Source organism: Metabacillus fastidiosus NBRC 101226 (assembly GCF_001591625.1).
Lineage (GTDB): Bacteria > Bacillota > Bacilli > Bacillales > Bacillaceae > Metabacillus > Metabacillus fastidiosus.
This window is the reverse complement of the sequence record NZ_BCVG01000025.1, coordinates 1-41,038: the sequence shown is the minus strand read 5'-3', so window position 1 is coordinate 41,038 and position 41,038 is coordinate 1. Positions and strand designations below refer to the sequence as shown.

Annotated in this window: 40 protein-coding genes, 1 tRNA gene and 1 riboswitch; of the genes, 28 read left to right on the top strand and 13 right to left on the bottom strand. The window is 34.9% G+C overall.

Annotation, left to right across the window (positions count from 1 at the left end):
• Nucleotides 1–9 precede the first annotated feature (9 nt).
• The 6 genes from BFA01S_RS08855 (at nt 10) to BFA01S_RS08830 (ending at nt 9,236) form a co-directional block, all read left to right on the top strand.
• A tRNA-Glu gene (locus tag BFA01S_RS08855) sits at nt 10–81 on the top strand.
• A gap of 1,045 nt (nt 82–1,126) precedes the next feature.
• The gene (gene glgB / locus BFA01S_RS08850) at nt 1,127–3,073 is read left to right on the top strand and encodes a 1,4-alpha-glucan branching enzyme (protein ID WP_082799916.1); all 1,947 of its coding nucleotides are present in this window, start codon (nt 1,127–1,129) and stop codon (nt 3,071–3,073) included.
• Nucleotides 3,021–4,190 carry a glucose-1-phosphate adenylyltransferase gene (locus BFA01S_RS08845; protein ID WP_066228622.1) on the top strand — a complete coding sequence of 390 codons (1,170 nt, stop codon included), beginning with the start codon at nt 3,021–3,023 and terminating at the stop codon, nt 4,188–4,190. Before glgB ends, BFA01S_RS08845 begins: the two co-directional genes overlap by 53 nt.
• A 183-nt stretch (nt 4,191–4,373) precedes the next feature.
• Entirely contained in the window at nt 4,374–5,393 is a 1,020-nt protein-coding gene (locus tag BFA01S_RS08840; protein WP_066228627.1) for a GlgC family sugar phosphate nucleotidyltransferase, read from the top strand.
• A complete protein-coding gene (gene glgA / locus BFA01S_RS08835) occupies nt 5,390–6,844 on the top strand; it encodes a glycogen synthase GlgA (RefSeq protein WP_066228619.1) in 1,455 nt (484 codons plus the stop codon). The genes BFA01S_RS08840 and glgA overlap by 4 nt, the downstream gene beginning before the upstream one ends.
• Complete coding sequence (locus tag BFA01S_RS08830; RefSeq protein WP_066228616.1) at nt 6,831–9,236, top strand: glycogen/starch/alpha-glucan phosphorylase; 2,406 nt, start codon at nt 6,831–6,833, stop codon at nt 9,234–9,236. Before glgA ends, BFA01S_RS08830 begins: the two co-directional genes overlap by 14 nt.
• A 44-nt stretch (nt 9,237–9,280) precedes the next feature.
• Here the strand turns inward: BFA01S_RS08830 and BFA01S_RS08825 are convergent, their stop codons facing one another.
• Nucleotides 9,281–10,078 (bottom strand): TIGR00266 family protein, encoded by a 798-nt coding sequence (locus BFA01S_RS08825; RefSeq protein WP_066228613.1) that lies wholly within the window; start codon nt 10,076–10,078, stop codon nt 9,281–9,283.
• Nucleotides 10,079–10,191: 113 nt separating this feature from the next.
• The gene (locus BFA01S_RS08820) at nt 10,192–10,956 is read right to left on the bottom strand and encodes a TraR/DksA C4-type zinc finger protein (protein WP_328014452.1); all 765 of its coding nucleotides are present in this window, start codon (nt 10,954–10,956) and stop codon (nt 10,192–10,194) included.
• Nucleotides 10,957–11,185: 229 nt separating this feature from the next.
• Between BFA01S_RS08820 and BFA01S_RS08815 the strand changes: the two genes are divergently transcribed.
• From BFA01S_RS08815 to BFA01S_RS08770, 10 genes are all read left to right on the top strand, one after another.
• Nucleotides 11,186–12,601, top strand: a complete 1,416-nt coding sequence (locus tag BFA01S_RS08815) for an isochorismate synthase (protein ID WP_066228607.1) — start codon at nt 11,186–11,188, stop codon at nt 12,599–12,601.
• Nucleotides 12,588–14,339 (top strand): 2-succinyl-5-enolpyruvyl-6-hydroxy-3-cyclohexene-1-carboxylic-acid synthase, encoded by a 1,752-nt coding sequence (gene menD, locus BFA01S_RS08810; protein ID WP_066228604.1) that lies wholly within the window; start codon nt 12,588–12,590, stop codon nt 14,337–14,339. The genes BFA01S_RS08815 and menD overlap by 14 nt, the downstream gene beginning before the upstream one ends.
• Nucleotides 14,336–15,130: a 2-succinyl-6-hydroxy-2,4-cyclohexadiene-1-carboxylate synthase gene (menH, locus tag BFA01S_RS08805; protein WP_066228601.1), complete on the top strand. Its 795-nt coding sequence runs from the start codon at nt 14,336–14,338 to the stop codon at nt 15,128–15,130. Before menD ends, menH begins: the two co-directional genes overlap by 4 nt.
• 17 nt (nt 15,131–15,147) lie before the next feature.
• Nucleotides 15,148–15,966, top strand: a complete 819-nt coding sequence (gene menB, locus BFA01S_RS08800; protein WP_066228598.1) for a 1,4-dihydroxy-2-naphthoyl-CoA synthase — start codon at nt 15,148–15,150, stop codon at nt 15,964–15,966.
• 18 nt (nt 15,967–15,984) lie between these two features.
• On the top strand, nt 15,985–17,523 hold the full coding sequence (locus BFA01S_RS08795) for an o-succinylbenzoate--CoA ligase (protein WP_082799917.1): 1,539 nt from the start codon (nt 15,985–15,987) through the stop codon (nt 17,521–17,523).
• Entirely contained in the window at nt 17,520–18,623 is a 1,104-nt protein-coding gene (gene menC, locus BFA01S_RS08790) for an o-succinylbenzoate synthase (RefSeq protein ID WP_066228587.1), read from the top strand. Before BFA01S_RS08795 ends, menC begins: the two co-directional genes overlap by 4 nt.
• Before the next feature lie 411 nt (nt 18,624–19,034).
• Nucleotides 19,035–19,961 carry a metal ABC transporter solute-binding protein, Zn/Mn family gene (locus tag BFA01S_RS08785; protein WP_066228583.1) on the top strand — a complete coding sequence of 309 codons (927 nt, stop codon included), beginning with the start codon at nt 19,035–19,037 and terminating at the stop codon, nt 19,959–19,961.
• 14 nt (nt 19,962–19,975) lie between these two features.
• Nucleotides 19,976–20,728, top strand: coding sequence for a metal ABC transporter ATP-binding protein (locus BFA01S_RS08780; protein ID WP_066228580.1), 753 nt, complete (start codon nt 19,976–19,978; stop codon nt 20,726–20,728).
• A 12-nt stretch (nt 20,729–20,740) separates the two neighbouring features.
• Nucleotides 20,741–22,054 carry a metal ABC transporter permease gene (locus BFA01S_RS08775; protein ID WP_066228578.1) on the top strand — a complete coding sequence of 438 codons (1,314 nt, stop codon included), beginning with the start codon at nt 20,741–20,743 and terminating at the stop codon, nt 22,052–22,054.
• Nucleotides 22,044–22,949 (top strand): metal ABC transporter permease, encoded by a 906-nt coding sequence (locus BFA01S_RS08770; protein WP_066228576.1) that lies wholly within the window; start codon nt 22,044–22,046, stop codon nt 22,947–22,949. Before BFA01S_RS08775 ends, BFA01S_RS08770 begins: the two co-directional genes overlap by 11 nt.
• 63 nt (nt 22,950–23,012) lie before the next feature.
• Here the strand turns inward: BFA01S_RS08770 and BFA01S_RS08765 are convergent, their stop codons facing one another.
• Together BFA01S_RS08765 and BFA01S_RS21845 are read right to left on the bottom strand one after the other, a co-directional pair.
• Nucleotides 23,013–23,198: a hypothetical protein gene (locus BFA01S_RS08765; RefSeq protein ID WP_066228573.1), complete on the bottom strand. Its 186-nt coding sequence runs from the start codon at nt 23,196–23,198 to the stop codon at nt 23,013–23,015.
• Nucleotides 23,199–23,359: 161 nt separating this feature from the next.
• Nucleotides 23,360–23,521 (bottom strand): DUF1540 domain-containing protein, encoded by a 162-nt coding sequence (locus tag BFA01S_RS21845; RefSeq protein ID WP_082799915.1) that lies wholly within the window; start codon nt 23,519–23,521, stop codon nt 23,360–23,362.
• Nucleotides 23,522–23,705: 184 nt separating this feature from the next.
• Between BFA01S_RS21845 and BFA01S_RS08760 the strand changes: the two genes are divergently transcribed.
• Nucleotides 23,706–24,638, top strand: a complete 933-nt coding sequence (locus tag BFA01S_RS08760) for a CobW family GTP-binding protein (protein WP_066228570.1) — start codon at nt 23,706–23,708, stop codon at nt 24,636–24,638.
• 524 nt (nt 24,639–25,162) lie between these two features.
• Entirely contained in the window at nt 25,163–25,303 is a 141-nt protein-coding gene (locus BFA01S_RS22370; protein ID WP_156483572.1) for an FbpB family small basic protein, read from the top strand.
• A 53-nt stretch (nt 25,304–25,356) separates the two neighbouring features.
• On the opposite strand, the gene BFA01S_RS08755 is transcribed toward BFA01S_RS22370, so the two are convergent.
• The 3 genes from BFA01S_RS08755 to BFA01S_RS08745 all read right to left on the bottom strand — a co-directional run bounded on the left by BFA01S_RS08755 (nt 25,357) and on the right by BFA01S_RS08745 (nt 28,648).
• Nucleotides 25,357–26,121, bottom strand: a complete 765-nt coding sequence (locus BFA01S_RS08755; protein WP_066228567.1) for a TerC family protein — start codon at nt 26,119–26,121, stop codon at nt 25,357–25,359.
• A 199-nt stretch (nt 26,122–26,320) separates the two neighbouring features.
• Nucleotides 26,321–27,319 carry a metal ABC transporter solute-binding protein, Zn/Mn family gene (locus tag BFA01S_RS08750; RefSeq protein ID WP_066228563.1) on the bottom strand — a complete coding sequence of 333 codons (999 nt, stop codon included), beginning with the start codon at nt 27,317–27,319 and terminating at the stop codon, nt 26,321–26,323.
• 141 nt (nt 27,320–27,460) lie between these two features.
• On the bottom strand, nt 27,461–28,648 hold the full coding sequence (locus tag BFA01S_RS08745) for a GTP-binding protein (protein ID WP_066228559.1): 1,188 nt from the start codon (nt 28,646–28,648) through the stop codon (nt 27,461–27,463).
• 128 nt (nt 28,649–28,776) lie between these two features.
• Between BFA01S_RS08745 and BFA01S_RS08740 the strand changes: the two genes are divergently transcribed.
• Nucleotides 28,777–29,340, top strand: coding sequence for a beta-class carbonic anhydrase (locus BFA01S_RS08740; RefSeq protein ID WP_066228556.1), 564 nt, complete (start codon nt 28,777–28,779; stop codon nt 29,338–29,340).
• Here the strand turns inward: BFA01S_RS08740 and yidD are convergent.
• The gene (gene yidD, locus BFA01S_RS08735) at nt 29,321–29,560 is read right to left on the bottom strand and encodes a membrane protein insertion efficiency factor YidD (protein ID WP_066228554.1); all 240 of its coding nucleotides are present in this window, start codon (nt 29,558–29,560) and stop codon (nt 29,321–29,323) included. The two genes, BFA01S_RS08740 and yidD, sit on opposite strands and share 20 nt — an antisense overlap.
• A 127-nt stretch (nt 29,561–29,687) precedes the next feature.
• Between yidD and BFA01S_RS08730 the strand changes: the two genes are divergently transcribed.
• On the top strand, nt 29,688–30,161 hold the full coding sequence (locus BFA01S_RS08730) for an S-ribosylhomocysteine lyase (protein ID WP_066228551.1): 474 nt from the start codon (nt 29,688–29,690) through the stop codon (nt 30,159–30,161).
• A 56-nt stretch (nt 30,162–30,217) separates the two neighbouring features.
• On the opposite strand, the gene folE2 is transcribed toward BFA01S_RS08730, so the two are convergent.
• Complete coding sequence (gene folE2 / locus BFA01S_RS08725; RefSeq protein ID WP_066228548.1) at nt 30,218–31,120, bottom strand: GTP cyclohydrolase FolE2; 903 nt, start codon at nt 31,118–31,120, stop codon at nt 30,218–30,220.
• A gap of 209 nt (nt 31,121–31,329) precedes the next feature.
• Between folE2 and BFA01S_RS08720 the strand changes: the two genes are divergently transcribed.
• Both BFA01S_RS08720 and BFA01S_RS08715 read left to right on the top strand, forming a co-directional pair.
• On the top strand, nt 31,330–32,331 hold the full coding sequence (locus BFA01S_RS08720; RefSeq protein ID WP_066228546.1) for a permease: 1,002 nt from the start codon (nt 31,330–31,332) through the stop codon (nt 32,329–32,331).
• Nucleotides 32,332–32,348: 17 nt separating this feature from the next.
• Entirely contained in the window at nt 32,349–33,236 is an 888-nt protein-coding gene (locus tag BFA01S_RS08715) for a TIGR03943 family putative permease subunit (RefSeq protein ID WP_066228540.1), read from the top strand.
• Nucleotides 33,237–33,374: 138 nt separating this feature from the next.
• Here BFA01S_RS08715 and ytzI read toward each other — a convergent pair whose 3' ends face one another.
• Nucleotides 33,375–33,536: a YtzI protein gene (gene ytzI, locus BFA01S_RS21840; protein ID WP_082799914.1), complete on the bottom strand. Its 162-nt coding sequence runs from the start codon at nt 33,534–33,536 to the stop codon at nt 33,375–33,377.
• 101 nt (nt 33,537–33,637) lie between these two features.
• Between ytzI and BFA01S_RS08710 the strand changes: the two genes are divergently transcribed.
• From BFA01S_RS08710 to ytkD, 3 genes are all read left to right on the top strand, one after another.
• A complete protein-coding gene (locus BFA01S_RS08710) occupies nt 33,638–34,078 on the top strand; it encodes a Dps family protein (RefSeq protein WP_066228536.1) in 441 nt (146 codons plus the stop codon).
• A gap of 30 nt (nt 34,079–34,108) precedes the next feature.
• Complete coding sequence (locus tag BFA01S_RS08705) at nt 34,109–34,435, top strand: hydrolase (protein WP_066228534.1); 327 nt, start codon at nt 34,109–34,111, stop codon at nt 34,433–34,435.
• Nucleotides 34,436–34,545: 110 nt separating this feature from the next.
• The gene (gene ytkD, locus BFA01S_RS08700; protein ID WP_066228532.1) at nt 34,546–35,013 is read left to right on the top strand and encodes an RNA deprotection pyrophosphohydrolase; all 468 of its coding nucleotides are present in this window, start codon (nt 34,546–34,548) and stop codon (nt 35,011–35,013) included.
• Nucleotides 35,014–35,193: 180 nt separating this feature from the next.
• Here the strand turns inward: ytkD and BFA01S_RS08695 are convergent, their stop codons facing one another.
• The 3 genes from BFA01S_RS08695 to BFA01S_RS08685 form a co-directional block, all read right to left on the bottom strand.
• Entirely contained in the window at nt 35,194–36,009 is an 816-nt protein-coding gene (locus BFA01S_RS08695) for an ABC transporter permease (protein WP_066228529.1), read from the bottom strand.
• Entirely contained in the window at nt 35,984–36,766 is a 783-nt protein-coding gene (locus BFA01S_RS08690; RefSeq protein ID WP_066228527.1) for an ABC transporter ATP-binding protein, read from the bottom strand. The genes BFA01S_RS08695 and BFA01S_RS08690 overlap by 26 nt, the downstream gene beginning before the upstream one ends.
• Nucleotides 36,767–36,848: 82 nt before the next feature.
• On the bottom strand, nt 36,849–37,835 hold the full coding sequence (locus BFA01S_RS08685; RefSeq protein WP_066228524.1) for an ABC transporter substrate-binding protein: 987 nt from the start codon (nt 37,833–37,835) through the stop codon (nt 36,849–36,851).
• Nucleotides 37,836–38,120: 285 nt separating this feature from the next.
• Here BFA01S_RS08685 and BFA01S_RS08680 point away from each other — a divergent pair, with 285 nt between their 5' ends.
• The 3 genes from BFA01S_RS08680 (at nt 38,121) to metK (ending at nt 40,981) form a co-directional block, all read left to right on the top strand.
• Nucleotides 38,121–38,900 carry an alpha/beta hydrolase family protein gene (locus BFA01S_RS08680; RefSeq protein ID WP_066228521.1) on the top strand — a complete coding sequence of 260 codons (780 nt, stop codon included), beginning with the start codon at nt 38,121–38,123 and terminating at the stop codon, nt 38,898–38,900.
• 15 nt (nt 38,901–38,915) lie between these two features.
• Complete coding sequence (locus BFA01S_RS08675) at nt 38,916–39,161, top strand: DUF2584 family protein (protein ID WP_066228515.1); 246 nt, start codon at nt 38,916–38,918, stop codon at nt 39,159–39,161.
• 136 nt (nt 39,162–39,297) lie between these two features.
• Nucleotides 39,298–39,459, top strand: a riboswitch (SAM riboswitch).
• A 319-nt stretch (nt 39,460–39,778) separates the two neighbouring features.
• A complete protein-coding gene (metK, locus tag BFA01S_RS08670; protein WP_066228512.1) occupies nt 39,779–40,981 on the top strand; it encodes a methionine adenosyltransferase in 1,203 nt (400 codons plus the stop codon).
• The last annotated feature ends 57 nt before the right edge of the window (nt 40,982–41,038 follow it).

Genomic DNA, 41,038 nt, shown 5'->3' with positions numbered 1-41,038 from the left:
AACATATAAGGCCCGTTGGTCAAGCGGTTAAGACACCGCCCTTTCACGGCGGTAACACGGGTTCGAATCCCGTACGGGTCATTTAAAGACATTGCTAATCTAGCAATGTCTTTTTTATTTCTTTATTAATTGAGAGAGAAAGAACTTCCCCATAGATATAATTGATAAGTTTACATCGAGGAAATCTGAAACTGACTTTATATAAGCTTTACCTGAATTTATAAATTGGGATAGCATTCTTTTAAAACTTAACTTTATATTATGAAGGCTGCTTTATTAGTTTGAAAGTATATAGATTGAACTATTCAACTCTTAATTAAAGCTCGCAATGGAAGATTTCTGTGAACACCAGTTATTTAGCAGGCTACCTCTGCAGTTCTGGAGATTCAGTCGTACGAAAGATATCACTATTTCCGACAATACTAATTTTAGTTGTACGTTGACTCTTCCTAAATTTTCTAATTTGAAGCTTGGTTTTCAAAACTTCGGTAAGCCTAGGTACAATTGAATATTGAAGATTTAACCTAGCAAAGGTTTTTTCTGCTAGGCCATCCTATTTTTCTTTTTCAAAGAACAATCTGTATAACAGGAATATATCATACAAATATATGTTCTGATATATAAACGATTCATCTCCCACTTATTTTTGGACTATGCTTTGAATAAAATGGAAATAGGAGACTTCTCATCTAAAATGATAGATGATATGTTTAACTTTTTTAAAGAAGGGGTAATATAAATATTATTAAAACTATTAATAATATCTCTATTACTCTTTTTATTTTTTAAAAATTTAAAAAAGCTTTCAACAATTATCTACAAAATGTCGAAAAAGTTTTTTTCTTAATATAATTACTAAGGAATAATTTTGTCTTTTTTTATTAGCATAAATGATGATATATACTATTCTTCTCTTTTTATCTTCTTTATCCTACATAATATCCTATCGAATTTTCGGAAATTTTGTATATGTGAAAGCAGGTTAAGTTTTAAAAGAATAACATTTTTCAAAATATGTATTTATCTTGTATTTTCTTGTCATATAGTTGAAGCGCTTTCAAGAAAGGAATTTATTCTTTTAAGTTGAATGTTAGAGTATCATAAAAATAAAGAAGGGATGAACCTCATGGCTGTGACTAGTCCAACTGATTTTGATGTGCATTTATTCCATGAAGGTAATTTGTTTAAAAGCTTTCAAATATTTGGTGCACATTTGAAAGTACAGGATGGAGTATTTGGTACTCAATTTTCTGTATGGGCACCAAATGCAAAAAATGTTCGAGTTGTAGGTGATTTTAATAATTGGGATGGTTCAGATTACAATATGGTTCGAATTAACGAAGAAGGGATCTGGACATTATTTATTCCTAATATAGGTGAGAATACACTATATAAATATGAAATTACCACATCGCATGGTAAATCAATTATGAAGTCTGACCCATATGCTTTCTATTCCGAACTTAGACCAAATACGGCTTCGATCGTTTATGATATAGAAGGATATGAGTGGGATGACAAAAAATGGTATAGGAGAAAAAAGCAAGAAACAGTTGATGAACGTCCAATGTTTATTTATGAAGTACATCTTGGAACATGGAAAAAACCTAAAGATTGGAAAGAGGATGAGGAATTATATTCTTACAAACAATTAGCAGCTGAACTTATTCCATATGTTTTGGAACATGGATTTACTCATATAGAATTGCTGCCAATTATTGAACATCCTTATGATCGTTCATGGGGTTATCAAGGAACGGGTTATTTCTCAGCAACAAGCCGTCATGGTACACCACATGATCTAATGTACTTCATTGATCAATGTCACCAAAACAATATTGGAGTTATTCTTGATTGGGTACCTGGTCATTTTTGTAAAGATGCCCATGGTCTTTATATGTTTGATGGAAGTCCAACATATGAATATAGCCGTTATGAAGATCGAGAAAATGAAGTATGGGGAACTGCCAATTTTGATTTAGGTAAACCGGAAGTACAAAGCTTTTTAATTTCAAATGCGAAATTCTGGATGGAGTATTTCCATATTGATGGTTTTAGAGTAGATGCTGTTGCAAACATGCTTCACTGGCAAAATTCGAATGAATTAGTTGAAAACCCATATGCAGTATCTTTCTTAAAAAAATTAAATGACGCAGTGTTATCTGATGATCCGGAGTTTCTTATGATTGCAGAAGATTCAACAGATTGGCCATTAGTTACTTCCTCGACTGGTGATGGAGGACTTGGTTTCAGCTATAAATGGAATATGGGATGGATGAACGATATGCTATCTTATATGGAAGCTCCTCCGGAAAGAAGATGTGATCTCCATAATAAAGTGAGTTTTTCCCTGATCTATGCATTTTCAGAGAAGTTCATTTTACCCTTTTCACATGATGAAGTCGTACATGGCAAGAAGTCTTTATTAAATAAGATGCCAGGAGATTATTGGCAAAAGTTTGCACAATTGCGTCTGCTTTATGGATATATGTTAACACATCCAGGTAAGAAGCTATTATTTATGGGTGGTGAGTTCGGTCAATTCGATGAATGGAAGGACTTGGAAGAACTAGATTGGATGCTTGAAGATTATGAAATGCATCAGAAAACGAGAGTGTATTTCAAAGAATTATTAACAATTTATAAGAAACAGCGTCCACTTTTTGAACTTGACCATAGTCATGAAGGATTTGAGTGGATAGATGTAGATAATTCAAATCAAAGTATTTTTTCGTTTATTCGTAAGTCTAGAAGGGAAAATGAACTATTAGTAGTTATTTGTAACTTTAAACCTATCGTCTACCATGATTATAAAGTCGGTGTACCGATTGATACAGAGTATATTGAAATTTTAAATAGTGATTCTTCTGAATTTGGGGGTTCAGAACAAATCAATAAGAGAAAGTTAAAGGCAATTGAAGGTGATTATCATGAAAGACCATACCATATTTCATTAACAATTCCACCTTATGGAATTTCAATTTTACGTGCAGTTAAAAAAAGAGGGGAGAATGACAAAGATGGGGAAAAAAAAGTGCGTCGCAATGCTATTAGCAGGAGGAAAGGGCAGTAGATTAAGCTCACTTACAGAGGATTTAGCAAAACCAGCAGTTCCATTCGGTGGAAAATACCGGATTATTGATTTTGCATTAAGTAATTGCAGAAACTCTAGTATTGATACAGTAGGGGTACTGACACAATACCAGCCACTAGTACTGAATTCTTATATCGGGATTGGAAGCGCATGGGATTTAGACCGTAGTAATGGAGGAGTTACAGTTTTACCGCCTTATTCTGTATCTTCAGAAGTTAAATGGTATAAAGGAACAGCGAGTGCAATCTATCAAAATATGAATTATTTAAAACAATATGATCCTGAATACGTATTAATTTTATCAGGTGATCATATTTACAAAATGGATTATTCTAAGATGCTTTCTTATCATATTGAGAAAAATGCAGATGTTTCGATTTCAGTTATTGAAGTTCCGTGGGATGAAGCAAGCCGTTTTGGAATTATGAATACGGATGAAGAAATGCAAGTAACAGATTTTGATGAGAAGCCGGAATATCCGAAGAGTAACCTTGCTTCGATGGGGATTTACATTTTCAAATATAGTGTTTTAAAACAGTATTTAGAGATGGATGATGTGAATCCATATTCAAGCCATGATTTCGGTAAAGATGTTATTCCTCTTCTATTAGAGGAAAATAAGAAATTAGTAGCTTATCCGTTTAAAGGATATTGGAAAGATGTTGGAACGATCAAAAGTTTATGGGAAGCGAATATGGATCTTTTAGATAAAGAGTCTGAATTAGACCTTTTTGATTATGATTGGAGAATATATTCTACTAATCCAAACTATCCACCACAATACATAGCAGAGGAAGCAACGGTTACTGAATCGTTTATTAATGATGGCTCTGTTATTAATGGGAATATTAATCATTCAGTTTTATTCCAAGGTGTGAATGTTGGAAGAAACTCAACTATTAATAAATCTGTTATTATGCCTGATGCGACAATTGGTGAGAATGTATTTATTGAAAATGCAATTGTACCTAGCGGATTAACAATTCCAGATGGAACAATTATTAGTCCTGATAAAGATAAAGATGAAGTTATTTTAGTTACTCCTGAATATGTAGAGCAGATTCCAGTTGCTATTCGAAACTTAAAAACTAGTTAATTTTATCTCTGTGTGCAAGAAAAGGGAGATGGACTTATTGAGAATAAACCACTCATAAAAACTGAGAGTGGGTGGTCGGGGTAAATAAAAATCAGAGTCCGTCCCCGGTTTTGATTTCGCTATTATACTTATTATAAATATAGATCGACAACGACGAGAGGTGGAGAGAATTTGGTTTCTAAAATGTTAGGAATTATTGACGCAACAACTTATAAAAAAGAGATTGAAGATTTAACGATTAATCGTACTTTAGCAGCGGTACCGTTTGCTGGACGTTATAGACTTATAGACTTTGTTTTATCAAATATGGTGAACTCAGATATTGAAAGTGTAGCAATATTTCCAAAATATCAGTATCGTTCATTAATGGATCATCTTGGAAGTGGAAAACAATGGGATCTTAATAGGAAAAAGGATGGTTTATTTTTCTTCCCGTCCCCGCACTTACATGACCAGTATGACGAATTTGGTTCATTAAGACAATTTTCTGATCATATGACATATTTCTTAAGAAGTCAGCAAAAATATGCTGTTATAACAAATAGTTATACAGTTTGTAATATAGATTTTAAAGATGTACTTGAACGTCATCTTTCTATGGGTTGTGACATAACTGAAGTTACTCACGAGGGAAAACCTCTTCAAATGTATATTATGTCTACAGAGCTTTTAATTAGTTTAATTGAAGGCAATATTCAAAAAGGAAGTTTCCAAACATTAGCTGAAATTATTGGGGAAAATCTTCAAGGTTTAACGATTTGCCAATATGAACATCGTGGCTATGTTGCTGTTATTGACTCTATTATGAGCTACTATAAGCATAGTCTTGAGATGATCAATCCAGATGTTTGGCAGGAACTATTTATTAAAGATCGTCCAATTTTAACGAAGCCTAAAGATGAGCCGCCAACGAAGTACAGTGAGGATGCTATCGTTAAAAATTCTTTAATTGCAAATGGCTGCATTATTGAAGGACATATTGAAAATAGTATTATTTTTAGAGGGGTAAGAGTTGGAAAAGGAACGGTTATAAAAAATAGTATTGTTATGCAAAGAACACAAATTGGAGAGAATTGCAATTTGGATAGTATTGTATTTGATAAAGATGTGAAAATTTTTGATAATATACAATTAGCTGGTTCAAAATATTCTCCACATATTTTAAGAAAAGGAACTACTCAAGGAGTGCTGATAGAATCGTGAACGTATTATTTGTTGTTTCCGAATGTGTCCCATTTATAAAAACTGGAGGCCTTGCCGATGTGGCAGGGACCTTGCCAAAAGAATTAAAAAAACTTGGGACAGATGTAAGAGTCATTCTTCCAAAATACAGTCTCATTCCAGAACAGTTACGTAAAAAGATGAAAAAAATAGCAGAAATCACAGTACCGATGAACTGGAGACAACAATATTGTGGAATCGAATTATTAGAGTTAGATGGTATTAAATATTATTTTTTAGATCATGAATATTATTTTTACCGAGACTCTCTATATGGTCATTATGATGATGGTGAACGATTCTCATTTTTCTGCCGAGCGGTATTAGATGCGATTTATGAAATTGATTTTAAGCCGAATATTATTCACTGCCATGATTGGCATAGCGGCATGGTTAACTTCTTATTAAAAGAAGAATACAGCCAAAAGCCTTTTTACCAAGATATAAAGGCTGTATTTACTATTCATAATTTACAATTCCAAGGGATATTTCCGAGAGGAATTTTATACGATCTTTTAAACTTAAGCGATGAGTATTTTACTTCCGGTCAGGTGGAGTTTGACGGGCATGTGAATTTTATGAAAGCGGCCCTTGTTTCAAGTGATATTATTACAACTGTCAGTCCAACTTATCGAAATGAAATTCAAACATCGTATTATGGTGAAAGATTAGATGGATTATTACGTGAAAAAGATTCATCTCTCGTCGGGATTGTTAATGGCATCGATGATAAATTGTATGATCCTTCTGCTGATAAGTATATAAAGGTTACATACGATGAGAAGAACCTTGAGAACAAAGCAAAAAATAAAGCGATTTTGCAAGAAATGTTTGGTCTTCCGGTGGAAAAGGAAACACCGGTTATTTCAATGGTTACAAGATTAACACAGCAAAAGGGCTTGGATTTATTAAAATCTGTTCTTCATGAATTATTACAGGAAGATGTGCAAATAATCATACTTGGCACTGGAGAAAAAGAGTTTGAAGATTTCTTTAGATATACTGAGTGGTTATATCCTGAGAAATTTAAAGCTTATATCGGGTTTAATGAGCCGTTAGCACATCAAATTTATGCAGGATCAGACCTTTTCCTTATGCCTTCAAAGTTCGAACCATGTGGTCTTGGTCAGCTAATTGCCCTCCGTTATGGAACAATTCCTGTTGTGCGAGAAACAGGCGGATTAAATGATACAGTCCATTCCGTTCATGAAGTAACTGGAGAAGGAAACGGCTTTAGTTTTACAAATTTCAATGCCCATGACATGTTACATACGATTAAACGTGCATTAGATTATTATAAAGATGAAGAAGAGTGGGAAAGTCTTGTTAAACAGGCTATGAACAGTGATTATAGCTGGGCAAAATCTGCTTTCAAATATAATCAGCTTTATGCTGATTTAATGACTAGGAGTGGAAGTTGTGTTCTCAAATAAGGAATCTTTTAAAACATCTTTTTTAAAGCGTTTAGAAGGAATGTATGGGAAGGTCTTTAAAGACTCTACAAAACGTGAACAATATCAGACATTAGGTAATATGGTGCGCGAATATATGAGTTCTGATTGGATTGAAACGAATGAACTTTATCGTTCTGATAGTAATAAACAAGTTTATTATCTTTCAATCGAATTTTTACTCGGACGTTTACTCGGACAAAATTTATTGAACCTTGGAATTCGTGATGTTGTTGTTGAAGGACTTAATGATTTGGATATTGATCTTGAAGAGATTGAAGAGTTTGAATCAGATGCAGGATTAGGTAATGGCGGCTTAGGTCGCCTTGCTGCTTGTTTTCTAGATTCACTTTCCACTTTAAATCTTCCAGGTCATGGTTACGGTATCCGCTATAAACATGGATTATTTGATCAAAAAATAGTTGATGGTTATCAAGTAGAATTACCGGAACAATGGTTAAGACACGGAAATGTATGGGAAGTAAGAAAGCCGGACGAGGCAATTGAAGTATCATTCTGGGGAAATATTGAGTCTAGGAATGAAAACGGCCGTCTAGTGTTTAATCATAATGCAACAGAGAAAATCATGGCTGTTCCGTACGATCTTCCTGTTGTCGGTTATGAAACAACGACAGTAAATACACTAAGACTTTGGAATGCAGAAGCTGCTCATAATCCGCCACATCACGATGTTCTCCGCTATAAAAGAGAAACAGAGGCAGTTACAGAATTTCTTTATCCTGATGATACCCATGATGAAGGAAAGATTTTGCGTTTAAAACAGCAATATTTCCTTGTATCTGCCAGCTTACAAGACATTGTTTCTAATTATAGAAAGAAAAATCACACATTAAAAAACTTACACAAAGAAGTAGCAATCCATATTAATGACACACATCCGGCTCTTGCTATCCCGGAGCTTATGAGAATTCTTCTTGATGAAGAGAGAATGAGCTGGGATGAGGCATGGACTATTACAAGGCAGACTATGTCTTATACAAACCATACAATTTTGTCAGAAGCACTGGAAAAATGGCCAATTCACTTATTCCAGCCTTTATTACCAAGGATCTATATGATTATTGAAGAAATCAATGAGCGTTTCTGTAAGAAACTATGGGAGAAGTATCCTGGTAACTGGAATCATATAGAAAATATGGCTATTATTGCACATGGACTCGTTAAAATGGCACATCTCGCGATTGTCGGAAGTTATAGTGTGAACGGTGTAGCAAAAATTCATTCCGATATTTTGAAAAATCGGGAAATGAGAAATTTTTATGAAGTGTATCCTGATAAATTTAATAATAAGACGAATGGGATTACACATCGCCGCTGGTTAATAAAAGCAAATCCTCAGCTTACAAATTTAATTTCAGAAACAATTGGGACAGACTGGTTAAAAGATCCTTATCAGTTAATTGATCTAAAAAGACATGCATATGACCCGGCATTAAAAGAAAAATTTGATAAAATGAAACAGGAACGAAAAGCAATTTTAGCAAAAAGAATTTTTGAACAAAATGGAACGATTATTGATGAAAGTTCCATCTTTGATGTACAAGTGAAAAGGATGCATGCATATAAACGACAGTTATTAAATGTACTTCATATTATGTATTTATATAACCGTTTAAAAGAAGATTCAAACTTCAAAATTCATCCTAGAACATTTATTTTTGGAGCAAAAGCTTCTCCAGGTTATTATTACGCTAAGAAAATTATTAAATTAATTAATTCTTTAGCGGAAAAAGTGAATAATGATTCGGAAATATCAAAAGTATTGAAAATAGTATTTTTGGAAAATTACCGTGTATCACTTGCAGAGCTTATATTCCCTGCTTCTGATGTTAGTGAACAAATTTCAACAGCCAGCAAAGAGGCGTCGGGTACCGGAAATATGAAATTTATGATGAATGGTGCTCTGACAATTGGTACATTAGATGGGGCAAATGTTGAGATTATGGAAGCTGTCGGCAGAGAGAATATGTTTATTTTCGGCCTAACAGCAGAAGAAGTTCAATGCTATGAGGAAAAGGGCGGCTACTATTCAAGTGATTATTATCACCATGACAGTCGAATCCGTGGGGTAATTGATAACTTAGTTAATGGATTTTTCCCAGATGCTTTCGGTGAATTTGATCCGATTTATGATTCTCTGCTTGGTGAAGGTGATCAATATTTTGTCCTTCGTGATTTCTCTTCTTATGTGGAAGCACAGGAGAGGGTCGATAAAGCTTATTATGACAGGGAAAAATGGAGAGAAAAAGCATTAATAAATATCGCACATTCCGGATATTTCTCAAGTGACCGAACTATTAAGGAATACGCTGATGACATTTGGGGAATTGAACCCGTTGGAATTAGAATCTAAATAAAAAGGAGGAGGGAAATTTATCCTTCCTCTTTTTTGTCAACTTATCTGTTATCTCCATCAAATAATCTTCCTAAACCGCCCAGTACACTGCCTTCTCCTCTAGAGTCTCCTCCAACACTTGGTGCACTTGCGATAATGCGGTCAGCTAAGCGGCTAAATGGCAATGTTTGAATCCAAACTGTGCCAGGACCTCTCACAGTAGCGAAAAATAATCCTTCCCCGCCAAAAAAGGCTGTTTTTACTTTTCCAACGTACTCAATATCATAGTGTACATCTTTGCTTAAAGCGACTAAACAGCCAGTGTCAATTCTTAGTCTTTCACCAGGAGCCAACTCTCTTTTTATAATCGTTCCGCCTGCATGTAAGAATGCTAAGCCATCACCTTCGAGTTTTTGCATAATAAAGCCTTCTCCACCAAAAAAACCAGTTCCTAACTTCTTTTGAAAGTCAATTCCAATGGATACGCCTTTTGCAGCACAGAGGAAGGCATCTTTCTGACAGATAACTTTTCCACCTTGTTCATTTAAATCAACTGGAATTATTTTCCCGGGATATGGTGCAGCAAAACTTACTTTCCGTTTTCCGACACCTTTGTTTGTAAAAACAGTCATAAATAAGCTTTCGCCTGTTAATACACGTTTTCCAGCACCGACTAATTTACCGAAGAATCCGCCAGACTGCTCTGCGCCATCTCCAAAAATTGTTTCCATATCAATGCCGTCTTCCATCATCATCATACCGCCAGCTTCAGCGATAACACTTTCATTTGGATCAAGTTCAATTTCGACACATTGCATGTCATCTCCATAAAGCTCATAATCAATTTCATGTGCGTTCATTTCTTCACCTCATTTATTTCTATATAGGAAAATTCTCGACAAATAGTTTAAAATCCTTCTCTCTTACAAAATAAAAAGGGACTGACGAAAATATTGTCAGACCTTTTTTACAGTTATTCTTTCTCTCTTTGTGTATAGGGTTCTTTTTCGTATGGCAGAAGATCACCAAAAGTCGTCATAATACCTTCTTCATCAAGAGAATCTTCATACTGTTCATGCTCTTCATTCGGATAGATTTTAATTTCTTTTCCTTCCATATCAGTTCCGATAAAGTTCTCGAAAGATTCTACATAGCCTACTTGTTCATCTGAATTTATATAAGTGTCATTGTAATGGTCCGGTGATTCATAAAAATCTGATGGTCCATCAGAAGAACCATATCGGCTTACATCTTGATAGGAGTCTTCCGCATCGTATGCAACAACATCTTCACCATCATAAAAAAATCTGCTAAAAGGCGGTGATAATACATCTTCTTCAACAGGACGGTCCGTTGAGACAGCTTGTTCTGGAGAATGTTCTTTACATGTTGTGGCAGTTGGAATGATATCTAAGCGTTCAAAGGGGATATCAACCCCGCATATTTCACATTTTCCATAAGTACCTTTCTCAATTGCTTCTAATGCTCTTTTTATATCTTCGTATTCTTCTTCGGCATGATCATTAAGTGCAATATCTTTTTCACGTTCGTACAGTTCTGTTGCATTATCTCCGGGATGGTTATCATAATTTGATAACTCACCACTTGATTCCTGGATAAAAGCCCTTCCTATTCCAAAATAATCATTTTGTTCCCAACGTTGTTCAATATTTTTCTTCATTTCTAAGAGCTCTGAGCGGAAGGTCTCTATTTGCTGTGCATTTAGCAAGCCATCCACACTCCTTCCTTATATAATGTTTCTTCTCTTATTGTAAGCAGAAGTATGGAAAACATAATTGCTAAAAATGTACAGTAGAAAATATAATAATGGACTTTTAAAAAGCTTCTTTTATTTTAATCCTAATGATTAAGATATATAATAAGGATACAATTAGGAAACAATATTGACACACCTGTAGCCTAGGTGTATCTTTATATATGCAATTTTCGGTTTAGGGGGGAGAAGCTTGGTTACAACTTTGGATCATTCCGTAAAAGATGATTTACTGCGAGCTTTGAAAAATGCTAAGCAAAACGATGAGTCTGTTATCGTTAGCCATATAATAGAAGTGGAGAAAGTTAATCCCCTCAATTTTTTTGTTGCCGGGGAACGAATTTATTTTGGCGAGAGGTTTTTCTGGTCAACTCCAGCGGATAATTTTACGATCGTGGGATTAGGTAATGAAATTATTTTTAAAAATAAATTAAAAACATCAGAACGTTTTCATTCTATTGATAAACAATGGAGACGGTTTAAAAAATATATGACAAAGAAAAGTATAAATAAAATTGGAACAGGACCTTTATTATTTGGCGGATTTTCTTTCGATCCAATGAAGGAGAAAAATGAATTGTGGGGAAGTTTTCCTGAAGCGAAACTTTGTTTGCCAACAATTATGCTGACTGTTACAGAAGGTAAAACTTTTCTAACGATTAATAAATTAATTCATCCATTTGATGAATTAGAAAAATGCATAGAGCATTTTACTTTATATGAACAAAGATTCCAAAGGTTAAATAATAAAATAGATTGTGAAAAAGGTCACGAATTCAGCATAGAGGAACTACATAAAGAAGAATGGCTGCATGCGGTTGAAGAAGCAACGAAAAATATAAGAGAGAAACAAATTGAAAAAGTAGTACTTGCGAGAGAAGTACTACTGAAATTTGAGGATACAATTAATGTATACTCTGTTTTAAACCGTCTTCAAGAAGAGCAGCCGACAAGCTTTATATTTGCATTGGAAAACGGAAACAAATGTTTTATCGGAGCAACACCAGAGAGATTGGTTAGAAAAGAAGAGAATTCTGTCCTGTCCACATGCCTGGCTGGTTCTATTAGACGGGGAGAAGATGAACGGGAAGACGAGCTTCTAGGTGTAGAATTATTAACAGATCGTAAAAATTTAATTGAGCATAATATTGTTGTGAAAATGATTATCGATTCCCTGAAATTATGCTGTAATGATTTAGCAGTACCAGAACAGCCGAGTTTATTAAAAACAAAAAATATCCAGCATCTTTATACTCCAGTTAAAGGAAATATAAAGCGGGGATATTCTTTATTATCAATTGTTGAACGCCTTCATCCAACTCCTGCTCTGGGAGGATTTCCAAAAGTTGCTGCTGTTCATCAAATTCGTGAATTGGAACCGATGCATCGAGGCTGGTATGCTGCTCCGATTGGCTGGCTTGATTATAATGACAACGGTGAATTTGGGGTGGCAATCCGTTCAGGTTTAATTGAAAATGATGAAGCCGTTCTTTTTGCTGGATGTGGGATTGTAAAGGAATCTCAGCCAGAGCTTGAATATATGGAGACAGAAATTAAATTGAAACCGATGATGTCTGCTTTAGGAGGAGTCAACAATGAGTCAAAGTGATCCCTTAACAAAATATGTTGCTAATTTTGTGGACGAGCTTGCTCGTTCTGGTGTCGAGGATGTTGTGATTAGCCCGGGATCACGATCAACACCTTTAGCTATTTTGATAGCTGAACATAAAAATCTAACAGTTCATTTATCGATTGATGAGCGGTCAGCAGGCTTTTTTGCCCTTGGAATTGCAAAGGTGCAAAAGAAGCCTGTTGCTTTACTATGTACATCTGGTACAGCTGCTGCTAATTATTATCCAGCTATTGTAGAAGCATATTATGCGAGGGTTCCATTAGTCGTTATAACAGCAGACCGCCCGCATGAATTAAGGGATATTGGCGCTCCGCAAGCAATTGATCAAATAAATATATATGGAAAATATGCGAAATGGTTTGTCGATGTTGCACTGCCGGAGGAAAATAGTAATATGTTTCGTTATGTTCGTCAAATTGCAGGCCGGGCTGTTAATAAAGCAATGACAAAACCATATGGTATCGTTCATTTAAATTTTCCACTAAGAGAGCCGTTACTGCCGAATTTAAATATGGAAAATCTCTGGTCAAGTGAAGATATGCGTGAACGACAGATTACATTTCTTCCTTCCAATCAAACATTAAGTGAGGAAGATTTAAATGAACTTGTCCATTTATTAGAAGAGTTTTCGAAAGGACTAATTGTTTGTGGAGAAATGGATGGAGAACGAGCAGAAGAAAGTATTGTGGAGCTTTCTAATCATTTAAGCTTCCCAATTTTAGCAGATCCGCTTTCACAGTTGAGGACTGGAAAACATAGTAAAAGGAAAGTCATTGATCACTACGATACTTTATTAAAAGACGAAGAAATTATAAATCATTTAAAACCAGACGTTGTTATACGTTTTGGAGCAATGCCGGTTTCTAAACCTCTTATGCTTATGCTAAAAAATAATCCTGATATTATTCAAATTATTATTGATGATGCAGGAGGCTACAGAGAGCCGACTCTTAATGGAGCATATATTGTTCCAGCGGCTGAAAATTTCATATGCAGACAATTAATAAGTAGGACCGCAAAGAGGGATGAATCACGATTTGATAAATCATGGATTTTAGCTAATGAAATATGCAGCCAGTATATAAATGAAGAAATTGCTCAAATAAATGATTTATTTGAGGGGAAAATATATACTGAACTGCAAAAGAACGTATGTGAGGAATGTAATTTAGTTATTGGAAACAGTATGCCAATACGTGATTTTGATACTTATTTTGGAAATACTGATAAAGAGATTCATGTGTATGGAAACCGTGGAGCTAATGGAATAGACGGGGTTGTTTCGACAGCACTCGGAATAAGTTTGAAAACAGAAGCACCAACTGTTTTAATTATCGGAGATCTCTCCTTTTTTCATGATCTAAATGGTTTGCTAATGGCAAAATTACATGCAATTGACCTAACTGTATTGTTAATTAATAATGATGGCGGTGGAATATTTTCTTTCCTTCCACAATCGAAAGAAGAGAAGCATTTTGAAGCTCTCTTTGGAACACCGATTGGCTTAGACTATGAGAAGGCTGCTCAGTTATATGATGGCTCCTATAAAAAAATAGAGGATTGGGATCAGTTTAGACAATTTTTTGAGACTATGAGAACAAGAAAAGGTCTTAATATTATTGAGGTACCTACTGATCGGAATACACGTGTCGAAGTTCATCGTGAATTGTTACAACTTGTTTCCCAGGAAATAAAAAAAGGATTGCAGTTATGAAAATTCGCGGTGTAAATTATCATGTAGAGTGTTATTCAGATGGAATCCCGCTTGTCATGTTACATGGTTTCACAGGTTCAGTAGAGAATTGGTATCCATTTATTCATGAACTTTCCGGTTCTAAATTAATTTTAATTGATATAATCGGGCATGGTAAAACAGAAAGCCCTATTTTAAAAGAACGTTATAAAATGGAAGAAGCTGTAGAAGATATAAAGAGTATTCTTTACTATTTAAACATTGAAAAGGCGAATTTTTTAGGATATTCAATGGGTGGAAGGTTGGCTTTATCATTTGCGGCAGCATATCCTGAAATGGTGGAAAAGCTTGTTCTTGAGAGCAGTTCTCCTGGATTAAAAACAGTACAGGAACAAAAATTAAGACAGCATAATGATGAAAAACTTGCTAATGATATATTAAATAAAGGGTTAATTGAATTTGTGAACAAGTGGGAAAATATACCTCTTTTTGAAACGCAGAAAAAACTTCCTGATAGTATGAGAGAAAGTATAAGGGAGCAGCGTTTAAAAAATTGTGCCCAAGGTCTTGTGAATAGTCTCCTTGGAATGGGGACAGGAGTTCAGTCTTCATTATGGGAGAAGCTTAGTTTTATGCAAACTCCAGTTTTATTATTATGCGGGAAATTTGATCAAAAGTTTTGTGAAATTGCTCTTGAGATGAAAAAAAAGCTGCCCTATTCCATTTATAAAGAAATAAATGATGCAGGGCATGCAATACATGTGGAACAACCGCGAATTTTTGGTAAAATAATAAGGGAGTTTTTAAATTAGAAGATGGAGGTAGAAAAATGGCATTTGAATGGGTTTCAGAACGTAAATATGAAGATATCATTTACGAAACATATAATGGAATTGCTAAAATTTCAATTAATAGACCAGAAGTACATAACGCTTTTCGTCCAAAAACAGTTACAGAATTAATTGATGCTTTCGCATATGCTCGTGATGATTCAAAAATTGGTGTTATTATTTTAACTGGTGTCGGTGAGAAGGCATTCTGCTCAGGTGGAGACCAAAAAGTTCGAGGACATGGAGGATACGTTGGAGATGATCAAATCCCACGTTTAAATGTTCTTGATTTACAACGTCTTATCCGCGTTATTCCAAAACCAGTCATCGCGATGGTTGCAGGATATGCAATTGGAGGCGGACATGTATTACATGTTGTTTGTGACTTAACAATTGCGGCTGATAACGCTGTTTTTGGACAAACTGGTCCAAAAGTCGGGAGCTTTGATGCAGGATACGGCTCAGGTTATTTAGCACGTATCGTTGGACATAAAAAGGCACGGGAAATTTGGTTCTTATGCAGACAGTATAACGCACAAGAAGCACTTGATATGGGCTTAGTAAATACAGTCGTTCCACTTGATCAGTTAGAAGCGGAAACAGTGCAATGGTGTAATGAAATTTTAGAAAAAAGTCCGACTGCGATCCGTTTCTTAAAAGCAGCAATGAATGCTGATACTGACGGTTTAGCAGGTCTTCAGCAGCTTGCAGGAGATGCGACATTATTATACTATACGACAGAAGAAGCGAAAGAAGGAAGAGATGCTTTTAAAGAGAAGCGTACACCGGATTTCGATCAATTCCCTCGTTTCCCTTAATAGAAGGACAATCGCTTGATGAATACTATTCATCAAGCTTTTTGTATATTTAGGAATTTAGGTGGTGAATTTCAATTGTTTAATGAACAAAGTGTACCGAACTGGTTAGAGCAGCGGGCGTTTTTAACACCTGACAGAGTAGCGATAAAAACAGAATGTGAAATAGTAACATTTAAAGAACTTTATGAGAAGTCAAAGGAGCGAGCTTATCAGTTAAAACGCATTGGTATTAACAAAGATGATCATATTGCTGTTCTTATGAAAAATAGTATAGAAATGGTAACGACAATACACGGTCTTATGTTAATTGGAGCAGTCACTGTGCTGTTAAATACAAAATTATCTGAAACTGAGCTTTCCTGGCAAATAAAAGATGTACAAGCTGTGAAAATGATTTATGACGAATCATTTCAAGAGAGAATCGAAAATATAAATGAGATTGAGAAGTTTACGGTTCACATGCTGCGGCTATACCGTAACGGTACAGCAGAAGAACTTCAGCATTGTTTAATGTTAAATGATGTTGCAACAATTATGTATACATCAGGGACTACGGGATATCCAAAAGGTGTTATGCAAACATATGGAAACCATTTTTCCAGTGCGATTAATTCTGCGATTAATTTGACTATTCAAGCAGACGATAAGTGGCTTGTTGTTGTTCCTTTATTTCATATTAGTGGATTATCTATATTAATGCGAAGTGTTATTTATGGAATGGGAATTATTATTCATGAACGTTTTGATGCTCGTTTAACAAATAAAGCGATAATGGATGAAAAAGTAACAATTGTCTCTGTTGTAACAACGATGCTGCAGCAAATGCTTGAACAGCTTGGTAAAGATAATTATCCAAAAGAATTCAGATGTATGTTACTTGGTGGGGGACCTGCGCCAAAACCAGTTCTGGAAAAATGCAGAGATAAGGATATTCCGGTTTTTCAAACATATGGGATGACGGAAACATCATCACAAATCGCAACATTATCTGCTGAATATAGTTTAAGTAAGCTTGGTTCTGCGGGCAAACCGTTATTCCAATGTGAAATAAAAATAATGGATAATGATTGTCGATGTGCTCCGTATGAAGAGGGTGAGATTGTTGTGAAAGGTCCTAATGTGACAAACGGGTATTGGAAAAGGGATGATGCCACATCTGCTTCCATAAAACAAAGCTGGTTTTATACAGGAGATATCGGATTTCTTGATGAGGATGGATTTTTATTCGTATTAGACCGTCGTTCAGATTTAATTATTTCTGGTGGAGAAAATATTTATCCAGCTGAAATTGAAGCCGTTCTTTTATCACATCCTGCTGTAAAAGATGTCGGTGTAAGCGGAGTGGAAGATGAGAAATGGGGAGAAGTACCGTGTGGCTTTGTTATTCCTTCAGAATCAGTTACTGAATCAGAGTTAATAGAATACTGCAAGAAAAATCTAGCTTCTTATAAAACGCCAAAAAAAATCTTCTTTGTTGATCATTTACCACGTAATGCAGCAAATAAACTAATGCGAAGAAATTTAAGACTATCTTTAAATGGGGATAACAATAAATGATGAAAATAAAAAATGTCATTTTACATCATATTTCTTTAAAGCTGAAAGAGCCGTTTCGAGCAAGTAATGGAATCGTATATGATAGGGAAAGTATTCTTGTTGAAGTAATAGATCATGATGGAATGAGCGGATGGGGAGAAGTAGTTGCATTTACTTCTCCCTGGTATACCGAAGAGACGATTCAGACTTGTTTTCACATGTTAAAAGATTTTATCATTCCATTATTACTTAATAAAACAGTGTCTCATCCGAATGAACTTCCTTCTATTTTTCAATTAATTAAACGGAATAATATGGCGAAAGCCTCTATTGAAGGTGCAGTGTGGGACCTTTATGCAAAAAAGAACCGTATGTCACTTTCAAAGACTCTCGGAGGGACAAGAGCAGAGATTGATTGCGGTGTTGTTATCGGGATTGGTCCGCTTCAACAAATGATAGATCAGATCCATAAATATAATGAAGATGGCTACAAACGTTTTAAAGTGAAAATAAGTCCGTCTAATGCAGTAAAAATATTAGAGGGCATTCGTACAATCTTTCCCCATATCCCATTAATGGCTGATGCTAACTCTTCCTATTCTTTAAAAGATATAAAACTATTAAAAGAGCTAGATAATTATAATCTATTAATGATTGAACAGCCTTTAGCGTCAGATGATATTATTCATCATGCAAAAGCCCAGGACATATTAAAAACTCCAATTTGTTTGGATGAGAGTATCGTAACGAGTGAGGATGTAAGACATGCGATTGAACTTGGCAGCTGCAAGGTGATTAATATAAAGGCAGGCCGTGTCGGAGGTCTCACAGAAGCGAAAAAAATTCATGACATATGTATGGAACATCAAATTCCAGTTTGGTGCGGTGGAATGATTGAAACAGGTATCTCAAGAGCACATAATATTGCACTCGCCTCATTAGGTAATTTTACAATACCAGGTGATATTTCATCATCATCTAAATATTGGTATGAAGATGTATTAATGCAGCAAATAAAAGTTGAACATGGAAAAATTAAGGTGCCGGATGGAATAGGAATGGGATATGAAGTTAACAGAGAAATAATTAAAAAATTATTAGTTTCAATTTCTTCGTTTTAAAGTATATAAATATAACTTGATATTTCCTATATTTAATAAAATAAATTTGGGCTCATCCGATAAATGGATGGGCCTAAATTTATTTCATTTTATAAAGAGGTTTCTTTAGAAAATTAAACACAAGTGCATTAATTTTAATTTTGCCATAGATGAAACTAAGGAAGGTTAGATTTATAGATAAAGTTAAAATATGAATATATTTATTTGAAAAGAATGATTGACAGTTTATGATTTTTGTTTTATTTTTGTACTAGGGCAACTTATTTAGCTTAAGGGACAAATTATGTGTATAGCTAAAAAAACATGCACAACTATCTTCTTCTGTTAATAAGGTAAAATACATAAAAATTTTTTTGGGATAAAAGTTGCGCCTGGGAAACTATAATTGATGAGGGAAAGAGAGGAATCGAAATGAAAAAATGGTTCTTATTAATTATTACATGTTTAACAATTAGTTTACTGGCGGCATGCGGAACTGAAAAAAGCAGCGGGAATAGTGAGGGGAAAATAAAAGTTACAACAACAACGGGTCAAATAGCAGATGCTGTGAAAAATATCGGCGGTGATAAAGTTGAGGTCACCTCGTTAATGGGACCTGGTATTGACCCTCATTTATATAAAGCATCACAAGGAGATATTCAAAAGTTTAATAATGCTGATATTATTTTTTACAGCGGCTTGCTTTTAGAAGGTAAATTAGGGGATGTTTTAGGGAAAATATCAAAGGATAAACCAACAGTTCCTATTGCAGAAGCTATTTCAAAAGATAAATTATTAAGTGATAAAAATAATCCAAATGCACATGATCCGCATGTTTGGTTTGATATTGAATTGTGGACAGAAGCTGTTACTGAAGTGGAAAAAGAGCTTATAAAATTTTCACCAGAAAATAAAGAGCTTTTTGAAGAAAATGCAAAAAAATATAAAGATGAATTACAAAAGCTCGATGAGTATGCAAAAGAACAAATTCAATCAATTCCGGAAGAAAGCAGAGTGTTAGTGACAGCCCATGACGCATTTGGATATTTCGGTCATGCTTACGGACTGGAAGTAATGGGCTTGCAAGGATTAAGTACTGATTCGGAATATGGTTTAAATGATGTACAAAATTTAGTAAAAGTATTAGCGGAGCGTAATATAAAAGCAGTATTTATCGAGAGCAGCATTTCTGAGAAATCAATTAATGCTGTTGTAGAAGGAGCGAAGAAAAAGGGTCATGAAGTGAAAATCGGAGGAGAACTATTCTCTGATGCGATGGGGGAAGAAGGTACGGAAGAAGGAACATATGCAGGTATGTTCAAGCATAACGTAGATACAATTGTTTCATCATTGAAATAAGGCAGGTGTTTATTATGATTCCAGTTGAAGTGGAAAACTTGACTATTGCTTATAATCAAAAGCCCGTTCTTCAGGAGGTTAGCTTTAAAGTACCTGAGGGAAAGTTAATTGGTATCATTGGGCCAAATGGCGCCGGAAAATCAACATTAATAAAAGGGATACTCGGGCTTATACCGACAGCTGGCGGTAATGTTGAAATTTTGGGGGAGAGCTATAAAAAGCAGAGAAAAAAGATCGGTTACGTTCCGCAAAGAGGATCTGTTGATTGGGATTTTCCTACAAATGCATTAGATGTTGTTTTAATGGGGCGTTATGGGCATGTTGGTATGCTCAAGCGTCCGCGTAAAAAAGATTATGAGATCGCTAGGGAATGTTTAAATAAAGTGGGAATGCTTGATTTTGCTGACAGGCAAATCAGCCAGCTTTCAGGCGGTCAGCAGCAGCGTGTTTTTTTAGCAAGAGCACTTGCACAGGATGCTGAAATTTATTTTATGGATGAACCTTTCGTCGGTGTGGATGCGGCAACAGAAAAGGCAATTATTGCATTATTAAATGAGTTGAAAGCACGTGGAAAGACAGTGCTGGTCGTCCATCATGATTTACAGACAGTTGATGAATATTTTGACTGGGTGCTTCTATTGAATTTGAGGAAAATTGCATTCGGTCCGACAAAAGAAACATTCACAATTGAAAATCTGCAAAAAGCGTATGGCGGAAAATTAACTTTTTTACAAGATCAGGCTCTTGTAGTTGAGGATTCAAAGTAGGAGTGAACTGTAATGATACAATCTGTAGTGGAACAACTATTAAATCCGAATACTCAATGGGTTTTAATTGGTACTTTGCTTTTAGGGATTGCAAGTGGAGTATTGGGGAGTTTTACTTTGTTAAGAAAACAAAGTTTGATTGGTGATGCAATGGCCCATGCTGCTCTTCCCGGAGTATGTTTTGGTTTCATGCTTTCTGGATCAAAATCGATTATATGGCTGCTATTAGGAGCTGCAATAACAGGTTTAATTGCAGCGTGGTTTATACAAATAACGATTAATCACTCTAAAGTGAAAGAAGATTCTGCATTAGGATTAGTATTATCTGTCTTTTTCGGTTTTGGGATCGTTCTGCTTACATTTATTCAGCACAGCTATGGAGGAAACCAAAGCGGTTTAAGTGACTTTATTTTTGGGCAGGCGGCATCGATGGTCGGTGCTGACGTACAAGTAATTATTACGATAGCCGTTGTCCTGTTATTAATCACTTTTATCTTTTTTAAAGAATTTAAGTTAATTACATTCGATCCACAATTTGCTAAAGGTATCGGACTGCAGACAACTTTCTTTAATGGATTATTAATGGTTTTGGTCGTTAGCGCGGTTGTAATCGGTTTGCAGACAGTCGGTGTTGTATTAATGGCTGCCATGCTAATAACTCCTGCAATTAGTGCAAGATACTGGACAGAGAAATTAAGTGCCATGATTATTATTTCAGGTGTAATCGGCGGAATTTCAGGTGTATTAGGAACATTATTAAGTACGACAGCAAAAGGAATGGCAACTGGTCCGCTTATTATCGTTGCTGCCACAAGTATGTTTTTAATCTCACTTGTCTTTGCTCCGAATAGGGGACTGCTTGCTAAATTGTTCAAACAGCTGTCAGTCAGGAAGAGAACAGCAAGGAATCAATTGTTATTAAATTTCTACGAATTATCTGAGCTGGGTGATAATGCCGGCTTTACAGCAGAACAATTAATGAGTAAGAGGAAATTATCATATTCTATGTCATTAAGCATGCTGCAGCAATTTGAGAAAAAAGCATGGGTTTATAAAACTTCAGATGAGAAATGGAAATTAACTGATGCCGGACTTGAAAAGGCATATGAAATAGTATTAAATGAGCGATTATTCGAAATGTATTTAATGCATGAAATGGAACTTGCTCAATTGCAATTAAAGAGCAGGGACGATATTGATTTGAAGAAGCTCCCAGCTGAGATAAAGGAGTATTTATTTAAATTATTAAATACTCACCAGCGGACACCGCGACTTTTACCAAAATCAGCAAGGGTGGATGAAAGAGGTATTGCAAATGGGTTATGATGCTTGGATTATTATAACTGCTTCTTTAGTAGGAATTGTATGTGCAATGATCGGCAGTTTCCTAATTCTTAGAAAAATGGCAATGCTTGCTGACGCGATCAGTCATACAGTGCTATTAGGAATTGTAGGCGGATATTTTGTAAGTAGAAGCTTAGAGGGACCATCTCTCCTGATTGGAGCTGTAATAGTTGGATTATTAACGGCTTTTCTCGTTCAAGTTTTAAGTGCAAAAGGAGTTCAGTCTGATGCAGCAATTGGTGTCGTGTTTACTTCTTTGTTTGCACTAGGTGTTATTTTGCTTTCTGTGTATGGAGGAAATATTCACTTGGATGTTGATCATGCATTGATGGGGGAAATTACATTTATTCCATGGGATACATTTGTATTCAATGGTATCGATTTAGGTCCGAAAGCCGTCTGGTTATTAGGATTTGTATTAATTGTTAATTTGACCATTATAATTATTTGTTATAAAGAATTTAAAATTACTTCCTTTGATCCAGAAATGGCAGCGGCAATCGGTATACCAGTATTGTTTTTTCACTATTTGCAAATGGGGATGCTTTCGATTTCTACAGTTGCTTCATTTGATAGTGTCGGTGCGATCTTAGTCGTTGCAATGCTAATTGTTCCTGCTTCCACAGCTTATTTATTAACCGATAAACTCCTTCATATGATTTTGATTAGTGCGGGAATCGGTGTTTTAAGTGCAGTGAGCGGTTATTATTTCGCAACATTGTTCAACGTTTCAATCGCTGGTTCAATGGCAACGATGACAGGAATATTCTTCGTTTTCACATTCTTATTATCACCGAAACATGGCATTATAGCGAAGAAGAGAATGAGAAAACGTATTTCTGCACAAACATTACGTGCAAAGGAAACATCATATTAGAAATAATGGCCTGATCTTTTATGTACAATTTCATAGGAGATTCAGGCCATTATTCATTTACAGCTACTCCATCAATCCGTATTCAATTGCGCGATTCGCAATAAGATCATTTACATCATTTGGAACATCATCAAGAGATCCGAATTCATATTCCCATAAATTTGTGAAAGAATCTACATATAGTGGAAATTTATTTTCACAGCAATCTTTTACATCTTGACGAAAAGAATGAAGTAAACTGTTTTTCACATTTTTTCCCCCTTTATAGATGATCAACTGTAGTATGTGAAAAAAGAAGAAAGTTATGAATGTTTTTGAATAAAAATGAGACTCATTATCAATAATAAAAAGGAACGGATATGAGGGTATCCGTTCACATGATAAATAAAAATTTTCTGCTGTTAACTAAATTATAGATCAGAAGGCTTGAATGTTTTACAATCTGTTTCTTGGCTGTTTTCAGCCTTCTCTCCAGTGTGGCTTACAACATAAATTGCATCAGCAGTACACTTATTTCCGTTTCCCCAATATGTGCAATTATTTACTTCACACAATACTTTAACGTCTGGCATTATTATTTCCTCCTTTAAAATAGGTAGTTATTACTTCTTTATTTTTGCACCGATAAGCAGAAGTTATACTTCCAAGTAATTGAATGTGTAGAACTTTATATTAATAAATGAGAAAGACAAGCATATTATATAGTGAATAAAACATAATCGTTACGTTTAATAGATTGTTAGGAGAGGAAGAATAATGGAAAGAACTTCTGTTTACGTTATAAGTGGATTTTTAGGAAGTGGAAAAACAACTGTTCTCGTTAAAATGATTCAAAAGTTTAAAGAGCAGGGAAGAAAACTGGGGATTATTTTAAATGAACTCGGTGATGAGTGTGTGGAAAGCCACCTGTTCAGAGGTGAAAAAATATATGAATTATTAAATGGATGTATCTGCTGTTCGATTCAAGAAGATTTAAGAAAAACTTTAGATATATTTATGACTCAGAATAATACTGTTGATGTCTTATTAATTGAAGGGACAGGCGTTGCCGATCCGGTTGAAATAGCGGATACACTTTTACATCCTTTTTATATAGATAAATTTCAATTAAAATCGATAATCAGCTTAGTTGATGCAAGCCATTATTTTGAATATCAAAGTATCTTTTCAAGTACGAAAGAAATCCGGGATTTATTAAGAGATCAAATTATTAGTGCGGATTATATTATTTTAAATAAAACGGACCTGATTACAGAAAAAGAAAAGGAAAAAATTCATGTGAAATTAAAGAAAATAGCAGATTCCAAAGCGATTATTACATTTGCTTCCTATGGAAATATAAAGTTTGATACATTAGTTGAAAAAAGGGACCTTGCTGCTAAATTTCCTTCTGAAAACTCTTATAAAAAACATCATCATATATCAACATTAAAAATTGAAAATATACCAAATATACAAAAAATTGATTTAGAGAAATGGCTAAATGGAATAACAAACTTGATCCGTGCGAAGGGAATTGTTTTTGATATTGAGAATTCCTCTTATACGGAAATTCAATTTGCGGCAAATCAACTTAAAGTAAAGGAAGGTTTAAATACAGATTACAATAAATCAGTTATCATTCTGATCGGATACAAACTTAACAAGGCTGAAATACAAAAATCGTTTGAAAACAGATTTATTAGCTAATTTTGAACTACTCCCACTTTCACTTCGTTTAGAAGTGGGAGATTCCTGCGAACACCTTCGTATCCGAAAGTTATTTAGCAGGCTACCTCCGCAATTCCTACGGTTCGGCAGTACAAATGGCTGTTAACCTCCTGCGGTGATGCTACCCTTGTACGTTGTACTCTTACCGCACGTTCTACTCTGCTTGGTTTTCGCTGCTTCGATACGTGCGGGACGATGGAACGTTGAAGATTTTACGTGACAAACGTTTTTCCTGTCACAACCTTATATCTTCAGTTTTCAAAGAACTTGTACAAGAACAGCATACCATACAAACATGTGTTCTTATATAAAAAAAGTGATTCATTTCCCACTTATTTTTGGGCTACACCCTGCACATAATTGAAGTGGGAGTCTTCTCGCCTAAAGTAATAAATTAGAGTCTAAAAATTATGAACATTTTGTTAATTAAAGTGTATTAATATAAAGAATTGTATTTTTTACTGTATACTTAAATTATTAAGTGGAGAAAAAGGTGATTATGTATGAGACGTACATCCCGAACTTCCCTTCGTCAGCTCATTGATGCAAATAAGCAGGAACTTGAAAAGGACCGGGCTTTTTTAGAAAAGGTTGATAAGAAGATTGAGAATCGTCATTTAAATGAGATAGCAAAATTAAAGTAATAAAATACTAGACGAAGCAAAAAAGCTTCGTCTATTTTTATTTTTGGAAAACTTTAAATTTTGCTTTCATTTTTCTCTTTAGAGAGAAACCATCCGCATATACCAATAAGTAATAAAACAATCCAGAAAGTTAATTTCCATCCTAAAGTTTTAGGAAATTCTTTTGACAAATAGGCTAAATCTGGATGTGCAAGTGTATAAACTGCTAATTTCACACCTACCCAGCCGACAATGAGAAAGGCAGCAGTCTCAAGTCCGGGTTTTTTGTGTAAAATACGAACGAAGAAATTTGCTGCAAAACGCATAATAATTAACCCTATAATACCTCCTGCCAATATAACTAAAAATTGTCCGCCGTCTAAGCCGCCGATTCGCGGTAAAGTGGTTTCAGGCAATGCTACAGCGAAGGCAACTGCCGCTAATATAGCATCAACAGCAAAAGCTAAATCTGCTAATTCAACCTTTAATACTGTAGTCCAAAAACTTGATTCTTTTTGTTTAGGCTTCGTTTTTTTATCTTTATCTTTTTTAAGAATGAATTTTTTGACAAGATGATTAATGGAGATAAAGAGTAAATAGATAGAACCGATTGCCTGAACCTGCCAAACATCTACAAGGAAGGAAATAATAAAAAGGGAACCGAATCTGAAAATGAAGGCCCCGCCTAAACCGTAGAAAAGTGCCTTCTTTCTCTTATCGTCCGGTAAATGTTTGACCATAATTGCCATAACTAAAGCATTATCAGCAGCTAAAATGCCTTCCAGACCAATGAGGACTAATAAAACCCAAAGATACTCGAGCAATATCGTTACATCCATAGCATATCTCCTTTAATATTAATGATTTTACTTTTTATATTCCCCTATATTCAGTAAAAAAATATTTCATCTCTATGACAAAATATTTATACGTATTAGCTGCACGAAGAAGAACAAAATATAAAATTAATAAATGATGTGAGAGGAAGAAGTTAGCAATAAAAAAGGTATGTACCAAATTCGGTACATACCTTTTTTATTAATGCAATAATGCTTTCTCAATTGTTTTAATATTTTTTTCCATCATGCTAAAGTAATCTTCATTATTTTTTACATCTTTTTCTGAAATAGATTCAAGATTATGCAATGTCAAAGCTTCGGCATGAAGTTCATTTTTAACAATGTCGGAAATTTTACTGCTGACATTGCTTTCAAAAAGAACATATTTAATATTATGTTTCTTTGCTGTTTCAATAATGTTTTGCAGCTGTTTCTGTGAAGGCTCTTGTGTAGGTGAAAGACCTAAGACACTTATCTGCTCGATACCGTATCTCTTCTGCCAGTATCCATATGCAGCATGTGAAACTAAAATTTCTTTTTTCGGTGCTTTTTCAATAATTGCTGTAAATTGTTTATCGAGATTTTCTAAATCTGCTTTTAATGCCTCATAATTTTCCTCAAATTGTTCTTTATTATTAGGATCAAGCTCTGCTAAAGCATTTTTGATATTCTCAGCTAATTTAATTGATAAAACAGGGTCTAACCATACATGAGGGTCTGTGTCACCATGATCATGTTCGTGCTCATCTTCTTCATGGGCATGTTCCTCGTGTTCGTGTCCTTCTTCTTCATGAGCGTGTTCTTCATGTTCATTGCTAAGTAATTCTACACCTTCACCAGCTTTAACAAATTTTACATCTTCATTTTTTAACGATTCTTCTGCTTTTTCAGCGAATCCTTCAATTCCGACACCAGTATAAATAAATGCATCTCCATCTGCAATTTCTACCATTGTTTTTGATGTCGGTTCAAACGTATGGGCATCAGCTCCAGGAGGATAGATGCTCTTTACATTAACAAGATCTCCACCGATTTTTTTTGTGAAATCCTCAAGTGGGAAGATAGTCGTATAAACTGTTAATTGCTTTTTACTTCCTTCTTTTGCGTCACTCTTATTTGTTTTTTCGTTATTTCCACATCCGAATAAAGCAGTCGCCAAGAGCAGGATAAGTGTTAGAAATAATGCTGATTTTTTCAATGTTTTCTCCTCTCGTACTTAAAATGATTGCTAAGTACATATTTTTATATTTATTAAATCAATATGATTACGAATTATAAAATAGCACTTTGCAATTATATCGAAATTGTTCCGTTTTGAAAACCGTTTTTTGAAAAAAATTTAACTTGCAACTGTGAATGGAGGAAGTGTGTCAGTAAATTGATTCCATTGTTCCTTCATTTCTATATCGGTTAATAAGCAATTATCTAATGATTTTATGATTTCTTGTTCATCCATTTCTATACCGATGAAAACTAATTCATTTTGTCGGTCTCCAAAGTTTTCATCCCATTTTTCTAAAAGTTCAGGTTCTTCTTTTAAAATTTCCTGTTTTTCCTGCTCTGGATAAGCAGCAATCCATTCACCGGCACCTTGCAGCATAATTGATGTACCAGCTTGTGATAAAAGCCCGGCAATATTATTTCGTGATGCCAGCCAAAAAAAACCTTTTGCACGTACTACTTCAACGGGCCAATTCTCAAGCCAGTTTTTAAAGCGTTCCGGATGGAATGGTTTTCTGCTGCGGTAAACGAAGGAAGAGATACCGTATTCTTCTGTTTCAGGAATATGCTCCTCATTTAATTCTTTTATCCATCCAGCACCTTGGCTTGCAGTTTCAAAATTAAATAGATGTGTATTCAATATATGATCAAGTCCAATTTTCCCAAATGTAGTTTGAATAATTTTAGCCTCAGGATTTAATTTTTGCAGAACAGCCTCAAGCTCATTGGCATCTTCTTTTGATAATAAGTCAATTTTATTTAATAAAATGACATTTGCAAATTCAATTTGATCAAAAAGCAAATCAACAACTTCTCTTACATCACTTTCATCTGTTCCTTGTTTACGATCAAGAAGACTCTCACCTGATGCAAAATCTTCCCAAAATCTGTTTCCATCAACAACAGTAACCATTGTATCAAGCTGACAAATTTTTGTGAGATCAATGCCGAGTTCCTCATCTATGTATGTAAATGTTTGTGCCACCGGTATCGGTTCACTTATCCCAGATGATTCGATTAGAATGTAGTCAATATTTCCCTCATTTACTAATCTTTCAACTTCAATCATTAAATCTTCACGTAATGTACAGCATATACAGCCATTTTGCATTTCAACGAGCTTCTCATCTGTTCTTGTAAAACCACCTTGTTTAATTAAATTAGCGTCAATATTCACCTCGCTCATATCATTTACAATAACCGCAATTTTTTTCCCTTCACGGTTTGCTAAAATATGATTTAATAATGTTGTTTTTCCAGAGCCTAAATAGCCGCTTAAGACAGTTACAGGTATTTTTTTGTTCATTATATTACTCCTTCTCTTTAAATAGTAACCATTACGATTTATTGATATATCATAACGAAAAAATATGTAACTGGCAAGAGTTATGTTATATTTTTGTTGAAACGAAAAATTTATTGAGGTGATAAATAATGAGAGCGTTAGATAGAATTCTTTCACATAATGAGAATTTCGTAGCAAAAAAGGAATATGAAAAATTCCAGACGACAAAATTTCCGAATAAAAAACTTGTTATTTTATCTTGTATGGATACGAGATTAGTTGAGCTTCTTCCACAAGCGATGAATGTAAAAAATGGGGATGTTAAAATTGTAAAAAGTGCGGGAGCGATTGTTGCCCACCCATTTGGAAGTATTATGAGAAGTATTTTAGTGGCTGTTTATGAGCTCAATGCAGATGAAATTTGTGTAGTCGGTCATCACGATTGCGGAATGAGTAATTTGAACGCGGATAATTTTTTAGCAAAAGCAGTTGATAGAGGTGTTCCAGCAGAAAGAATAGATATGCTAAGTTACTCTGGAATTGATTTAAAACAATGGCTGCAAGGATTTGAGAAAGTGGAGGATAGTGTGCGTCATAGCGTAAATGCCATTGTAAATCATCCACTTCTCCCGAATGCTGTACCTGTTCATGGACTTGTTATTGATCCTGCTACAGGTAAACTTGATATTGTTATTAATGGGTATGATCGTTAATATTCTTTTTTTCAGGAACGGGGTCAATTCCTCCTGGGTGTAAAGGATGACATTTTAAAATACGAATGGCTGTCAGCCAAAAACCTTTTATGACACCGAATCTGCGAAATGCTTCAATACCGTAGTGGGAACAGGTTGGATAAAAGCGGCATGTAGGCGGTTTTAAAGGTGAAATAAATTTTTGATAGAAACGGAAAAAGACGATAAATAAATGCTTCAAAGCAGATGACCACCTTTTTATTTATAGTTAAAGTAAATTGGAAATGAAAAAAAGACCGTAATTAATGATATTTTTCGCAATTAATTGTATCATGAAAGAAGTATTTATTAAATTAAGGAGTGGTTTTATGCCTTCTGTAGAAAGTTTTGAATTAGACCATGATGCGGTAAAAGCACCGTATGTAAGACATTGCGGTGTTCATAAAGTCGGCAGTGACGGGGAAGTAAATAAATTTGATATTCGTTTTTGCCAGCCGAACAAGCAGGCAATGAAGCCTGATGTTATTCATACATTAGAGCATTTATTAGCATTTAATATCCGCAAGCACGTAGAGAAATATGATCATTTTGATATTATTGATATTTCACCGATGGGCTGCCAAACTGGCTATTATTTAGTTGTGAGCGGTAAGCCTGAAGTAACAGAAATTATCGATCTATTAGAGGATACGTTAAAAGAAGCGGTAGAAATTACAGAAATTCCTGCTGCAAATGAAAAACAATGCGGCCAAGCGAAACTTCATGATTTAGAAGGCGCAAAGCGTTTAATGAGCTTCTGGCTTGAGCAGGATAAAGAAGAGTTAGCGAAAGTATTTGGATAAAGAGATAATAGAATAGAAGATAAAAAGAGCTGCCGATAAAGTCGGCAGCTCTTTTTTTATTTCTCATAGCTTAAAGACGCGATCGCATCATGTAAATGGATTGACTCTTCGTTTCGGCATTCTACTTTGAAAGCTTGAACAAAGTTAAGCTCATATAAATCAGCTGCAACAAGTCTTACCATATCTTCAACGAAGCGGGGATTCTCATAAGCTGTTTCAGTTACCATTTTTTCATCTGGACGTTTTAGTACAGGATGAATCATTGCGCTTGCGTTTGATTCAGCTGCTTCTAATAAAGTCGCTTTCCAGTCTGTTTCTTCTTTGTAGCTGTCCGTGAATGTAACTTCCATTGATACATAGCCGCGCTGATTGTGGGCGCTGTATTCACTAATCTCTTTAGAACATGGACAAAGCGTTGTGACAGCACATACTAGCTTTGCAGAGCTTGTAAATCCTTTTCCTTCTTTATAAGTAACTGCTAATACAGCTTCAGCATGATTAAGACCGATTAATTGGGAACTAGGGCCCTTACGTTCGTAAAACCATGGGAAGCTTACTTCGATACTCGCATCTTTTTGTTTTAAACGTGTTGCAAGTTCTTTCGTGAAATCATATAAATTGGAAAGGGTAAGAACAAATCCTCCTGCTTGACGGTATGCTTCCAGTTGTTCGGTAAAACGGCTCATGTTTGTTCCTTTTGCATCATAATCAATCGTGCTCGTCATTTTGAATGTTGCAATTGTTGTCTGTTCTTTAGGGTTTGATTCAGATGGAACGATAATAGGGTGTTTGACATTGCTGATGCCAACCGCATTTATTGAAAATAAAAAATCTTTTTTTGAATTTTGTAAATCTGGCATTTGTTCTTTTTCAGTAGGTTTTACCTTTAATCCTGGCTCAACAGAACCAAATAATTTATGCCGTTCTTCTTTAGAAGGCATATTTAATTTTCTCTCCATGACTATTGTAATTCTCCTCTCTCGACAATCCGATAATCAGAGTATACTGTAAATTGCTAGGTAACTTCAATGATTATACTTTCCAACTATTAAATCTAGCATAATAAGCAGGAAGAGCTCGTATACTATACTATTAAATCTAGCATAATAAGCAGGAAGAGCTCGTATACTATACTATTAATTCTACTTTAAAGGAATGAGTTTAATAGATGGAAAAGCCAGTTGCTTTATTAAAGGAACTTAGTGCTCTTGCTTTAATCGCTCTGTTTTTCTATTTGTTTCTATTTGTTGATTTCCATGAGCTTCCATTTGAGATGCCGAAAAATTTCTTAAATGTTAATACAATTTTCTTAAGTATTGTGTTAGAGGCCATACCATTTATTTTACTCGGTGTATTCGTATCATCCATTATTCAAACATTCCTTTCTGAACATACGATTAAACGTCTTCTGCCGAAAAATCCGATCATTGCTCTTTTACCTGCTGCATTATTAGGCGCTATTTTCCCCATTTGTGAGTGTGCGATCGTTCTCATCGTAAGAAGATTAATAAAAAAAGGAATGCCTTTGCATGTTGGAGTTGTTTTCCTTATTGGGGCTCCAATTCTTAATCCGATTGTTTATGCTTCCACCTATTATGCTTTTCAATCTTCACAGGAAATCGTCTATGCGAGAATGGGACTTGCCTTCATTTTATCGATTGTCATTGGTTCTATTATGTATCTCATATTTAAAAATAGTGAGCAGTTGAAATGGTCGAGAGATGAATTAATTGGTAAGTTACAAACGAGTGAAATAGCTGGAAGAAGTAAATGGAAGGATACATTTTTTCATGCAAGTGATGAATTTTTTGAAATGGGAAAGTACCTGCTTTTCGGAGCTTTTATCGCCAGCTTGTTTCAAACATTTCTTAATCGTTCCGTTTTAGTCGAACTGGGAACGAATGAACTTGTTTCCCCAGCAATTATGATGGCTTTCGGTTTTATTTTATCTTTATGTTCAGAAGCAGATGCATTTGTAGCAGCTTCTTTTGGAAATACTTTCTCCAATGTCTCTTTAATTGCTTTTCTTGTTTATGGACCGATGATTGATTTGAAAAATACATTTATGCTGCTTGCATTTTTTAAAGTAAGATTTGTTCTTGTTTTTATTGCTGTTGTTACGATTATAGTTTATATTTCGGTTCTTCTTTACGGTCAGTTTTTTATATAGAGGAGATGAGTAAGTAAATGGAAAAATACAGGTTCCATATTTACATACGTGGAATCATTTTAATTGGTTTTACGATGCTCATGTTTAAGCTTATTATTACCGGAAATATAATAAACTTTATTGCGCCGAAAATGCTTCCGTTCGTTTATTTTGCTGTTTGTACATTTTTCCTGCTTGGCATCATTCAAATTTTCAGAAGCAGTTCTAAAAATGAGGAGGATCTTTACTGTAATTGCGGTGCTGATCATGAGGAAAGCAATTCACCAGTTCAGTCTGTTTTAATTTATTTGCTCTTTATTTTCCCAATTATAACAGGATTCGTATTCCCAAATATTGTTCTTGATAGCGAACTTGCAGCAAAAAGAGGATTTAAGACTACGCTGCAATCAACAAATGAGGCTGGGAGACAGACGGAACAGGAAAATGTAGAAGAGTTTCCAAGTTCCAGTCCTGATATCCCGCTTGAGCACCCTGAAGGCTTCGAAATAAAACCTCCTCCAGATGGCTTCTACGAAAGACTGGAAAAAGAAATGCTTGGTATGAATAAAATTTTATTTGAAGATGACCAGTATATTGCAATGACAAATATTATTGATGAATATCCAAAAAAATTTATTAATAAAGAAATAGAATTAATTGGTTTTGTTTATCGTGAGGAAAATTTTAACGAAAACGAATTTGTTATTGCACGATTCGGACTTTCCTGCTGTGTGGCTGATGCTTCTGTATATGGAACACTTGCGGCAGTGCACGATGCAACACAGTATAAAAACGATGAATGGGTAAGGGTTAGCGGAAAGTTAGCTACAACTGAATATGAAGGCTATACTATTCCTTATTTATTGATTCAGAAAATCAAAAAGATTGATCAGCCACAAGCTCCGTATGTATATGAAAATTATTAATAAATAAGAAAATGTCCGATAAGTTCCTAATAGATAGTAAAAACTGAAAGGACCCGTCGCGAAATCCCTTGATTTTATTTGATTCTCATAGAGGGGTCTTTCAGGAGGATGTGTAAAAAGGGCCGTTTTTTACCCTTCTTATACATCCTCTCTTTTTTTTCTATTGTCATGTTCTTTATGTTGTGACTCATCGATAGAGTCAATAGTATGTTTGAATTGGTATGCTTTAGAAGTCGTCAGCACACTTAAAACTAAAACAACGAGGACAATGATAATAGAGATAATAAAAACAGTTGTCATTATATGTTACCTCCTCTTATCTATATCTTACCATGAATGAATTAGTTTTAAATGAGGGAAGATAGGGAAAGGGTTAATAAGATCGCAAAGGAGGAAGAAAAATGTCAAAAAATTTAGTGAATGTTGTAAATAAGCAAATTGCAAATTGGACTGTTCTATATGTGAAATTACATAATTATCATTGGTTTGTAAAAGGAAGCAACTTCTTTACACTCCATGCTAAATTCGAAGAACTATATACAGAGGCAGCAGTTCATATCGACGAACTGGCGGAGCGGTTACTTGCTTTAGAAGGTGAGCCTGTAGCGACAATGAAAGCTTGTCTAGAAGCATCATCAATAGAAGAAGCAGAAGGAAACGAGTCAGCCGAACAAATGGTTCAAAGTATTTATAATGACTTTTCAAAATTAGCGGAAGAATTAAAAAGTGGAATGGAATTAGCTGGTGAAGTAGGGGATGAGACTACAGGTGATATGCTGCTTGCGATTCATCAAAGTCTAGAAAAGCATAACTGGATGTTAAAGTCATTTTTAGGTAAATAATTTTATTAGGAAGAGAAAGGGCCTGATCAAATGGAGGAAAATAAGAAGACATACTACGTCAGCGTAGCAAATGGTGAAATATCGCAGCTAAGCACTGCTTCACCATGGGATTATAAGATTGAAGCAACCGATCTCGAAATTATTCAACTTCGTGAATATTTTGAACAAGTGTCTTCGGCAGACTGGGAAAGCTTTTGGCGGGCACATGTGCCATTTTTAGAGTATCATCATGATAATCCGAATAATGCAGTCGATGATACAAATAAGAAGATATTTGAAATGATTTACAGACTCGGTGATGAAGATGCGAAAAATCATATCCGCTCACAAGGGATTGTAGATCAGATTTCAGAATGAGAAAGTAAAAAATGAATAACAGATCCCTCTCAAAATGTTTTTCTATTAAAACTATTCTTCCATTATGATAAAATTTTAAATATTGTTATTTGAAAATTGAGGGGAAAATTATGTATCAGTTTAAAGATTATTATCATAATGAAGTACATTTATCTTTTAAGAAGTATCCATTTGCAGAGAAGGCAAAACATGTATGGGTTATTTGTCAGTATGAGAATAAATGGCTTTTAACAAACCATTCTGATCGCGGCTTTGAATTCCCAGGCGGAAAAGTAGAGGATGGAGAAAGTGCGGAAGAAGCTGCGATTAGAGAAGTGAAAGAAGAAACAGGGGGAAACATTGAAGAAATTACATATATTGGTCAATATCGTGTGTTAGGAAAAGAAAAGACGATCATAAAAAATATTTATTTTGCAAAGGTGAAAGAATTAGTTGTTCAGGACGATTATCTTGAAACGAATGGTCCTGTATTATTAGCTGATATACCAATGGATGTGAAGCGTGATAAGAAGTTTAGTTTTATTATGAAAGATGATGTATTAATAAAAAGTTTGCAAAAAATTAAGTCCTTATTGTAAAAAAGGAAGACCTCTCTAACTTTCTGTTTGAAGAGGTCTTTTCGCTTTCCCATACTTAAAGGGCAGTAAGTCTTCTTTCTTAGAATTCTGATAAAAACAAAGAAGATAGGTGGAGTTTAACTGCCTCAACTAACTATTAGCGAGGGATGAAAAGAATTCTCTCACGGATAGAAGTTTCATTTACTGTTTTTCATTTTTAATAAGCTTTTTCTCGAGCAGTTCAACACCTTGATACATAATTGTTGCGAAGAAGGCAATAAGGAGCAGGCTTAAGAGTACTAAAGTAAAGTTAAATACTTGGAATCCATATATAATCATATAGCCTAACCCTTCTTTTGATACAAGAAATTCACCAACGATTACACCGACCCATGACAGTCCAACATTTACTTTTAATGTCGAAATAATTGTTGGGAACGAAGATGGTAATAAAGCTTCTTTAAATATTTGTGATTTTGATGCTCCGAATGTTTGCAGAACTTTTATATAGTTTGGGTCCACTTCTTTAAATGATGTATAGACGACGATTGTTGTAATGATAACGGAAATAATTGCACCCATTGTAATAATAGAAACAAGTCCCGGACCTAAAGCAACGATAAGAATAGGCCCTAAAGCAACTTTTGGCATAGCATTTAAGACGACTAGATAAGGGTCCACAACTTTTGATAATTTTGGTGACCACCATAAAATAGCTGCTAAAACAGCCCCAAGTAATGTACCTAAAATAAATCCGAGAACTGTTTCAAAAAGAGTGACACTTAGATGAGTAAGAAGGGAGCCGTCATTTAGTTTTATGATAAATAAATTCCATACTTTAGATGGATAGCTAAAAATGAGTGGATCAATCCATTCATTTTTACCGGCTATTTCCCATGCAGAGAAAAAGATGAGAAAGATGAGAGCTTGGTAAAAACGGATCCATTTCTTTTCTTTTTTCAACTCTTTTAAATAATTTTGATGGAGAAGGTCAATTGACTTTTGATTTTCTCTCAAGCTGATCCAACTCCTTCCATAATAGCTGGAATAGTTCGGAGTATTGAGGGTGCTGTCTTGCATGAAATGGAAGAAGTTCTTTTAGTTCATCCGGTATATCATATATTTTCTCAATTTTGCCCGGATTTGAAGATAAAATAAAAATTCTATCGCTCATTGCAATAGCTTCACCGATATCATGTGTGACGAGCAATGCTGTTTTTTTATATTCCTTTAATATTTGAAATACTAAATCCTCCAGCTTTAATTTTGTCTGGAAATCAAGAGCGGAAAATGGTTCATCTAATAATAATATTTTTGGATTTGTTGCAAGTGTACGAACTAAAGCAGCACGCTGCCGCATCCCGCCTGAAAGTTGATGTGGATATTGTTTTTTAACATTTTCCAGACCAATTTCCTTTAAAAGCTCAAGACAGTGCTGGCGATTTTCTTTTGTTAAATTCCCGATAATCTTTAATCCGATTGTAATATTTTCTTCGATCGTCTTCCAAGGGAATAAATAATCTTGTTGAAGCATATAACCAGTATCCGAATTTGTTTCAGTTACCAATTTTCCCGCAATTGTTACTTTTCCTTTCGTTGGTCTAATTAATGCAGCGATAATGGAAAGCAATGTTGTTTTCCCGCAGCCGCTAGGTCCTAAAAAGGAAATGAATTCTCCTTCTTCTACAGATAAATTAATCTCTTCTAAAGCTTTCATTGCGGAATCTTTCGTAACATAAATATGATGTACATCATGTACTGTTAAGAAAGACATATTCATCATCCTAACGTTAAATAGTAATAGAGCTGTCTTTTATTTGATATTTATATTTTAAGAAAGCTCTATTCTTGAAGAGTTATTTCTTTATAACCTCTTTAGCATGTTTCGTATTTACAAGTGTTTCATAATCAACATGTTTAGGAAGTTCGCCAGCTTCTTTCATAATTGTTTGCAGGTTCTCCCATTCTTCTTCATCTAAAATCGGGTCAGCAGCAAAGGAATCTTGCTGTTTATAGCGTTCAACTACCATTTCAATAACATCCAATTCAGTATCTTCAAATTGTGGAGCGATGGATTTTGCAATTGTTGCTGAATCATTTTCTTCCACCCATTGCTGTGCTTTATAAATGGCTGCTGTAAATTTTTTTATTGTTTCTTCATTTTTATTAATATAGCTTTCTTTACTCATGAATGTTGTATAGGGAACCTTTCCAGACTCGGTGCCGAAAGATGCAACAATATGGCCTCTTCCTTCTTTTTCAAAAATACTTGCTTGCGGTTCAAATAATTGAACATAGTCACCGGTACCAGAAGCAAAGGCGCTTCCTATGTTTGCAAAGTCAACATTTTGAATAAGTTTTAAATCATTTTTCGGATCGATCTCATGTTTCTTTAAAACAAACTCACCGACCATTTGCGGCATACCGCCCTTTCGCTGGCCGAGAAATGTACTTCCTTTTAGTTGTGACCATTCAAAATTGTCTATCTTCTCACGACTGACGAGAAAGGTGCCATCTGTCTGTGTGAGTTGTGCAAAGTTCACTGCTGGATCATTAGAGCCTTGGGAATAAACATAAATCGATGTTTCAGAGCCGACTAGAGCTATATCTGCTCCACCTGATAAAAGCGTAGTCATCGTCTTATCCCCGCCCCATGTCGTTTGTAAATCCACTTCAATTCCTTCTTCTTCAAAAAAGCCTTCAGCCAATGCTACATATAACGGAGCATAAAAGATAGAATGAGTTACTTCAGCGACACGAACTTTTTCAGATGTATTATTACAAGCTGATAGCGGAATTGAAATAATAAGTACAATACTTAGGAAAACAAGCCATTTTTTCACAAATTAACCCTCCTCAAAGCCATGTAATTTCTTTTATCCCACTCTTAACGGGCAGTAAGACTCTCATTTCAAGGAGATGAAAAGTAAAGTCTATAAGTGAGAGATCAAACTGCCCGTAAAGATCCGATAAGTTCAGCTAACAATCAGTGAGGATGAGAAAACCCTTACTGATTGAAGATTCACTTTATACATTATGAAAATAATAAAAATGTGTGAATGCCTAATTGTTTTGAAATAATAAAAATGCTTGGTATAGTAGGGGAAATGGGAAGGAGAGAGGATATAATGAATGAAAAAATAATCGAGAAAATAAAGTATCCATCACCTAATCCGAATATTATGCTGTCGCTTATTACATATTTATCAAATGGTTTAAAAGTAAAAGGCTTCTTAGCTGAACCAGTGAAAGAAGGAAAATACGATGGTTTCGTTTATTTAAGAGGCGGAATTAAGAGCGTTGGTATGGTAAGAATCGGAAGAATCATTCAGTTTGCTTCCCAAGGATTTGTTGTTATTGCTCCTTTTTACCGAGGGAATCAAGGCGGAGAAGGAAATGAAGATTTTGCTGGTGATGACAGGTATGATGCTGTTGCGGCAATTAATATATTAAGAAATCATCATAAAGTTGATCATGAACGCATTCATCTATTCGGTTTTTCAAGAGGCGGGGTCATGGCTTTATTAGCTGGAATTATTGACAAGAAAGTCCGTTCAATTACGACTTGGGGCGGTGTAACAGATATGTTTTTAACATATGTGGAACGAGAGGATTTAAGAAGAATGATGAAGCGGGTTATTGGCGGCACCCCCACGAAATATCCTGCGAGATATAAATGGCGTACACCGTTATTTCAGCTTGAACAGATCTCTGCACCAGTTCTTATTATTCATGGTGTGAAAGATAATAATGTTTCTATCGAGCACGCTTATAGACTTGAAAAGAGATTAAATGATTTAGATAAGCATGTGGAAAGCTGGTATTTTGAGCAATTTACACACTATTTCCCGCCAAAGGATAATCGAGAAACATTAGCAAGGCTTTGTGAATGGATGAAAAAACAGTAAAAGGAATGATTATAAATGGGAATGCCAATGGAATTTAATACGATGATTGTAACAAAAGGAAATGAGAAACAGATTCAAGAGGATGTTTTTCAGCTGAAAAAAGACGGCTTAAGAATTTATCCAATGAATATTCCGATTGAAGTTCGTAAAATAATTGAAAGTGAGACAATTGGACAGGCACTTGTAATAAAAATAGAGCTTGAAAATGAGCAGACAGTTATAACATATAAGTTTATCACGGGGCAGAATACACATTTATAAAACAAGCGTATAATTGCTTACAAGACGAGATTTTGTATTAAATGGAACTTGATAAATTAAAATAAAAATGCTCAAGTAATATCGTTCCTGTTGACAGTAACGTATTACTGCGCTATCATAAGTCCTTGAACGGATTCTCTTATCCTGAGACGGCGGAGGGACAGACCCTATGAAGCCCAGCAACCTGCTAAAAAGAAAACGACGTTAGTAATAATGCAGTTTTATGCATAAAATTAACGACATTTTTCTGGCAAAGGTGCTAATCTGAGCAAGGCAAAGCGCCCTTGATCGATAAGAGTGAAAGGATATGGATATTTAACAACCAAAACCTTTCCTCAACAAGAGGGGAAGGTTTTTTTTATAAAGAAAATACCTTCATAATTTATGGACAATAGCAGATGTTAAGAAATACATAAAACCTTTTGTTTATAAAACTTATCAGGCGTTCAAACGTTACCTGCCCAAGTATGAAGGAACAAGACTTTTCCTTTTTAAAGAGTTTTGTCCCTTTTTACAAACATCGAAGTCAATCTATTTAAGGGAATGAGTTCCGGATCAATTTAAGATGAATAAGAAACTGATCACCAAAAATATGAGAAATATTGAGGAGGAAGCTCTTGATGACTAAAAGACGCCTTTTTACTTCTGAATCTGTTACAGAAGGACATCCAGATAAAATTTGCGATCAAATTTCAGACGCAATTTTAGATTCAATTTTAACAGAAGATGCAAACGCACGTGTTGCTTGTGAAACATCTGTTACTACTGGTTTAGTACTTGTAGCTGGAGAAATTACGACTAGCACGTATGTTGATATTCCAAAAATCGTTCGAGAAACGATAAAAGATATTGGTTATACACGTGCTAAATATGGCTTTGATGCAGAAACTTGTGCTGTTTTAACTTCTATTGATGAGCAATCAGCCGATATTGCTTTAGGTGTTGACCAGGCATTGGAAGCTCGTGAGGGACAAATGTCTGATGAGGAAATTGAAGCAATCGGTGCCGGTGACCAAGGTTTAATGTTCGGATTCGCTTGTAATGAAACAGAGGAATTAATGCCTCTTCCGATTTCATTAGCACATAAATTATCATACCGTCTAACAGAAGTGCGCAAAAATGAGACAATCCCTTACTTGCGTCCAGATGGAAAAACACAAGTAACGGTGGAATATGATGAGAATGATCAGCCAGTTCGCATTGATACGATTGTTATTTCAACTCAGCATCATCCAGAAATTTCACTTGAACAAATTCAACGTGATATAAAAAATTATGTTATTAATCCAGTTGTTCCTAAAGAATTAATTGATAATAAAACGAAATATTTTATTAATCCAACTGGAAGATTTGTTATCGGCGGCCCGCAAGGTGATGCAGGATTAACAGGGCGTAAAATTATCGTTGATACTTATGGCGGTTATGCTCGTCACGGCGGTGGAGCATTTTCTGGAAAAGATGCAACTAAAGTGGACCGCTCTGCAGCATATGCGGCACGCTATGTTGCAAAAAATATTGTTGCTTCAGAATTAGCGGATAAATGTGAGGTTCAATTAGCATACGCAATCGGTGTTGCTCAGCCTGTTTCCATTTCAATTGATACTTTCGGAACGGGAAAAGTATCTGAAGAAGTACTTGTAGATATTGTTCGTAAAAATTTCGACTTAAGACCGGCAGGAATTATAAAAATGCTTGATCTTCGCCGTCCAATTTACAAACAGACAGCAGCCTATGGTCATTTCGGTCGAGTGAATTTAAACTTACCATGGGAAAAAACTGATAAAGCAGATCTTATTCGTGAAGAAGCATTAAATTATTAATAAATAAAAGAAGAGGATGTCCCAAAAGGGTAAAAATCAACCCTTTTGGGACATCTT

Coding starts and splice junctions, on each gene's coding strand:
- BFA01S_RS08755 (WP_066228567.1), bottom strand. CDS start 26,121: ATGGATGTAACGATATTGCTCGAGTATCTTTGGGTTTTATTAGTCCTC.
- BFA01S_RS08840 (WP_066228627.1), top strand. CDS start 4,374: ATGTTAGGAATTATTGACGCAACAACTTATAAAAAAGAGATTGAAGAT.
- BFA01S_RS08675 (WP_066228515.1), top strand. CDS start 38,916: ATGGGAATGCCAATGGAATTTAATACGATGATTGTAACAAAAGGAAAT.
- BFA01S_RS08710 (WP_066228536.1), top strand. CDS start 33,638: ATGTCAAAAAATTTAGTGAATGTTGTAAATAAGCAAATTGCAAATTGG.
- BFA01S_RS08825 (WP_066228613.1), bottom strand. CDS start 10,078: ATGAACGCACATGAAATTGATTATGAGCTTTATGGAGATGACATGCAA.
- ytkD (WP_066228532.1), top strand. CDS start 34,546: ATGTATCAGTTTAAAGATTATTATCATAATGAAGTACATTTATCTTTT.
- BFA01S_RS08720 (WP_066228546.1), top strand. CDS start 31,330: ATGGAAAAGCCAGTTGCTTTATTAAAGGAACTTAGTGCTCTTGCTTTA.
- menC (WP_066228587.1), top strand. CDS start 17,520: ATGATGAAAATAAAAAATGTCATTTTACATCATATTTCTTTAAAGCTG.
- ytzI (WP_082799914.1), bottom strand. CDS start 33,536: ATGACAACTGTTTTTATTATCTCTATTATCATTGTCCTCGTTGTTTTA.
- BFA01S_RS08680 (WP_066228521.1), top strand. CDS start 38,121: ATGAATGAAAAAATAATCGAGAAAATAAAGTATCCATCACCTAATCCG.
- BFA01S_RS08845 (WP_066228622.1), top strand. CDS start 3,021: ATGGGGAAAAAAAAGTGCGTCGCAATGCTATTAGCAGGAGGAAAGGGC.
- BFA01S_RS08705 (WP_066228534.1), top strand. CDS start 34,109: ATGGAGGAAAATAAGAAGACATACTACGTCAGCGTAGCAAATGGTGAA.
- BFA01S_RS08770 (WP_066228576.1), top strand. CDS start 22,044: ATGGGTTATGATGCTTGGATTATTATAACTGCTTCTTTAGTAGGAATT.
- BFA01S_RS08745 (WP_066228559.1), bottom strand. CDS start 28,648: ATGAACAAAAAAATACCTGTAACTGTCTTAAGCGGCTATTTAGGCTCT.
- BFA01S_RS08690 (WP_066228527.1), bottom strand. CDS start 36,766: ATGTCTTTCTTAACAGTACATGATGTACATCATATTTATGTTACGAAA.
- BFA01S_RS08775 (WP_066228578.1), top strand. CDS start 20,741: ATGATACAATCTGTAGTGGAACAACTATTAAATCCGAATACTCAATGG.
- menB (WP_066228598.1), top strand. CDS start 15,148: ATGGCATTTGAATGGGTTTCAGAACGTAAATATGAAGATATCATTTAC.
- BFA01S_RS08780 (WP_066228580.1), top strand. CDS start 19,976: ATGATTCCAGTTGAAGTGGAAAACTTGACTATTGCTTATAATCAAAAG.
- BFA01S_RS08795 (WP_082799917.1), top strand. CDS start 15,985: ATGAATACTATTCATCAAGCTTTTTGTATATTTAGGAATTTAGGTGGT.
- BFA01S_RS08785 (WP_066228583.1), top strand. CDS start 19,035: ATGAAAAAATGGTTCTTATTAATTATTACATGTTTAACAATTAGTTTA.
- BFA01S_RS08730 (WP_066228551.1), top strand. CDS start 29,688: ATGCCTTCTGTAGAAAGTTTTGAATTAGACCATGATGCGGTAAAAGCA.
- BFA01S_RS22370 (WP_156483572.1), top strand. CDS start 25,163: ATGAGACGTACATCCCGAACTTCCCTTCGTCAGCTCATTGATGCAAAT.
- folE2 (WP_066228548.1), bottom strand. CDS start 31,120: ATGGAGAGAAAATTAAATATGCCTTCTAAAGAAGAACGGCATAAATTA.
- BFA01S_RS21845 (WP_082799915.1), bottom strand. CDS start 23,521: ATGCCAGACGTTAAAGTATTGTGTGAAGTAAATAATTGCACATATTGG.
- BFA01S_RS08760 (WP_066228570.1), top strand. CDS start 23,706: ATGGAAAGAACTTCTGTTTACGTTATAAGTGGATTTTTAGGAAGTGGA.
- BFA01S_RS08715 (WP_066228540.1), top strand. CDS start 32,349: ATGGAAAAATACAGGTTCCATATTTACATACGTGGAATCATTTTAATT.
- BFA01S_RS08740 (WP_066228556.1), top strand. CDS start 28,777: ATGAGAGCGTTAGATAGAATTCTTTCACATAATGAGAATTTCGTAGCA.
- menD (WP_066228604.1), top strand. CDS start 12,588: ATGAGTCAAAGTGATCCCTTAACAAAATATGTTGCTAATTTTGTGGAC.
- glgB (WP_082799916.1), top strand. CDS start 1,127: ATGGCTGTGACTAGTCCAACTGATTTTGATGTGCATTTATTCCATGAA.
- menH (WP_066228601.1), top strand. CDS start 14,336: ATGAAAATTCGCGGTGTAAATTATCATGTAGAGTGTTATTCAGATGGA.